The sequence below is a fragment of the Bradyrhizobium sp. SZCCHNR1017 genome, from assembly GCF_032381375.1.
Taxonomy (GTDB): domain Bacteria; phylum Pseudomonadota; class Alphaproteobacteria; order Rhizobiales; family Xanthobacteraceae; genus Bradyrhizobium.
The window spans coordinates 1-56,290 of sequence record NZ_JAUHIR010000003.1 but is presented as its reverse complement, the minus strand read 5'-3'; the positions used below and the strand labels follow the sequence as shown (position 1 = coordinate 56,290).

54 protein-coding genes (1 of these 54 cut by a window edge) are annotated in these 56,290 nt (G+C 66.2%); 18 read left to right on the top strand and 36 right to left on the bottom strand.

Going from position 1 to position 56,290, the window contains the following annotated elements:
• A protein-coding gene (gene ubiB, locus QW863_RS09155) for a 2-polyprenylphenol 6-hydroxylase (RefSeq protein WP_315716904.1) crosses the window boundary here: on the bottom strand, positions 1-862 show its 5' portion. It extends 713 nt beyond the left edge of the window; the window shows 862 of its 1,575 coding nt (coding positions 1-862); the start codon lies at positions 860-862; the stop codon falls past the left edge of the window.
• Positions 859-1,620, bottom strand: a complete 762-nt coding sequence (gene ubiE, locus QW863_RS09150) for a bifunctional demethylmenaquinone methyltransferase/2-methoxy-6-polyprenyl-1,4-benzoquinol methylase UbiE (RefSeq protein ID WP_315716905.1) — start codon at positions 1,618-1,620, stop codon at positions 859-861. The genes ubiB and ubiE overlap by 4 nt, the downstream gene beginning before the upstream one ends.
• Before the next feature lie 105 nt (positions 1,621-1,725).
• Between ubiE and mutM the strand changes: the two genes are divergently transcribed.
• Entirely contained in the window at positions 1,726-2,607 is an 882-nt protein-coding gene (gene mutM, locus QW863_RS09145; RefSeq protein ID WP_315716906.1) for a bifunctional DNA-formamidopyrimidine glycosylase/DNA-(apurinic or apyrimidinic site) lyase, read from the top strand.
• A 78-nt stretch (positions 2,608-2,685) separates the two neighbouring features.
• The gene (locus tag QW863_RS09140; protein WP_315716907.1) at positions 2,686-3,168 is read left to right on the top strand and encodes a cyclic nucleotide-binding domain-containing protein; all 483 of its coding nucleotides are present in this window, start codon (positions 2,686-2,688) and stop codon (positions 3,166-3,168) included.
• 122 nt (positions 3,169-3,290) lie between these two features.
• On the opposite strand, the gene QW863_RS09135 is transcribed toward QW863_RS09140, so the two are convergent.
• Together QW863_RS09135 and QW863_RS09130 are read right to left on the bottom strand one after the other, a co-directional pair.
• The gene (locus QW863_RS09135; protein ID WP_315716908.1) at positions 3,291-4,094 is read right to left on the bottom strand and encodes a ParA family protein; all 804 of its coding nucleotides are present in this window, start codon (positions 4,092-4,094) and stop codon (positions 3,291-3,293) included.
• 451 nt (positions 4,095-4,545) lie between these two features.
• Positions 4,546-5,904 carry a peptidoglycan-binding protein gene (locus QW863_RS09130; RefSeq protein ID WP_315716909.1) on the bottom strand — a complete coding sequence of 453 codons (1,359 nt, stop codon included), beginning with the start codon at positions 5,902-5,904 and terminating at the stop codon, positions 4,546-4,548.
• Positions 5,905-6,055: 151 nt separating this feature from the next.
• Between QW863_RS09130 and QW863_RS09125 the strand changes: the two genes are divergently transcribed.
• Positions 6,056-6,859 (top strand): molybdopterin-synthase adenylyltransferase MoeB, encoded by an 804-nt coding sequence (locus tag QW863_RS09125; protein WP_315716910.1) that lies wholly within the window; start codon positions 6,056-6,058, stop codon positions 6,857-6,859.
• 219 nt (positions 6,860-7,078) lie between these two features.
• On the opposite strand, the gene QW863_RS09120 is transcribed toward QW863_RS09125, so the two are convergent.
• Positions 7,079-8,083, bottom strand: coding sequence for an aldo/keto reductase (locus QW863_RS09120; protein WP_315716911.1), 1,005 nt, complete (start codon positions 8,081-8,083; stop codon positions 7,079-7,081).
• A gap of 122 nt (positions 8,084-8,205) precedes the next feature.
• On the opposite strand from QW863_RS09120, the gene QW863_RS09115 reads away from it, so the two are divergent.
• Positions 8,206-9,150, top strand: coding sequence for a LysR family transcriptional regulator (locus tag QW863_RS09115; protein ID WP_315716912.1), 945 nt, complete (start codon positions 8,206-8,208; stop codon positions 9,148-9,150).
• A gap of 110 nt (positions 9,151-9,260) precedes the next feature.
• Here QW863_RS09115 and QW863_RS09110 read toward each other — a convergent pair whose 3' ends face one another.
• Positions 9,261-10,262, bottom strand: coding sequence for a D-glycerate dehydrogenase (locus QW863_RS09110; RefSeq protein WP_315716913.1), 1,002 nt, complete (start codon positions 10,260-10,262; stop codon positions 9,261-9,263).
• A 413-nt stretch (positions 10,263-10,675) separates the two neighbouring features.
• Between QW863_RS09110 and QW863_RS09105 the strand changes: the two genes are divergently transcribed.
• Positions 10,676-11,161 carry an SH3 domain-containing protein gene (locus tag QW863_RS09105; protein ID WP_409977910.1) on the top strand — a complete coding sequence of 162 codons (486 nt, stop codon included), beginning with the start codon at positions 10,676-10,678 and terminating at the stop codon, positions 11,159-11,161.
• Between the two features lie 107 nt (positions 11,162-11,268).
• Here QW863_RS09105 and irrA read toward each other — a convergent pair whose 3' ends face one another.
• Positions 11,269-11,739: an iron response transcriptional regulator IrrA gene (irrA, locus tag QW863_RS09100; RefSeq protein ID WP_315716966.1), complete on the bottom strand. Its 471-nt coding sequence runs from the start codon at positions 11,737-11,739 to the stop codon at positions 11,269-11,271.
• A 456-nt stretch (positions 11,740-12,195) separates the two neighbouring features.
• On the opposite strand from irrA, the gene fabA reads away from it, so the two are divergent.
• The 4 genes from fabA (at position 12,196) to QW863_RS09080 (ending at position 17,175) form a co-directional block, all read left to right on the top strand.
• Complete coding sequence (fabA, locus tag QW863_RS09095; RefSeq protein WP_315716914.1) at positions 12,196-12,717, top strand: 3-hydroxyacyl-[acyl-carrier-protein] dehydratase FabA; 522 nt, start codon at positions 12,196-12,198, stop codon at positions 12,715-12,717.
• Positions 12,718-12,793: 76 nt separating this feature from the next.
• The gene (gene fabB / locus QW863_RS09090) at positions 12,794-14,017 is read left to right on the top strand and encodes a beta-ketoacyl-ACP synthase I (protein WP_315716915.1); all 1,224 of its coding nucleotides are present in this window, start codon (positions 12,794-12,796) and stop codon (positions 14,015-14,017) included.
• A gap of 147 nt (positions 14,018-14,164) precedes the next feature.
• Entirely contained in the window at positions 14,165-14,965 is an 801-nt protein-coding gene (gene fabI / locus QW863_RS09085; RefSeq protein WP_315716916.1) for an enoyl-ACP reductase FabI, read from the top strand.
• 224 nt (positions 14,966-15,189) lie between these two features.
• Complete coding sequence (locus QW863_RS09080; RefSeq protein WP_315716917.1) at positions 15,190-17,175, top strand: autotransporter outer membrane beta-barrel domain-containing protein; 1,986 nt, start codon at positions 15,190-15,192, stop codon at positions 17,173-17,175.
• 18 nt (positions 17,176-17,193) lie between these two features.
• On the opposite strand, the gene QW863_RS09075 is transcribed toward QW863_RS09080, so the two are convergent.
• From QW863_RS09075 to rimP, 11 genes are all read right to left on the bottom strand, one after another.
• Positions 17,194-18,009: a hypothetical protein gene (locus tag QW863_RS09075; RefSeq protein WP_315716918.1), complete on the bottom strand. Its 816-nt coding sequence runs from the start codon at positions 18,007-18,009 to the stop codon at positions 17,194-17,196.
• Positions 18,010-18,085: 76 nt separating this feature from the next.
• Positions 18,086-18,922 (bottom strand): hypothetical protein, encoded by an 837-nt coding sequence (locus QW863_RS09070; RefSeq protein WP_315716919.1) that lies wholly within the window; start codon positions 18,920-18,922, stop codon positions 18,086-18,088.
• A 114-nt stretch (positions 18,923-19,036) separates the two neighbouring features.
• Positions 19,037-19,507, bottom strand: coding sequence for a GNAT family N-acetyltransferase (locus tag QW863_RS09065; RefSeq protein WP_315716920.1), 471 nt, complete (start codon positions 19,505-19,507; stop codon positions 19,037-19,039).
• Positions 19,508-19,646: 139 nt separating this feature from the next.
• A complete protein-coding gene (gene pnp, locus QW863_RS09060) occupies positions 19,647-21,803 on the bottom strand; it encodes a polyribonucleotide nucleotidyltransferase (protein ID WP_315716921.1) in 2,157 nt (718 codons plus the stop codon).
• A 362-nt stretch (positions 21,804-22,165) separates the two neighbouring features.
• The gene (rpsO, locus tag QW863_RS09055) at positions 22,166-22,435 is read right to left on the bottom strand and encodes a 30S ribosomal protein S15 (protein WP_009025947.1); all 270 of its coding nucleotides are present in this window, start codon (positions 22,433-22,435) and stop codon (positions 22,166-22,168) included.
• A gap of 2 nt (positions 22,436-22,437) precedes the next feature.
• Entirely contained in the window at positions 22,438-23,544 is a 1,107-nt protein-coding gene (truB, locus tag QW863_RS09050; protein WP_315716922.1) for a tRNA pseudouridine(55) synthase TruB, read from the bottom strand.
• The gene (gene rbfA / locus QW863_RS09045) at positions 23,544-23,960 is read right to left on the bottom strand and encodes a 30S ribosome-binding factor RbfA (protein WP_315716923.1); all 417 of its coding nucleotides are present in this window, start codon (positions 23,958-23,960) and stop codon (positions 23,544-23,546) included. The genes truB and rbfA overlap by 1 nt, the downstream gene beginning before the upstream one ends.
• Positions 23,961-24,120: 160 nt before the next feature.
• Positions 24,121-26,880, bottom strand: coding sequence for a translation initiation factor IF-2 (gene infB / locus QW863_RS09040; RefSeq protein ID WP_315716924.1), 2,760 nt, complete (start codon positions 26,878-26,880; stop codon positions 24,121-24,123).
• Positions 26,881-26,974: 94 nt separating this feature from the next.
• On the bottom strand, positions 26,975-27,688 hold the full coding sequence (locus tag QW863_RS09035; protein ID WP_315716925.1) for an RNA-binding protein: 714 nt from the start codon (positions 27,686-27,688) through the stop codon (positions 26,975-26,977).
• 80 nt (positions 27,689-27,768) lie between these two features.
• Positions 27,769-29,391 (bottom strand): transcription termination factor NusA, encoded by a 1,623-nt coding sequence (nusA, locus tag QW863_RS09030; RefSeq protein WP_315716926.1) that lies wholly within the window; start codon positions 29,389-29,391, stop codon positions 27,769-27,771.
• A 14-nt stretch (positions 29,392-29,405) separates the two neighbouring features.
• Entirely contained in the window at positions 29,406-30,173 is a 768-nt protein-coding gene (gene rimP / locus QW863_RS09025; protein WP_315716927.1) for a ribosome maturation factor RimP, read from the bottom strand.
• Between the two features lie 425 nt (positions 30,174-30,598).
• Here rimP and QW863_RS09020 point away from each other — a divergent pair, with 425 nt between their 5' ends.
• On the top strand, positions 30,599-31,675 hold the full coding sequence (locus QW863_RS09020) for a DUF2336 domain-containing protein (protein WP_315716928.1): 1,077 nt from the start codon (positions 30,599-30,601) through the stop codon (positions 31,673-31,675).
• A gap of 21 nt (positions 31,676-31,696) precedes the next feature.
• Here QW863_RS09020 and QW863_RS09015 read toward each other — a convergent pair whose 3' ends face one another.
• From QW863_RS09015 to murJ, 16 genes are all read right to left on the bottom strand, one after another.
• Positions 31,697-32,431 carry a tRNA (guanine(46)-N(7))-methyltransferase TrmB gene (locus QW863_RS09015; RefSeq protein ID WP_315716929.1) on the bottom strand — a complete coding sequence of 245 codons (735 nt, stop codon included), beginning with the start codon at positions 32,429-32,431 and terminating at the stop codon, positions 31,697-31,699.
• Positions 32,428-33,558, bottom strand: a complete 1,131-nt coding sequence (locus QW863_RS09010; protein ID WP_315716930.1) for a M20 family metallopeptidase — start codon at positions 33,556-33,558, stop codon at positions 32,428-32,430. The genes QW863_RS09015 and QW863_RS09010 overlap by 4 nt, the downstream gene beginning before the upstream one ends.
• A gap of 318 nt (positions 33,559-33,876) precedes the next feature.
• Entirely contained in the window at positions 33,877-34,293 is a 417-nt protein-coding gene (locus QW863_RS09005) for a helix-turn-helix domain-containing protein (RefSeq protein WP_006615449.1), read from the bottom strand.
• A 232-nt stretch (positions 34,294-34,525) separates the two neighbouring features.
• The gene (gene lnt, locus QW863_RS09000; protein ID WP_315716931.1) at positions 34,526-36,136 is read right to left on the bottom strand and encodes an apolipoprotein N-acyltransferase; all 1,611 of its coding nucleotides are present in this window, start codon (positions 36,134-36,136) and stop codon (positions 34,526-34,528) included.
• Positions 36,133-37,302 carry a hemolysin family protein gene (locus QW863_RS08995; RefSeq protein ID WP_315716932.1) on the bottom strand — a complete coding sequence of 390 codons (1,170 nt, stop codon included), beginning with the start codon at positions 37,300-37,302 and terminating at the stop codon, positions 36,133-36,135. The genes lnt and QW863_RS08995 overlap by 4 nt, the downstream gene beginning before the upstream one ends.
• Positions 37,303-37,304: 2 nt before the next feature.
• Complete coding sequence (gene ybeY / locus QW863_RS08990) at positions 37,305-37,814, bottom strand: rRNA maturation RNase YbeY (protein ID WP_315716933.1); 510 nt, start codon at positions 37,812-37,814, stop codon at positions 37,305-37,307.
• Between the two features lie 63 nt (positions 37,815-37,877).
• Positions 37,878-38,855, bottom strand: a complete 978-nt coding sequence (locus QW863_RS08985; RefSeq protein ID WP_315716934.1) for a PhoH family protein — start codon at positions 38,853-38,855, stop codon at positions 37,878-37,880.
• 64 nt (positions 38,856-38,919) lie between these two features.
• Positions 38,920-40,317, bottom strand: coding sequence for a tRNA (N6-isopentenyl adenosine(37)-C2)-methylthiotransferase MiaB (gene miaB, locus QW863_RS08980; RefSeq protein WP_315716935.1), 1,398 nt, complete (start codon positions 40,315-40,317; stop codon positions 38,920-38,922).
• A 56-nt stretch (positions 40,318-40,373) separates the two neighbouring features.
• A complete protein-coding gene (locus QW863_RS08975) occupies positions 40,374-41,093 on the bottom strand; it encodes an HAD family hydrolase (protein ID WP_315716936.1) in 720 nt (239 codons plus the stop codon).
• On the bottom strand, positions 41,086-41,538 hold the full coding sequence (locus QW863_RS08970) for a Fur family transcriptional regulator (protein WP_315716937.1): 453 nt from the start codon (positions 41,536-41,538) through the stop codon (positions 41,086-41,088). The genes QW863_RS08975 and QW863_RS08970 overlap by 8 nt, the downstream gene beginning before the upstream one ends.
• Before the next feature lie 43 nt (positions 41,539-41,581).
• Entirely contained in the window at positions 41,582-42,064 is a 483-nt protein-coding gene (gene rimI / locus QW863_RS08965) for a ribosomal protein S18-alanine N-acetyltransferase (RefSeq protein ID WP_315716938.1), read from the bottom strand.
• A complete protein-coding gene (tsaB, locus tag QW863_RS08960; RefSeq protein WP_315716939.1) occupies positions 42,061-42,762 on the bottom strand; it encodes a tRNA (adenosine(37)-N6)-threonylcarbamoyltransferase complex dimerization subunit type 1 TsaB in 702 nt (233 codons plus the stop codon). Before tsaB ends, rimI begins: the two co-directional genes overlap by 4 nt.
• Before the next feature lie 574 nt (positions 42,763-43,336).
• Positions 43,337-43,906 (bottom strand): NifU family protein, encoded by a 570-nt coding sequence (locus tag QW863_RS08955; protein ID WP_315716940.1) that lies wholly within the window; start codon positions 43,904-43,906, stop codon positions 43,337-43,339.
• Between the two features lie 108 nt (positions 43,907-44,014).
• Complete coding sequence (locus QW863_RS08950; protein ID WP_315716941.1) at positions 44,015-44,509, bottom strand: universal stress protein; 495 nt, start codon at positions 44,507-44,509, stop codon at positions 44,015-44,017.
• A gap of 190 nt (positions 44,510-44,699) precedes the next feature.
• The gene (trpS, locus tag QW863_RS08945; RefSeq protein WP_315716942.1) at positions 44,700-45,752 is read right to left on the bottom strand and encodes a tryptophan--tRNA ligase; all 1,053 of its coding nucleotides are present in this window, start codon (positions 45,750-45,752) and stop codon (positions 44,700-44,702) included.
• A 48-nt stretch (positions 45,753-45,800) separates the two neighbouring features.
• Positions 45,801-47,360 (bottom strand): murein biosynthesis integral membrane protein MurJ, encoded by a 1,560-nt coding sequence (gene murJ / locus QW863_RS08940; protein ID WP_315716943.1) that lies wholly within the window; start codon positions 47,358-47,360, stop codon positions 45,801-45,803.
• A 70-nt stretch (positions 47,361-47,430) separates the two neighbouring features.
• Between murJ and QW863_RS08935 the strand changes: the two genes are divergently transcribed.
• On the top strand, positions 47,431-48,432 hold the full coding sequence (locus tag QW863_RS08935; protein WP_315716944.1) for an adenosine kinase: 1,002 nt from the start codon (positions 47,431-47,433) through the stop codon (positions 48,430-48,432).
• A 210-nt stretch (positions 48,433-48,642) separates the two neighbouring features.
• On the opposite strand, the gene QW863_RS08930 is transcribed toward QW863_RS08935, so the two are convergent.
• A complete protein-coding gene (locus QW863_RS08930) occupies positions 48,643-49,836 on the bottom strand; it encodes a serine hydrolase domain-containing protein (RefSeq protein ID WP_315716945.1) in 1,194 nt (397 codons plus the stop codon).
• 341 nt (positions 49,837-50,177) lie between these two features.
• On the opposite strand from QW863_RS08930, the gene QW863_RS08925 reads away from it, so the two are divergent.
• Positions 50,178-50,498: a hypothetical protein gene (locus QW863_RS08925; RefSeq protein ID WP_011942561.1), complete on the top strand. Its 321-nt coding sequence runs from the start codon at positions 50,178-50,180 to the stop codon at positions 50,496-50,498.
• Positions 50,499-50,650: 152 nt separating this feature from the next.
• Positions 50,651-52,144 carry an NAD-dependent succinate-semialdehyde dehydrogenase gene (locus QW863_RS08920; RefSeq protein WP_315716946.1) on the top strand — a complete coding sequence of 498 codons (1,494 nt, stop codon included), beginning with the start codon at positions 50,651-50,653 and terminating at the stop codon, positions 52,142-52,144.
• A gap of 17 nt (positions 52,145-52,161) precedes the next feature.
• Here the strand turns inward: QW863_RS08920 and QW863_RS08915 are convergent, their stop codons facing one another.
• Positions 52,162-52,764, bottom strand: coding sequence for a hypothetical protein (locus QW863_RS08915; protein WP_315716947.1), 603 nt, complete (start codon positions 52,762-52,764; stop codon positions 52,162-52,164).
• Between the two features lie 299 nt (positions 52,765-53,063).
• On the opposite strand from QW863_RS08915, the gene QW863_RS08910 reads away from it, so the two are divergent.
• The 5 genes from QW863_RS08910 to QW863_RS08890 form a co-directional block, all read left to right on the top strand.
• A complete protein-coding gene (locus QW863_RS08910; protein ID WP_315716948.1) occupies positions 53,064-53,747 on the top strand; it encodes a phytanoyl-CoA dioxygenase family protein in 684 nt (227 codons plus the stop codon).
• Positions 53,748-53,805: 58 nt separating this feature from the next.
• Complete coding sequence (locus tag QW863_RS08905) at positions 53,806-54,435, top strand: glutathione S-transferase (RefSeq protein WP_315716949.1); 630 nt, start codon at positions 53,806-53,808, stop codon at positions 54,433-54,435.
• A 4-nt stretch (positions 54,436-54,439) separates the two neighbouring features.
• Positions 54,440-55,108 (top strand): HAD hydrolase-like protein, encoded by a 669-nt coding sequence (locus QW863_RS08900; protein ID WP_315716950.1) that lies wholly within the window; start codon positions 54,440-54,442, stop codon positions 55,106-55,108.
• 121 nt (positions 55,109-55,229) lie between these two features.
• A complete protein-coding gene (locus QW863_RS08895) occupies positions 55,230-55,907 on the top strand; it encodes a nitroreductase (RefSeq protein ID WP_315716951.1) in 678 nt (225 codons plus the stop codon).
• 188 nt (positions 55,908-56,095) lie between these two features.
• Positions 56,096-56,290, top strand: a 195-nt coding sequence (locus QW863_RS08890; protein ID WP_315716952.1) for a hypothetical protein, incomplete at its 3' end; no start/stop codon positions are given.

The window sequence follows — 56,290 nt, the reverse complement described above, 5'->3', positions numbered from 1 at the left end:
CGGCGTGGAAGAAGCCGTCGCGCAGCGCGTGGCGGAGAAAGCTCTGGATCACCTTGCGGCCGACGTCGGGCAGATCGACATTGGCCTCCGCGAGCCGGGCGTGATCGTTCAGCGCGATGCCGTCGATCCACTCCATCGTCAGCACGGTGTTGGCGGTGCGATCCCAGTCGACCGTGGGTACGCGGAAGTCCGGATCGTCCTTGATGTTTTCCGCCATCTCGGAGAGCGCAGCGGCCTCCAGGCGAAGGTCCATCTCCATCGCGACCGAGCGCGACATCGTGTTGATGACCTCGACCAGCCGCAGCCGCCGCGCCTCCGACGAATGCGCCTCGGCCTTTTCGGCGACGAAGAAGAAATCGGAGAGGTCGCGGCGGAAGCGCGAGGCAACGTTCGGCCGAAGCACCTTCACCGCGACTGGACGACGAATGCCGTCGCGCTCGACCTCGCCGCGATGCACCTGCGCGATCGAGGCGGCGGCGACCGGAGGACCGAGATGCGTGAACAGCTGGCTGATCGGGCGCTCGAGCGCGGTGGCGATGACCGCCTCGGCCTCGGCCTGCGGGAATGGCGGCAGCCGGTCCTGCAGCGATTCGAGGTCGCGCGCCATGATGACGCCGACGACGTCGGGCCGCGTCGCCAGGAACTGGCCGAGCTTGAGATAGGCCGGGCCCATGCGCTCCAGCGCCCGCGACAATCTTGGCCCGGACTTGGCGCCGGGGCGCTCGACGAGGCGCGCCAGCTTCAGCGCGAGCTGGCCCGGCGGCGGCGCCAGGCTCGGATCGACGGCGCCGAACACGCCCTCGCGCGCGAACACGAAGGCGGCCCGGGCGAGCCGCGTAATGTGGGTGAGTGCGGAGATCACAAACGCCAGCCGGAATGAAGCGCGACGATGCCGCCGGAGAGAGTCTGCCAGGACACGCGGGAGAAGCCGGCCGCCGAGATCATCTCGGCGAAGGCGCTGGGGCGCGGAAACTGGCGGATCGATTCGACGAGGTAGCGGTAGGACTCGGCATCGCCGGTGACGGCGCGGCCGAGCTGCGGGATCACATTGAAGGAGAACAGGTCGTAGAGCTTGTCGAGCCCTGGCATCTCGACGGTGGAGAACTCCAGGCACAGGAAGCGGCCGCCATGCTTGAGCACGCGGAAGGCCTCGGCGAGCGCGAGCTCGATCTGCGGCACGTTGCGGATGCCGAAGGCGATCGTATAGGCGTCAAAGGAGCGGTCGGGAAAAGCGAGCTTTTCGGCATTGCCCTCGACGAACGAGACCTTGTCGTCGAGATATTGCTTCAGCGCCCGCTGGCGCCCGACCTCGAGCATGTCGCTGTTGATGTCGCACACGGTGGCATGGAAGCCGGCGCCGGCCTTCCTGGCGGCGCGGAAGGAGATGTCGCCGGTGCCGCCGGCCACGTCGAGCAGCGCAAACGGCGCATCGCTCTTCGGCGGGTTCAGCGTGTTGATCATGATGTCCTTCCAGACGCGGTGCAGTCCGCCCGACATCAGGTCGTTCATCAGGTCGTAGCGCTGTGCCACGCTGTGAAACACGTCGTTCACCAGCGTCTGCTTCTCGCCCAGAGGCACGTCCCTGAAGCCGAAATGAGTGGTTTGGTCCGGCTGATCCATCACCCTTACTCCGATACGGCACCATAGCGCTGATGCGGCCAAGGCGCTATCACGTCAGTCGGACAAGGTGAATGGTCGCGGATGCAAAAGGTGAAATGAGCCGGCATGCCTGAGCTGCCCGAAGTCGAGACCGTCCGGCGCGGGCTGCAGCCCGTCATGGAAGGCGCCGTCATCGTCAAGGCCGAGGCCCGGCGCGGCGATCTCAGGTTTCCGTTCCAGCCCGATTTTGCGAAGCGCCTGCAGGGCCAGACCGTCAGGGGACTCGGCCGGCGCGCCAAATATCTGCTGGCCGACCTCGGCTCCGGCGACGTGCTGCTGATGCATCTGGGCATGTCCGGCTCGTTCCGGGTGATCAAGCCGGAGCACGAGGAGACGCCGGGCGAGTTTCACTATCCGCGCGGCAAGGACAGCGTGCACGACCATGTCGTGTTTCACATGTCGTCTGGCGCCGACATCGTGTTCAACGATCCGCGCCGCTTCGGCTTCATGAAGATCATCGGCCGCGGCGAGATCGAGACCGAGCCGCATCTGAAGGATCTCGGGCCCGAGCCGCTCGGCAACGAATTCGATGCCGCCATGCTGGCGCGCGCCTGTGCCGGCAAGAAGACCAGCCTCAAGGCGGCGCTGCTCGACCAGCGCGTCGTCGCCGGGCTCGGCAACATCTATGTCTGCGAGGCGCTGTTCCGCGCCCATCTGTCGCCGCGACGGCTGGCGGCAACGCTGGCAACGAAGAAGGGCGAGCCCGCGGATCACGCCAGGTGTCTGGTGGAAGCGATCCACACCGTGCTCAACGAGGCCATCCGCGCCGGCGGCTCGTCGCTGCGCGATCACCGCCAGACATCAGGCGAGCTCGGCTATTTCCAGCATTCGTTCCAGGTCTATGACCGGGAGGGCGAGCCGTGCCGGACCGATGGTTGCGGCGGCGTGGTGAAGCGCTTCGTGCAGAACGGGCGCTCGACGTTCTGGTGCCCGAAGTGCCAGAAGTGATGCAGCGGCCGACCAGCCGGCATGGCCGGCTTGCCCCAGTCTGCTTGTGACGGACGGGGGCGGGGGTATACTGCCGCCATGGCTGTCAGCTCGCCCGATCTGAAAGCATTCCTGCTCGCGACGCCGTTCTTCGGCGGTCTGCCCGATGCGAGCCTCGATCTGCTGGTCTCGATGCTGGTCGCGCGCGAGTTCGAGAGCGGCGCCGTGGTCGTCGCCGAAGGCGAGGCGGGTCGTTCGATGTTCGTCGTGCACAGCGGCACGCTGGAGGTGAGCGAGCGCCTGGAGACGGGCGTTGCGATCCATATGTCGCGTCTCGAGCCTGGCGATTTCTTCGGCGAGATGACCCTGCTCGACATGCAGAACAGATCGGCCACCGTCGTCGCGGAAGCGCCGACCGTATTGTACGAGCTGACGGCGCAAAAGCTGTATGCCTTCTACAAGGCTGACATCCACGCCTATGTGATCGTGCTGCAGAACATCAATCGCGAGCTATGCCGTCGCCTGCGCCGCGCCGATGCGCGGATCAAGCAGCTGGAGATGCGCGAGGCTGGAGAGCGCTAGGCCCGGTCGGATTCGGTGGACCGGATCTCGCGGTCGGTGATGTTTCCCTCGCCCCGCTTGCGGGGCGAGGGAGCACACCGCATTTGCGATAGTTCGTATCCGATGACGACCACAGCCCGCCTCTACAGCCCCGCCTTCCAGTTGATGCCATTGTCGGCCCAGGTCGGGTAGGCCCGCGTCACCGGCAGCTTCGCTTCCTCGGCGGGCGGCGTCAGCATGATCGGGAATTCGACCTCGGCGTGCTCGCTCGCGTCCTTCAGCTCGCCAGCGTCATGCATGACGTGGTCGCCGGCGAGCTTGCCCGCGGTCCAGCGCCACAGGCTGCGAATCTCCTGCGCCGACTTGCCGGCCGCATCGAACTCGCTGACGCCGAGACCGGCGGCGAGCGCGTCCTGGTGGTCGTTGCGCATCATGATGAAGGGCTGCGCCAGCACCTCTGCGATGTCGCGCGGCGCGTCGGCGTCGAGCGCAGTCGTCGCATCGGTGACGCGATGGCCGCCGCGGATCGGGGCCTGGTTGAGCACGAAGGCAAACGGCTTGCGCCAGGCGCGCACGACACTCAAGGTCGGTGCGGTCGCTTCGATGTCGGCGACGCTCGGACGCGCCGGAATGAGGCACAGATTGCAGTGGCGGATCGCGGCCGTCGTGGACGCCGTGATGCCGGCCCCGGTGTCGATCACGCAGAGGGTGACGCCGTCGCGAGCCAGCGCTTCGAGGCGAGGCTCGATCGTCTTGGCATCGTAGACGGCTTCGACGATCGGCTCGCCCGCGGCGCGGCGCGCCTGCCATTTGGTCAGCGTGCCCTGACGGTCGGTTTCGATCACGCGCACCTTGTGGCCGGCCTGCTGGGCCGCCACGGCCAGACCAATCGCCAGCGTGCTCTTGCCGCTGCCGCCCTTCTGCGTGGCCAAAACGATCGTGTACATCGGGAGACAGTCCTTCGGATGTTGACGGAACTTATGAGAACGCCAAAGCTGAGCGCATCGCGATCGCGGTGCAGAGCTATTCTCGCTCAGGACAGTCCCGGCCCGATCCAACTCATGAAGAGCGATCGCGGTGGTCCGAATCAGCACGCCGACAAAACTGTTCGAACTATTTCACGCTCGGCCTGTGCCTGCACAGACCGGTTGACTACGGCGGGAGCCGTTCCGAGTTGATAGCAAGGTGCTAGGAAGTTGAGTGGCAGCGAGCCGCGGGCGAGCGATCGGCGTCGCCGAGCATCATCCCATGCAGTCGCGATGCTGCACGTCCGATCCCCGCCGGCCGCCGTTGGGCCCTTAATTTTTTCTAAAACGACATGCTTAACATTGCGTAAATGCCGCCGCGCCGCAGGGCGCGGCGGCATGATCGCGATGCCGGACCGGTTTGGCGCAGGCTCTACTTCCGCACGCAGATCACGCGCACCGTCGCCGCCTTGGCGTCGAGCGAGGTTCCGTCGGGCTTGACGCCATGCGTGGCGAGAAAGGCGCGCGTCGCATCGGCGCTCACCATCACGACCTGTGTGGACGGGATGAGCGCCGTGCCGGCCATGATTCCTGGCTTGAGCAGGGTGACGCCGGCGAACTTGCCGTCGCCGTCGAGCGCCGCCGCTCCGGAAAAGCCGAGCCCGGGCGCCGGCGCCAGCGAGGCGTCGCCGACGCCGTTGGCGGCGAGCTGCGCCTTGACGGTGCTGATCGCGGCACCGCCGCCCTGGCTCTGTGGATCGGCGATGCCGACGATGTCGACCGACGATTTCGCACTGCCGCCCGACAGCGCCAGCGGCTTCAGGCCGCGCGCGCCGTAGATGCGCAGCAGCGCCAGACCGCGCTCCTTGTCCTCGGCCACGCGCTCGGCATGGCCGAAACCGGGAATGGTGATCGCCACGCAGGCATCGGTCACCTCGCGATCGGCGATGATGGCGCCGTCGTGGGTGGCGATGATGCCGGTGCCGTAATCGACGCGGCGCCGTGGCGCGGGCTGCGCGGCCAATGTCGACGGAAACGCGGTGAAAGCGCTCGACATCGCGATCACGACCGGCTCGACCGTGTTCTCGGTGGCCTGATCGTAGAGGATGGTCAGGATACGCACCTCGTCGCCCCGAAAGGTGCCGCGGATGTAGAACTTCTTCAGGTTCTGCAGGCCCGAAAGCACGAAGAAGTCGGGCTTCACCACGCTGTAGTCGACGGTGCGGCCGGGCTCCTTCTTCTCGCGGTCGGCCAGCGCCGCGGAGGTCGGGTTCGCCTCCTTGCGGCGTGACAGCACCACCTGCACGGTGCCGGTGGGCGATGTCCATTTCGAGCCGGTGCCGTCGCTGGTCTGTTGCGGCACCAGCTTTGCGGGGATGCCAAGCCGGGCGCCGCTGACCGGCTCGGTCACGAGCTTCCAGCCGACGCCCTCCTGCTTGCGGCGCGCGGTGTCGGCCAGCACGGCGCGCTCCTGCGGGTTCAACACGCCGGTCGGCTTGCCGCCGGCCAGCTTCTGGTACTCCTTGATCGCGTTGACCATGCGCTCGCTGACGTCGCCGGTGATGGCGCCATTGTACTGGCCGACCCAGGCGAGATCGGATTGCAGCGCGAGCCGCTCGGCCTGGCTCATCGCATTGGCGGTGTCGGCGGGAGCCTGCACGCCCGGGCGCGCCGGCTGGGTCGCGACGGGCTTGGGCTTGGCGCCCGGCAACGCGCCCTGCGGCGTCTGTGCCTGCGCCGACGCGCATGCGGCGATCCCGCAGATGAAGGTTGCCGTGGCCAGCCGTCTCATGACAAATCCCGATGCTCTTGCCGCGCCGCTAAATAAGCACATCTGCTTGGTCGGTCACAATCCGGCGAGGGTTCAGCGCGGAGATCCGGCGTCTTCGCTACGGTCCGACACTAGGCTGACAGCGGTGCGGCAGCGGAAGGACGGTGTAACGATGCTGAGCGACGAAGAACTGGAGCGCTATGCCCGTCACATCGTGCTGCGCGACGTCGGCGGTCCCGGTCAGGCGGCGCTGAAGCGGGCGTCGGTGCTGGTGGTCGGCGCAGGCGGCCTCGGCGCACCGGCGCTGATGTATCTCGCCGCGGCCGGCGTCGGCACGATCGGCGTGGTCGACGACGACGTCGTGTCGCTGTCGAATCTGCAGCGTCAGGTCATCCATGCGACCCCCGACATCGGCAGACCCAAAGTCGAGAGCGCCGCCGAGCGCATCAACGCGCTCAATCCGCATGTGAGCGTCATGGCGCATCGGACCTGGCTCAATGCCGACAACGCGCTCGATCTGATCGGCGCTTATGATCTCGTGCTCGACGGCTCCGACAATTTCGACACCCGCTATCTCGTCTCCGATGCCTGCTTTCTGGCCGCGCGGCCGCTGATCACCGGCGCGCTCGGCACCTTCGATGCGTCGCTGACGACGATCCGGGCGCATGAGCGGAATGAGAAGGGCCAGTTTAATCCGACCTATCGCTGCCTGTTCCCCGAGCCGCCGCCGCCCGGCACGGTGCCCGCCTGCGCCGAAGCCGGCGTCATGGGTGCGCTCGCCGGCATGCTCGGCTCGATGATGGCGCTGGAGGCGATCCGCGAGATCGTCGGCTTCGGCGAGGGGCTGGTGGGACGGCTCTTGATGCTGGACGCGCGCACGATGCGGTTCGAGACCCTGCGCTATGGGCGCGATCCCGCCAATCCGCTGAACGGTGATGGACCTGTCATTGCGGACTTGAGCGCGCATCGGAAGTGACGGCCGCTTGAGTCGAGAGGCGCGCCACAAATTCACTGTCGTCCCGGACAAGCCCGGCGACGCAACGCGTCGTCGGGCGCCGATCCGGGACCATACTCCGTGTATGCAATGAGGCGCACGGAACGGGTCATCTGCCTGTTCCAGACATCACGCGGTATGGGTCCCCGCGTTCGCGGGGACGACACCGAGTTTGTTGCGCGACCTGGACTCGCATGACGCTCAGCCCGGCTGACCGCGCTCGCTGTCCATATGCACCAACTGCGCCTCCGGATAGCGCTCTCCGGCGGCGACACCAATCGGGAAGGCCTTGTCCAGCGCGGCGAGTTGGACCTCGGTGAGCTTGACGCAGAGCGCGCCGAGCGCCTCGTCGAGACGGTCGCGGCGGCGGGCGCCGACCAGCGGGACGATGTCGTTGCCCTGCGCGGCCACCCAGGCGATCGCGACTTGCGCCGGCGTGGCGCCGACCTCGCCTGCCAGGCTGCGCAGCGTGTCGACCAGGCTGAGATTGCGATCGAGATTGTCGCCACTGAAGCGCGGCGAATGGCCACGGAAGTCGGCAGCGTTGGCGCGGTCCATCGACCAGTGCCCGCTGATCAGCCCGCGCGACAGCACGCCATAGGCGGTGATGCCGATGCCGAGCTCGCGGCAGGTTTGCAGGATGTCGCTCTCGATGCCGCGCGAGATCAGCGAATATTCGATTTGCAGATCCGAGATCGGGTGCACCTTGTGCGCCCGGCGAATCGTCTCTGAACCGACCTCCGACAACCCGATATGCCTGATGTAACCGGCCTGTTTCAGCTCGGCCATCGCGCCGATCGTGTCCTCGATCGGCACCTTGGGATCGAGCCGCGCCGGGCGGTAGATGTCGATGGCGTCGACGCCGAGCCGCTGCAGCGAATAGGACAGGAAGGTTCTGACAGCTTCGGGCCGGCTGTCATAGCCGAGCCAGCTCTTGTCGGGGCCGCGCAGGGCGCCGAACTTCACGGAGATCTGCACGTTGCGCGGACCGGCCGAGGCCAGCGCCTCGCGGATCAGCATCTCGTTGTGGCCCATCCCGTAGAAGTCGCCGGTGTCGAGCAGCGTGATGCCGGCGTCGAGCGCGGCGTGGATGGTGGCGATGCTCTCGGACCGGTCGGTGGGGCCGTAGAAGTCCGACATGCCCATGCAGCCTAGTCCGATGACCGAAACGTCGGGGCCGGTCGAGCCGAGTTGGCGGGTTTGCATGATCAATCTCCTCTTGCTGGCGCAGGCGGCCTGCTGGCCCGCCCGGACAACGCGGATATCGGCGCATTTCCTCGGTTCGATAAGCTGGACAATTTCGAATGGACTGTTCAACATATCGAACAATGAGCGAGCCGGACCTCCGTGATCTTCAAGCCTTCGCTGCCGTGGCTCGCAGCGGCAATTTCCGCCGGGCTGCGCGCGAGCAGGGCCTCGCGGCATCCAGCCTCAGCCAGCGGCTCAAGGAGCTGGAGCAGCGGCTCGGCGTCCGGCTGCTCAACCGGACCACGCGAAGCGTCGGCCTGACGCAGGCCGGCGAGGCGCTGCTGGCACGGCTCGAGCCGGCGCTGTCCGAGATCGAAGCGGCGATCCATCAGGTGCGCGGCCAGCAGCAGGTCGCGGCGGGGCGCCTGCGCATCAATGCGCCGCCGCCCGCGGTCGATCTGGTGCTGGCGCCGATGGTCGCGCCGTTCCTTCAGGCCTATCCGCTGATCGAGCTCGAGATCGTCGCCGACAGCGGCTTCGTCGACATCGTGCAGGCCGGGTTCGATGCCGGCGTGCGCTATGGCGAGCACCTGGCGCAGGACATGATCGCCGTGCCGCTCGGCGAAACGCAGCGCTACGCCATCGTCGCCTCACCGCACTATGTGGCGCAGCATGGCCGTCCCGCGCATCCGCGCGACCTGCTGCAGCATGGCTGCATTCGCACGCGCTTCTCGTCCGGTGCGATGCTGGATTGGGAGTTCGAGAAGGACGGGCAGGTGATCAGGATCGCGCCGCCGGCCCGGCTGATCGCGGTCCAGCTCGGTCTGGCCTTCCGTGCCGCCTGCGACGGGGTCGGCTATTGGGCGACATTCGAGGGACATGTGCGCGATGCGTTGGCGGCTGGCCGCCTCGTCAGCGTGCTGGACGACTGGTGCCCGCCGTTCCCTGGGCCGTATCTGTATTACCCGAGCCGCCGGCAACCGCCGCCGGCGCTGGCGGCGTTCGTCGCGTTCGTCGGGGAGGGGCGCAAGCGCGCGGGCGCCCCGCACCCAGCTGCCGTCCCGGCCTCGAGCCGAGACCCATAACCCCTGGCGTGAATGAGACGATGACGACCAGCGACGTCCTCGCGGACATTACGCGGTACGGGTCCCTGCGTTCGCAGCCACGACGCTGATTGTGGGGTCGAGTGACCGGCCTACAACATGCTCGGCAGCACGCGGTCCGGCGGGCGGTGGTTGTCGAGGAAGGTCTTGATGTTGATGATGACCTTCTCGCCCATCTCGACGCGGCCTTCGATGGTGGCCGAGCCCATGTGCGGCAGCAGCGTCACCTTGCCGGCCTTGGCGAGCCGGACCAGGCGCGGATTGACCGCGGGCTCGTGCTCGAACACGTCGAGACCGGCGCCGGCGATATCGCCGGCCTCGATCAGCCGCGTCAGCGTCTCCTCGTCGATCACTTCGCCGCGCGCGGTGTTGACGATGTAGGCGTCCTTGCGGATCAGCTTCAGCCGGCGCGCCGACAAGAGATGGAACGTCGCCGGCGTGTGCGGACAGTTGACCGAGATGATGTCCATCCGCGCCAGCATCTGGTCGAGGCTCTCCCAATAGGTGGCGCCGAGCTCGTCGGCGATCACGGGAGCGACCGGGCGGCGGTTGTGATAGTGGATCTGCAGGCCGAAGGCGCGGGCACGCCGCGCCACGGCCTGGCCGATCCGGCCCATGCCGATGATGCCCAGGCGCTTGCCGCCGATGCGGTGGCCGAGCATCCAGGTCGGCGACCAGCCCGCCCAGTTCTTGCCCTCGGTGAGGATCGAGGCGCCCTCGATCAGCCGCCGCGGCACGGCGAGGATCAGCGCCATGGTCATGTCGGCGGTGTCCTCGGTGAGGACCTTCGGCGTGTTGGTGACGGTGATGCCGCGCGCCACCGCCGCCGCGACGTCGATGTTGTCGACGCCGTTGCCGAAGTTGGCGATCATGCGCAGCTTGCAATCGGGCTGATTGAGAATGTCGGCGCTGATGTGGTCGGTGACGGTCGGGACCAGCACCTCGGCGGTGCGCACGGCGTCGGCGAGCTGTTCCTGGCTCAACGGCTCGTCGTCGAGATTGAGCCTGGCGTCGAACAGCTCGCGCATGCGCGTCTCGACCGAGTCCGGCAGCTTGCGTGTCACCACGACGAGGGGCTTTTTCCTACCTGACATGTGCTGCTCTCATGAGATCCTTCAGACCTCATTAACCGGGTTCGCCGAAACTACCGTCGTCGCCTGAGAGCGGCGCTTCCCTGGACTGGTCGTGTCGGATCTCGCAGGTGGGCCGATCCGTCCCTGACAGGGCTTCGCGAGCGATTCTCAGGCGCTTCCTGGCCGCTTGTGTTCGGTCCTGTCTAGCAGAAGGCCCGGCCAAGACAAGAAGCCAACGGCAGGTCGGGACTGGCGCTTTCGGCAAGCCCTCTCCGAGCACGAAGGGGGGCAGCCGGGCGGTTCGATGGGGATCGGGCGAAGGATCGCAACGCAATCCGCTTTGATCGGAGCGCGGGTCGATCCTTTCGAGGGAGAGTGAGTTGAGTAAATTGACGTTGTGGCGTTTCGGTGCTGTCGTGGTGCTGCTGGTCTGTCTGTTCGACGTTGCCGTCGGCAGGGGCGGCGTTGCGGCGAAGGACTCCGTTCTCACCACCAGCGGCCTGCCGGTGCCGCGCTATGTCAGCCTGAAGTCGGATCATGTGAACGTTCGTGCCGGTCCGACCAAGGACAACGACGTGGCCTGGGTCTATACGCGCTCCGGCCTGCCGGTCGAGATCACTGCGGAATATGAGAACTGGCGCCGCGTGCGCGATTCCGAAGGCTCGGAGGGGTGGGTCTATCACTCGTTGCTGTCGGGGCGCCGCACGGCGGTGGTCACGATGAAGAACAAGGACGATCTCGCCCCGATCTACGAGAGCGCCGACGCGACCAGCGCGGTCACAGCGCGGCTGCAGGCCGGCGTTGTCGCGCAGGTGAAGAAATGCGGCAATGGCTGGTGCCGCGTGCTCGGCAATGGTTTCGAAGGCTGGATCCAGCAGCAGCGGCTGTGGGGCGTCTACGCCGACGAGCAGGTCAATTGAAGGCCCAGGTCAGCGCAAGGCGCTGACCTCCATCCTGACGCGCGCCCGACACAAAAATGCCCGCAGCGGGCGCGGGCATGATGCCTCGATGAAGACCTTCCGGAGGCTCAGCGCTTCTTGCGCAGCCGGACGACCATGTCGATCCGGGCGATCTCGTAACCTTCGGGCGCCTCCGGCAGCTTCGACAGCGCCAGATGCTGGTCCGGGATGTCGACCAGCTCGTGGTTGTTCTCGAGATAGAAGTGATGGTGGGCGGTGACGTTGGTGTCAAAATACGTCTTCGTGCCGTCAACGCTGACCTGGCGCAGCAGGCCGGCGTCGGTCAGCTGGTTCAGCGTATTATAGACCGTGGCGAGCGAGACCGGAACCTTGGCCAGCGTCGCTTCCTCATAGAGCATTTCGGCGGTCAGATGCCGCGCGCCCTTGCCGAACAGCAGCCAGCCAAGGGCCATGCGCTGGCGGGTCGGGCGCAGCCCGGCCGCCTGCAGCATCTCGTTGACGTCGTGCCATGGGCAGCCATTGAGTGCTGGCTGCCGGCCGTTCCCGAGATCCGGGTTGCCGCGGTCATGACCACTCATCGAGGCGTTGTTGCTGACATCCACTTCAAGCACCGCACAATCTCGCTCTCATCCACAACCGATATAGGAAGAAACCCATTCAGATGCAAGCTTATCGCAACTAACGTATCTAGAACGCTCCTAAACTGCATTTGCCGCCCGGTTCGGGCGCCGGCCCTGGTGCTGCGTCGATTTACCTGGATACGCGCATTGACGCCGCAATCCTCTATGTTAGAGAGCGCCCGGACCCGATTTGCCCTGCCATGGTGAGCGCCGGCGGCCGTGATGGCCATGTGCGCGAATCCAGGCGTCGTTAAGCCCGCCGCTGACAGCGGTCATGTTCGCCAAGTGCGATGGCCCAGCCTTCGTGCCGACGCGATGACCGGCCAGCGCGGCGCGGAAGGGGGCGGCGCGCGGGAAGGGTCCATGTCGCGCGGCACAAATTCCACCGGGGATCGTTGAGAAAGGCCACCAAGCATGCTGGATCGGCGCAGCGCATATGAATACGAGGACCTGCTGGCCTGCGGCCGCGGGGAGCTGTTCGGCCCCGGCAATGCACAACTGCCGCTGCCGCCGATGCTGATGTTCGATCGGATCGTCGAGATCTCCGAGACCGGCGGCGAGTTCGGCAAGGGCGTCGTCCGCGCCGAGCTCGACGTGAAGCCGGATCTCTGGTTCTTCGGCTGCCATTTCAAGAATGATCCGGTGATGCCGGGCTGTCTCGGCCTCGATGCGATGTGGCAGATGGTCGGCTTCTACCTCGGCTGGACCGGCGGCGCAGGGCGCGGCCGTGCGCTGGGCCTCGGCGATCTCAAGTTTTCCGGCCAGGTGCTGCCGACCGCCCGCAAGGTTGTGTACAACGTCGACATCAAGCGCGTGATGCGCTCAAAGCTGGTGCTCGGTATTGCCGACGGGTGGCTTTCGATGGATGGCGAGATTATCTATCGCGCCAAGGACCTGAAGGTCGGCCTGTTCAAGCAGGGCGCCGCGCCGACTTGAACCGGCAGGCTGCGGCCACAGACAGTGCAGCAGGCACGGCTGCAACACAACACACGAGCAAGGTGAGGCGGACATCATGAGGCGGGTTGTCATCACGGGCATGGGCATCGTCTCATCGATCGGCAACAACACCCAGGAGGTGCTCGCCAGCCTGTACGAGGCGAAGTCCGGTATCTCCCGCGCCGAGAAATATGCCGAGCTTGGTTTTCGTTCGCAGGTGCAAGGTGCGCCGACGCTGAATCCCGCCGACGTGGTCGACCGCCGCGCCATGCGCTTCCTCGGCGAGGGGGCGGCGTGGAATCATGTCGCCATGGAGCAGGCCATCCTCGATTCCGGGCTGGAGCCGACCGACGTCTCCAACGTCAGAACCGGCATCATCATGGGCTCAGGCGGGCCATCGACGCGCACGCTGGTGGAAGCGGCCGACATCACCCGCACCAAGGGCCCGAAGCGCGTCGGTCCGTTCGCCGTGCCGAAGGCAATGTCGTCGACGGCCTCGGCGACGTTGGCGACCTGGTTCAAGATCAAGGGCGTCAACTACTCGATCTCCTCGGCCTGTGCGACGTCCAATCATTGCATCGGCAATTCCTACGAGATGATCCAGTACGGCAAGCAGGACGTGATGTTCGCCGGCGGCTGTGAGGAGCTCGACTGGACGCTGTCGGTGCTGTTCGACGCGATGGGTGCGATGTCGTCGAAGCACAACGACACGCCCGCCACCGCGTCGCGGCCCTATGACGTCACGCGCGACGGCTTCGTGATCGCCGGCGGCGCCGGCGTCCTCGTGCTGGAAGAGCTCGAGCATGCCAAGGCGCGCGGCGCCAAGATCTACGGCGAGATCGTGGGCTACGGCGCGACGTCCGACGGTTACGACATGGTTGCGCCTTCCGGCGAGGGCGCCGAGCGCTGCATGCAGCTCGCGCTGTCGACCGTGAAGACGAAGATCGACTACATCAATCCGCATGCGACTTCGACGCCGGCCGGCGATCCGCCGGAGATCGAGGCGATCCGCAAGGTGTTCGGCCGCGGCGAGAAATGTCCGCCAATCTCGGCGACCAAGGCGCTGACCGGCCACTCGCTCGGCGCCACCGGCGTCCAGGAAGCGATCTATTCGCTGCTGATGATGAAGAACGGCTTCATCTGCGAGAGCGCCAACATCACCGAGCTCGATCCCGCCTTCGCCGACATGCCGATCGTGCGCAAGCGCATCGACAACGCCAAGCTCGGCACCGTGCTGTCGAACTCGTTCGGCTTCGGCGGCACCAACGCGACGCTGGTGTTCAAGCAGCTCGACGCCTAAGATTTCCAACAGCACTGGTTTCGTCGGCATCATGGCCGGGCAGCAGCGCGAAGCTCATTCTTCGCACCGATGTCCGGCCATTGGCGTCTCGAAGACGGAACGATCATCCTGGCTGGGTCGATCCCGGCATGACGAAGGAGAGACATCATGCAGGGACTGATGGCAGGCAAGCGCGGCCTGGTCATGGGCATCGCCAACGACCATTCGATCGCCTGGGGCATCGCCAAGACGCTGGCGGCGCATGGTGCCGAGATGGCCTTCACCTATCAGGGCGACGCGCTCGGCAAGCGCGTCCGTCCGCTCGCCGACGAGCTCGGCGTCAAGCACGTGTTGCCTTGCGACGTCGAGGACATCGCCAGCGTCGACGGCGTGTTCACCGCATTGCGCGAGGCCTGGGGCGGGCTCGACTTCGTCGTCCATGCGGTCGCCTTCTCCGACAAGAACGAGCTCAAGGGCCGCTACGCCGACACCTCGCGCGAGAATTTTGCGCGCACGATGCTGATCTCCTGCTTCTCCTTCACCGAGATCGCCAAGCGCGCCGCCGAGCTGATGCCGGAAAGCGGCGGCAGCATGATCACCTTGACCTTCGACGGCTCCAACCGCGTGATGCCGAACTACAACGTGATGGGTGTCGCCAAGGCCGCGTTGGAAGCCTCGGTGCGCTATCTCGCCGCCGACTACGGCCGCCGCAGCATCCGTGTCAACGCGATCTCGGCCGGCCCGGTGCGCACGCTGGCGGGCTCGGGCATCGGCGATGCCCGCTTCATGTTCGCCTTTCAGCAGAAGCACTCGCCGCTCGGTCGCGGCGTGACCCTGGAGGAGCTTGGCGGCTCGGCGCTCTATCTGCTGTCGGAGCTGTCCGGCGGCGTCACCGGCGAGATCCACTACGTCGATTCCGGCTACAACGTGATCTCGATGCCGCGCCCCGAGGATCTCAAGGCGGACTGACCTCCGCGCGCATCGGCGGTATCAGGGGAACGCGAGACTCCGTCCCCCGATCGACCCAAATTTTCCCAGTTGAAGACAATGTTCCTGAACGGCTAATCAGGAAGCATTGGCGCAACTCGTGTTGGTTGTTGCGACGACGCTGCGATGCATCATGACCGGTGCATCGGCCGCGGCCGTCAGCTAGCCGCTCGCGCCGGCAGCAAGACAAGTCGTGGGGGCGATTGATGCTGCGTTCGAAGGCCCGTGTCATCGCTCTCTGCGCGATGACCGGCATTGCGCTTGTGGCAGGGGGCGTCGGGCCGGCGCAGGCGCAATCGAGCGTCTGGGACTCCACGATCTCCAACACCAGCTGGTATGTGCCGACGGCGCAGCTGCTCGCCTACATGTCGCCGAAGACGGGCTTCTCCAATCCGGTCCCGATCGGTGACCAGACGTTGTGGACCTTGGGCACCGCGAGCAACGGCGCCTTCACCGGCACCAGCGTCGCGCAGCTCAGGATCGGGCTGGCGCTGCTGACGGACACCTCGACCATCCAGGGCTTCGTCACCACCAGCGGCCAGATCACCATGCTGTTCACGCCGACCGGCGGCGGCACTGCGACCGTCGGACTCGGCTATATGCGCAACGTCAACGGCGTGACCAGCATGGAAATGCAGATGATCACCGGCGACAGCCTGCTGGTGACGCATTGGGCCTACATGCTCCCCTATGATCCCGCGACCTTCACGCCGCCGCCGTCGGCACCGGTGCCGGCCAACTCAGTGCCGCAATGGGCGTGGACCGCCGGCACGCCTTGGCGGATCGTCAGTCCCACATTGTTCGGCACGCAGGCGCCGGGCCGTTTCGTCATCACGAGCTATCAGAACGGCTATTTCTGGGGTGCGGGCGTCGCGCCGCCCGGCAGCGCCGCGGCCGGCTTCACGCTGCTCGGCTCGGTGACTCCCGAGGGCAGCGTGCTGTTCAACACCCTCTCGCGCGGCACCCTGACCAGCCTCTATGGCACGGCGAGCGGCAACGCCGCAGGCGCGCAGATGCTGGTGTCGACCTACGACCTCACCGGAAACCTGACCGGAGGACTGGCGACGATGTCGCTGATCCGGCCTTATGCGGATACGCTGCGGTCTGCAGGCGGCCGCGTCGGACTGGAGGCGGCTGACGTGCTGTACCGGCTGTCGATGACGTCGGCCGGCTGGACCGGATCGATGGTCTCGGGCTTTGCCGCGCTTGATAATCTCAGCGGTCCATCTCTCAGCGCCGCCGTGAAGCAGACGTTGCCGGTGTTGACCGGGGCGGCCTCGCAGGCGACCCATGTCAGCCAGCAGGCGTTCCGGCAGACGATGACCAACAGGCTCGACGATGTCGGCAGCATCGGCTGGGCCGCTGGTCGCAATGTCTGGATGCAGCCTCTCGGTAGCACCGCGCAGCAGACGGGGCGCGATGGCGTTCCCGGCTATGACGCCTCCGGCGGCGGTCTGGCGTTCGGCGCCGACGTCGCAGTCTCGTCCCGCGCCATCATTGGCGGCGTTCTCGGTTATTCTCATCACACGATCACCGGAAGCGACGCCGCCGTGCCGAACCGTCTCGGTCTCGCCTCCTATCAGCTCGGGCTCTATGGAGCCTACGCGATCACCCGTGATGTCCTCTTCGACTATCAGCTCGATGGCGGATCGACCGATAACGGCGAAAACAGGTCGCTGAGCTTCATGGGCGCATCCGCCGGCGGCAGCTATCGTTCCTACAGCGGCCATGCCGGCGCAGGCATCAAGACGCGCATTCCGCTGCAGGACCGATTCGCGCTCGTTCCAGCACTGCGCCTGGACTACGGCACGGTTCGCAGCAATTCCTACGGCGAGAACGGTGCCGGCGGCTTCAGCCTCAACGTCGATCCTCAGATCTATCAGGAGCTCGTGACGACGGCGCAGCTGAAAGCGGTCTACGCGCCCACCAGGCAGATTCGTCTGACCAGCGATATCGGCGTCGGCTACAACACGCTGAATCAGCCATTGCAGATCCGCGCGACGTTCTCGGGCGGCGGCGAGAGCTTTGTCACCCATGGCCTCGGCCTGTCGCCATGGATCTATTCTGCGGGCCTTGGTCTTGTGGCCGCCGGCAACGACCGGCTCGACCTCAGCATCCGCTATGGCATCAACGCGACATCGTCCGGTCTCGTCCAGCAGTCGGGCCACGCGGTGCTGAAGATCAGGCTGTGACGCGCCGAGCTCGTCGTTCTATTCGCGCCCGAAATAGGCCGGCAAGCGCTGGTCGAGCCGGAATTTGAGCATCGAACGCGCCATGTCGCGCAGCACATTGTTGTTCGCAGCCTCCGGCGGCGAGGCGGGGAATGCGGAGTTGTCGACGTCCCCGGCGTGAGACGGCGGTCCGACGCCGGACGTCAGCCGTGAGAGCAGCGATCTGGAGCTCGTGGCAGGCTCGCGCGTCTCGAACGTCGCGCCGTCATAGAGCTGGATATCGATCATGGTGAAGACGTGGCTGATCCGGCCGAATCCCTCGCCCCGGTTGATGACACCGACGCCGGTAACCTCGTCGTTTGTCGAGGGTTCGCTGTCGGTCCGGCGGGTGATCACGAGGTAGCGAGCGCACCCTGCCGTGCCGGCCACCTTCCTGACGATGGGCGTGAGCTTCCCGTTCTCGGCCTTGACCGGTGGCGACTGATAGAACGGATCGAATGCGCCCTTGGGGACGCTGATGCGGCGGATCCCGCTATCACCCGCGGCTGCCTTCACACGCGCGTAGACGATGTCGTCGAAACCCCAGGACACCGGCACTTCGGCGTACTCGTTGCCCAGGCGGGTCATGCCGTTCTTCTGCACCGTGAAGGCATCGCCGAGCGCGGCGATCACCCCGACCTCGCACGGTCCGCCCTCGCGAAGGGCCGTCGTCGGCTTGGCTGCCTTGGCAGCGGTGCCCGCGGTCTTTGGCGCTGTTTTGGCATTCAGCGGCGCCGGCGCCGATTGCGCCAGGGCATTGGTGCATGACCAGATCACGGCCATGAACAGCGGCGCCAGTCGGCGAGAGATGGTCACTGGGAGAGCTCGTCGCATAAGGGAGAGGATTGGGCCAATGAAGCTCGTTCGAACCGTGTGAACGCGGGCGACGGCATCATTCGATCTTCAGATAGCTCGGCAGGTCGCGATCGAGCTTCGCCGCGACCAGAGTACGCAGCCGCTCGCGCAGGACGGTGCTGGAGGCCGCAGCCGCGAGAGGCTCGGGGAAGTCGGCATTGTTGAGCTTATTGAGAGGATCCTCGGTGAGCCTCATGGTCTCGGCCAGCCTGGCGCCGGTATCCGCCGAGAACGAGCTGATCTTCTCGTAGGATTGGCCGTCGATGAGCGTGATGTTGACGTTCGCAAACAGATGCGAGTGCCTGAGGATCGATCCGACCCCCTGATTGTAGGCGCCGATGCCTCTGAGCCTCAGGGTGGTGTTGGGAATGGTCGTCTCGAACCTGGTGACGACGAGGTAGCGTGCGCAGTTGGCATTCGTGGTGACGTTGCGCACGATCGAGGCCAGGCTCTCCTTCGGATCGGGCAGGAAGCGCGACGTCGGATGGTAGTAGGGCTCGAACGCGCCTTTCGGATAGCCGATCCTGTGCACGGCCGGGTCGCCGCCGGTGGCCGCGCGCACGCGCGCCATGGCGAGGTCGTCCAGTCCCCATCCCGGCAACGTGACTTCGTCCTCTTCGATTTCAAACACGGTGAGGCCGAACTTGCTGACGGCGAGCTGGTCGCCGAGTGCGGAAATGACGCCAAGACGGCACGGACCGCTTTCGATGGCGCCTGGTTTCGCCATCGCCTTTGTCTTTCCGGAGGGTTTCTTGGCCGCGGCGGCGGCCTTGGGCGCCGTTGCTGACGGAGCCTGGGCCCAAGCCCCGGTTGCGAAGGCAGCGGCGAGGACGACGAGCGCAAGGCGACGGATCAGCAGGAGCGGCACGGACATGGGGACGGTTCGAGAATGCAAGGTCGTCGGGAACTCGAACTTAGTTCGCCTGCGAAGGCGCACGCAACGGTTTCCGGTCGCCACGCGCAAGATTTGCGCTTGCACGCTCTGCGATCAGGAGGCCGCCGCCTGACCGTCACGCTTCCAGCGATAATATTTCATGATCCGGCCGTGCAGCGGGTCAGCTTCCTCCTTTTCCAGCACGAAGCCCTCGCGCTCGTACCAGCGCCACGCCTTGTCGTTGCCCTTCGCGCAGCGCAGCCACACTTCGTCGGGGAGCAGCTCGCGGGTGAAGGCGAGCAGCCGGCGGCCGAGCGAGCGGCCCTGATGGGACGGGGCGATCATCAGCTGGTCGAGATAGAGCGTGGGGACGTTGATCGCGAGCATCGCCGCGAGGCCGCCGCGGTCGTCGGCGACATACAGGCTCCAACCGCCGGCGACTTCGCGCGGCACGCGCTCCCTGAGGACCGCGAGCAGCCTCTCGCTCTGCGCTTCCAGACCCGTCGAACACCAGCTCTCCATCCAGAGCCTGGCGACGGCGTCGTATTCGTCCGGGCGGGCAGGGCGGATGATAGGATGGTGCATGTGGGTGACCTTAAGCGGGGTGACGGCCTCTGCATCCGCAGCCGTGACCCGGGACGCGCGAGGGTGCACGACCAATAGGACAACAAAAAAGGGCGGCCCGAAAGCCGCCCTTTGTATTTCATCGAAGGGGACGCCGGCTTTACTCGCCAGCGGCTTCGCGCGCCTCGGCGGGCGCGTCCTTCTGTTTGGCCTCGAGATCCTCGCCGGTGGTCTGGTCGACCGCCTTCATCGACAGCCGGGTCTTGCCGCGGTCGTCGAAGCCGAGCAGCTTGACCTTGACCTTGTCGCCTTCCTTGACGACGTCGGTGGTCTTCTGCACGCGCTTGTCGGCGAGCTGCGAGATGTGCACGAGGCCGTCGCGGGTACCGAAGAAGTTCACGAAGGCGCCGAACTCCATCACCTTGACGACGGTGCCGTCATAGATCTGGCCGACCTCCGGATCGGAGGCGATCGACTTGATCCACTTGATGGCGGCCTTCATCGCCTCGCCGTCGTTGGAGGCGACCTTCACGGTGCCGTCGTCCTCGATGTTGACCTTGGCGCCGGTCTTCTCGACGATCTCGCGGATCACCTTGCCGCCGGTGCCGATCACTTCGCGGATCTTGTCGGTCGGGATCTTGAAGGTCTCGATGCGCGGCGCGTATTCGCCGAGCTCGGCGCGCGCGGCGGTCAGCGCCTTGGACATCTCACCCAGGATGTGGATGCGGCCTTCGCGGGCCTGGCCCAGCGCAACCCGCATGATCTCCTCGGTGATGCCCTCGATCTTGATGTCCATCTGCAGCGAGGTGATGCCGCTCTCGGTGCCCGCAACCTTGAAGTCCATGTCGCCGAGATGGTCCTCGTCGCCGAGAATGTCGGACAGCACGGCGAAGCGGCTGCCTTCCAGGATCAGACCCATCGCGATGCCCGCAGTCGGCCGCTTCAGCGGCACGCCTGCATCCATCAGCGCCAGCGAGGAGCCGCAGACGGTGGCCATCGACGACGAACCGTTGGACTCGGTCACCTCCGACACCACGCGCGTGGTGTAGGGGAACTCGTGGTGCGGCGGCAGCACCGGGTGGATGGCGCGCCAGGCGAGCTTGCCGTGGCCGATCTCACGGCGCTTGGTGCCGCCGAGACGGCCGGTCTCACCGACGGAGTAGGGCGGGAAGTTGTAGTGCAGCAGGAACGTCTCTTTGTACGTCCCCGACAGCGCGTCGATGTACTGCTCGTCCTCGCCGGTGCCGAGCGTGGTTACGACCAGCGCCTGGGTTTCGCCGCGGGTGAACAGCGCCGAACCGTGGGCGCGGGGCAGCACGCCGACCTCGCAGACGATGTTGCGCACCGTCTTGGCGTCACGGCCGTCGATGCGCTTGCCGGTGTCCAGGATGTTCCAGCGGACGATCTTGGCCTCGAGCTCCTTGAACACGGCGGCGATCCGGAGCTTGTCGTATTTCGGCTCCTGCCCCTCGGGGAAGAAGTAGGCCATCACCTTTTCCTTGACGGCGCCGACGGCAGCATAGCGCTGCTGCTTGATCGGAATCGCGTAGGCGTTGCGCAGGTCCTGCTCGGCGATCCCGAGCATCTCCTTCTCGATCGCGCCGTTGTCGATGATCGCGACGTCGCGCGGCTCCTTGGCGGCCTTCTCGGCGAGCTCGATGATCGCGTTGATCACCGGCTGGAAGTGACGGTGACCGAACATCACCGCACCGAGCATGATGTCCTCGTTGAGCTCCTTGGCCTCCGATTCCACCATCAGCACGGCGTCCGAGGTGCCGGCGACGACCAGGTCGAGCTGGGTGTCGGCCATCTCGTCGAGGGTCGGATTGAGGATGTATTCGTCATTGGCGAAGCCGACGCGGGCCGCGCCGATCGGGCCCTTGAACGGAACGCCCGACAAGGTCAGGGCGGCCGACGCGCCGACCAGCGCCACGATGTCCGGATCGTTCTCCATGTCATGCGACAGCACGGTCACGATCACCTGGGTCTCGTTGCGCCAGGCATCGACGAACAGCGGGCGGATCGGGCGGTCGATCAGGCGGGAGACCAGCGTCTCCTTCTCGGTCGGACGGCCCTCGCGCTTGAAATAGCCGCCGGGAATGCGGCCCGCGGCGTAGGTCTTTTCCTGATAGTCGACGGTCAGGGGCAGGAAGTCGACGCCCTCGCGCGGCGCCTTGGCGGCGACGACGGTCGCGAGCACGACGGTCTCGCCATAGGTGGCGACGACGGCGCCGTCAGCCTGGCGGGCGATCTTGCCGGTTTCCAGCCTGAGCGGACGCCCACCCCAGTCGATCTCGACGGAATGCTTGGTAAACATGGGTATCTTCTTTCATGAGATGATCGAAGGCAGACCCCCCGGAAACAAAAAAACCATGCGCAAGATTGCAGGGCGCTGGAAAACGATCAGCGCCCTGCGATCCTGCCATGGTTTTCTTATTTCGGATGGCGTCCATCCTTCTCGTAAATAACGGGCACCTTGCCCGTTACGCCCAGCGGCCGGATTGCTGCTGAGGCGTACTGCATGGTCCGGGCAGGATCAGGCGAAGAGCGTATCTGCCTCTTTCCAGACCCAGCCGGACCGCACGATCCCGGACTCGCGAACGCCGCGATCGAAGCGGCGTCCTCGGCATCATGCCATCAACGCGCGCAATACCGCGCGCGCCCATTCCAACGCGAAGCTCAACGACGGATGTTGTGCTTCTCGAGCAGCGCCTTGTAGCGCGCCTCGTCGTTCTTCTTCAGATAGTCCAGCAGCGAACGGCGGGTCGACACCAGCTTCAGGAGGCCGCGGCGGGAGTGGTTGTCCTTGCCGTGGGTCTTGAAATGGCTGGTCAGGTTGTTGATGCGTTCCGACAGGATCGCAACCTGCACCTCGGGAGAACCGGTATCACCGGCCTTGGTGGCGTTCGCCTTGATGATTTCCGCCTTGCGCTCTGCGGTCACCGACATCGTCAGTCTCTTTCGTTGCGACCGGAGCTGGCAGTCAGTCCGGTCAGGTTGAACACGCGCTTGGGGATGAGTTCGCCATTGCCAATTTCGGCAAGCGCCAGAAGGCGGCCTGCGACCGTGACATAGACTGTGCCGCTACTATTGGGCGCATCCCGTCCGCGCAACAAAACGGCCTGGCCCCTGTGGAGCCTTGCCGCATCAGCCCGAGTGACGGCCAGTGCCGGGATGTCGTCCAGCGCGGTCTCAACGGGCAGGAGTGCGTCGGCGAGGCTTCCCTCACCGGACGCGGCTCTATTGCACAAAGCCTCCAACTGTTCCAGCGGAATCATGTCGTTCTCGGTAAACGGACCCACCAGGGTCCGTCGGAGCGCGCTGATATGGCCGTAACAGCCGAGGAGGCGGCCCATGTCGCGGGCCAGCGCCCGGACATAGGTTCCCTTACCGCATTCCGCCTCGAATACCGAATGGTCGGGGTCGGGCTGGTCGACGAGGGTCAGTTCATGGATCTCGACCGGGCGCGGCTGGAGCTCGACGACCTCGCCGTCGCGTGCGAGATCATAGGCGCGCTCGCCCTGGATCTTGATCGCGGAATAGCGCGGCGGCGTCTGCTCGATCCGGCCGGTAAATTGCGGCAGTAGCGCCCGGATCGCCGCGGCATCCGGCCGGCTGTCGCTGGTCTCGACGACCCGTCCTTCGGTGTCGTCGGTATCGCGCTCCTCGCCCCAGGTCACGGTGAAGCGGTAGCGCTTGCGGCCGTCCATCACGAAGGGAACCGTCTTGGTGGCTTCGCCCAGCGCGATCGGCAGGCCGCCGGAGGCGAGCGGATCGAGCGTGCCGGCATGGCCGGCGCGCTTGGCCTGGAACAGGCGCTTCACCACCGCCACGGCCTGGGTCGAGGTCATGCCGATCGGCTTGTCGAGCACGACCCAGCCATGGACGTCGCGACGATCGCGGCGCGGCTGGTTGCCCTGACCGTTCCCTTGGCGCGGCTTGTGGCGCGGATCGTTGTTGTCGCGCGGCGGGCGTCCGTCGGCAGAATGGATCGTTTTGGCCGCGGACGGTTCGGCGCTCGGCGCGTCGACAGTGCCGGTTTCGGGGGGAATGGTCATCAGCTCTCTTCCGAATCCGAATTGAGGTCTCTCTGCACCGCGGGTGTTCGCAGTAATTTCTCGATCCGTTCCGCTTCGTCGAATCGCTCGTCGACGCGGAAGCGGATGTCAGGTGCAAATTTCAGGTTAACGCGCCGCGCGATGTCGCCGCGCAGGAACTTCTTGTTGCGCTCCAGCGCCGTGAGCACGACGTCCGTATCCTGTCCGCCGAGCGGCATGATGTAGATCGTGGCGAGCTTCAGGTCGGGCGACATGCGGACTTCGGGCACCGTAATGATGTGTCCCTCCAGGTCCGGGTCGTGCACGTCACCGTGGCTGAGAATGTCGGCGACAGCGTGACGCACGGTCTCGGCCACGCGCAACTGACGCTGCGAGCCGCCGGAAGCGGCGCTTCCCCTCTGGTGATGGCGAGGCATTTTTCAAAAATCCAATGGATCGTCGCCCGGCGTGAGCACGGGCGAGAGGATCATTCTGATTGAGTTCAACGACGCTTCGTTAAGTTCAAGAGGCGCGGCGATTCCGCAGGTGCACGGAATCGCTGCTCGCTCGAATTGCAGCGCTCTGTAGGATTCGGACTTACAGCGAGCGCTGGATGGTCTCCACGCGATAACACTCGATGACGTCGCCGACACGCATGTCGCCGTAGCTCTCGAAGGCCATGCCGCATTCCTGGCCGGCCTGCACTTCCTTCACTTCGTCCTTGAAGCGCTTCAGGGTCGACAGCTTGCCCTCGTGAACCACGACGTTGTCGCGGATCAGGCGGACATTGGCGCCGCGTTCGACAGTGCCGTCGGTGACGCGGCAGCCGGCGACCTTGCCGACCTTGGAGATGTTGAACACCTCCAGGATCTGCGCATTGCCGAGCATGGTTTCCCGAAGCGTGGGGGCCAGGAGGCCGCTCATCGCCTTCTTCACGTCATCCACGAGGTCGTAGATGATGTTGTAGTAGCGGATCTCGATGCCGTTGCGCTTGGCGAGTGCGGCCGCTTCCTTGTTGGCTCGCACCGAGAAGCCGATGATCGCGGCGTTGAAGCCTTCGGCCAGCGTGACGTCGGACTCGCTGATGCCGCCGACGCCGGCATGCAGGATGCGGGCGGCGACCTCCTCGGTGCCGAGCTTCTCCAGCGAGCCGAGAATGGCTTCCAGCGAGCCCTGCACGTCGGCCTTGATGATCAGCGGGAATTCCTTGCGGCCCACAGTCTTCAATTGCGACATCATCTGTTCGAGCGAACCGCGCATGCCGGAGATCGAGGCTGCCGCGTTCTCGCGCTTCTGATGCGCGCGGTAGCTGGTGACCTGGCGGGCACGGGCTTCGTTCTCGACGACGGCGAGACGATCGCCAGCTTCCGGCGGACCGTTGAAGCCGAGCACCTCGACCGGCACCGACGGGCCTGCCTCCTGCAGCGTCTCGCCCTGGTCCGAGATCAGCGCGCGGACGCGGCCCATCTCGGCGCCGGCGACGATGATATCGCCGACCCGCAAGGTGCCGCGCTGAACCAACACGGTGGCGACCGGACCGCGGCCGCGATCGAGCTTGGCTTCGATCACGGTGCCTTCGGCCGGGCGATCCGAATTGGTCTTGAGGTCGAGGATGTCCGCCTGCAACGCGATCATCTCGAGCAGACGATCGAGATTGGTCTTGTTCTTGGCGGACACCTCGACGTCGACGACCTCGCCGCCCAGCGATTCGACCTGAACCTCGTGCTGGAGCAGCTCGGTGCGGACGCGCTCGGGACGGGCGTCGGGCTTGTCGATCTTGTTGATCGCCACGATCATCGGCACCTTCGCCGCCTTGGCGTGATTGATCGCCTCGATCGTCTGCGGCATGACGCCGTCATCGGCCGCGACCACCAGCACGACGATGTCGGTGACCTTGGCTCCGCGGGCGCGCATCGCGGTGAACGCGGCGTGGCCGGGCGTGTCGATGAAGGTGATCTTCTTGCCGGAATCCGGCGCGGTCACCTGATAGGCGCCGATGTGCTGGGTGATGCCGCCGGCTTCACCCGAGACCACATTGGCGTGGCGCAGCGCGTCGAGCAGCGAGGTCTTGCCGTGGTCGACGTGGCCCATGACGGTGACGACCGGCGAGCGCGGCTCGGTGTCGGTCGAATCGTCGACGACGTCGAACAGGCCCTCCTCCACGTCCGAGGCGGCGACGCGCTTGACGGTGTGGCCGAGTTCTTCCGCGATCAGCTGCGCGGTGTCGGCATCGATCACGTCGGTGATCTTGTGCATCGCGCCCTGGCGCATCAGCAGACGGATCACGTCGACCGCGCGCTCCGACATGCGGTTCGCCAGCTCCTGGATGGTGATGGCTTCCGGAATCGTCACCTCGCGGACGAGCTTCTCCTTCTGCTCGTTGGCGGCATGGCCCTTCAGGCGCTGGGTGCGGCGGCGGAACGACGCGATCGAGCGCTCGCGCACATCGTCGGCCGTGAGCGCCGTGACCACCGTCAGGCGGCCGCGCTGCTTCTGCGGGCCCGGCTTGTGCGTGGTCTTCGGCGGCGGCGCGGGACGTGCGGCTCCGCCGGGACCCCTGCGGATCTGGCGCGGACCCTCATCCTCGTCCGGACCGGCGGCAACCGCCGCCGGCGCGCGGCCGAGCGGACCGCCGGCGGCAGGACGGGCGCCGGCCGGGCGTGCGCCCGCCGGCTGAGCGCCACCGGGCCGCGAGCTCGGACCACCAATCTGCTGCGGCCGGCTGCCCGGTGCGCCGACGGGCCTGCCGGGGGCGGGCGTCGAGCGGGCCGGTGCGGCTGCGGCGGGCTGGGGCGCGGATGTCGCCGGACGGGGCGCCTCGCCTTCACCGAACCGCTTCTTGGCTTCGAGCTCGGCCTTGCGCTTGGCTTCCTCTTCGTGACGGTGCCGCTCTTCCTCGGCCTTGCGGCGCGCCTCGGCAGCCTCGCGCTCGGCGCGTTCGGCGGCTTCGCGCTCGGCGCGGCGGCGGGCTTCCTCTTCGGCCTGGCGGCGTTCCTCGATGTCGCGCACGCGGGCATCGGCCAGCGCGCTGGCGCGCGCCGAGCGCTCGTCCTCGGTCAGGGTGCGGAGCACGACGCCGGACCCGCCGCGCTGCGACGAGCCGGATGGGCGCGGTCCGGATGAGCGCGGCGATGGCGGGGGCGGCGGCGCCTTGGCGACGGTCGGCTCCGGTGCATGCGGAGCATCGGGCCCCCCATCGCCGACGCGGCGCTTGCCGCGCTTCTCGACCACCACCTGCTTGCTCCGGCCATGTGGGAAGCTCTGGCGTACCGTGCCGGTCTCGACGCGCGGCTTCAGCGTCAAGGTCTTGCTCGGGACACTCAGTTTCTTGTCGCCCGGAGTGTTGTTGTCGGCCATTCAGTCGTCCTAATCTCGTTACCAGCGTGCGGGCTACCGCACCGTCTCATTCGTGCAATCGTCGCGATGTCTTCGTAGCTATGGCTTCAAAGTGCTATGTCTTCGAAGTCGAAGCAGATTTCGTGGCCGCGGTTCCGGCAATCTTGTCAGCGTCGGCCGACCGGTATCGGACCAGTGTCTGGCTGCGCGACAGGAATGTCCTGCTCGCCGGGCCTGCGAGCACGGCAGCATGTATCACATTTGAGCGCCCAAGTGCCAAATCCAATTCTGCCGAAGTGAGACAGCAGATGATCGGAATTGTCGGGGCTTGGTTCTGACCCCCGTCGTTCGGCCGCACCAGCGCGTCGAGCTTGCGGATCCCGTCGGCTGCGCCGTCCGCGGCATGGACGAGGGCTGCCAATGTCGACCGTGATGGCCGCTGCGACAGCGCCGCTTCCACCTTGGAGAAACCGGAGACGACCTGACCGGCCTTGGCGGCAATCCCCAGCGCTTCGATCGCGCTGCGGGCCAGCAAGGCTTCCAGGTCTTCGACAAGGGTTGGCGGGACGCGGACGTTGGTCTTGAAGCCCCGGCTGAAATGGTGACGCCGCACCGCCTCCGCAACCGCCTGGCGCGAGGCGGTGATCCACAAGCCCCGTCCGGGCAGCTTGCGCTTGATGTCGGGCACGACCTCGCCCGACGGGCCGACGACGAAGCGGATCAGCTCGCCGATCGGCCGCACTTCGCGGCTGACGGCGCACATGCGCATGGTCGCGGACTTCTCGGTCCGCGGTCCATTGTCGAGCTCGGGGTCGGCCAAAGCGAGCATGCGGTGATGCGGCTCCTCATCTCAAGCGAGCTGGGTCAGGGAGGGGGTCATCGTGGTGTCCATGGGACGAGCCAAGCGGGTCAGGCGGGCTGTCCTTCGGTCGTTTCGTCCTCATTCTCGGGTTCGGCTTCGGCCTTGGCGAGGTCAGCCTCACTGACCCAGCCGGCCTTGACGCGGGCCTGCATGACCATGGCCTCGGCATCGTCGCGGGAGATATCGAGACCGTCGAGAATGCCGGGGAATTTGGTGGCTTCGCCACCCTCCTTGCGCTCGGTCCAGCCGACCAGATCGTCGGTCGCGCAGCCCGCGAGGTCCTCGACTGTCTTGATGTCGTTCTCGCCGAACTTGACCAGCATCTTGGTGGTGACGCCGGGCACGTCCTTCACCGCGTCCTCGACGCCGAGCTCCTTACGCCTGGCCTCGAGCTCGGCTTCCTGCTGCTCGAGGAATTCGCGGGCGCGGGTCTGCAGCTCGGTCGCGGTCTCCTCGTCGAAGCCCTCGATGCCGGCGAGATCCTTGAGGTCGACCAAGGCGAGCTCCTCGACCGAGGTGAAGCCTTCGGACGCCAGCAGCTGGCCGACGACCTCGTCGACGTTCAGCGATTCCATGAACACGCGGGTGGAATTCTCGAAATCGGCCTGGCGGCGCTCGGATTCCTCCTGCTCGGTCAGGATGTCGATGTCCCAGCCGGTCAGCTGCGAGGCGAGGCGGACGTTCTGGCCGCGGCGGCCGATCGCCAGCGAGAGCTGGTTGTTGGTGTCGGGCACCACGACCTCGATGCGCTCGCGGTCCTCGTCGATGACGACCTTGGCGACCTCGGCCGGCGCCAGCGCGTTGACCACGAAGGTCGCGATGTCGGGCGACCACGGAATGATGTCGATCTTCTCGCCCTGCAGCTCGTTCACCACCGCCTGCACGCGCGAGCCGCGCATGCCGACGCAGGCGCCGACGGGGTCGACCGAGGAGTCGCGGGAGACAACGCCGATCTTGGCGCGCGAGCCGGGGTCGCGAGCGACCGCCTTGATCTCGACGATGCCGTCATAAATCTCCGGCACCTCCTGCGCGAACAGCTTGGCCATGAATTGCGGATGGGTGCGCGACAGGAAGATCTGCGGGCCGCGGGTCTCGCGGCGGACGTCGAAGACGTAGGCGCGGACGCGGTCGCCGTTGCGGAACACCTCGCGCGGCAGCATCTCGTCGCGGCGGATGATCGCCTCGCCGCGGCCGAGGTCGAGGATCACGCTGCCATATTCGACGCGCTTGACGACGCCATTGACGATGTCGCCGATGCGGTCCTTGAACTCCTGGTACTGCCGGTCGCGCTCGGCCTCGCGCACCTTCTGCACGATGACCTGCTTGGCCGACTGCGCGGCGATGCGGCCATATTCCAGCGGCGGCAGGGTGTCGGCGATGGTGTCGCCGATCTGCGCGCCCGGGTTGGCGCGGCGCGCATCATCCAGCGAGATCTGGTTGGAGGGGTTCTCGACCTTCTCGACCACCAGCATGTGGCGCGACAGCCGCAGCTCACCCTTCTTCGGATCGATCTCGGCATGAACGTCGGTCTCGCTGCCGTAGCGGGCGCGGGCGGCCTTGGCGATCGCGTCTTCCATCGCGGCGATCACGATGCCGCGGTCGATCGACTTCTCGCGCGCGACGGCGTCGGCGATCTGCAGCAGTTCCAACCGGTTGGCGCTGACGGCCATGGCTCAAGTCTCCTCTAATCAGGATCGATCTCGCCTCTGCGCGCGCGATCGGCGGCGAGGCGATGTTTCTTGGTATTGGTCGGCAGCGGCTTCTTGGCCGGCTTGTCGTCTTTTGCTTTCGGCTTCGGCTTGGGTTTCGCCTGGGCCGCCGGCTTGGCGTGCGGCGCCAGCGGTGGGACGATTCCAAGCTCGCGCTTCTTCTCGCGCTCGGCCGCCTTGCCGCGGCGCATGGATTCGGCGATCAGCTCGTCGGTCAGCACCATCTTTGCGTCGCCGATGTCGGCCATCGGCAGCACGACATCCGGCTCCTGGTCCTTGGCCACGTCATCGCGGGTGATGCGCACGCCGTCGCCTTCGACGCCGGCGATGATGCCGCGGAAGCGTTTGCGGTTCTGATGTGCCACCGCCATCTCGATCTTGACGAGATGACCGATGTGACGTTCGAAATCGGAGCGGCGGACCAGCGGCCGGTCGATGCCCGGCGAGGAGATCTCGAGGCGGTAGGCGCGGTCGATCGGATCGGCGATGTCCAGCACCGGCGACAGCGCCCGCGACACCGCCTCGCAATCCTCGATCTGCATCGTGCCGTCGGGACGCTCGGCCATCACCTGGACCGTGCAACCACCTTCGCCCGAAATGCGGATCCGCACCAGGCGGTACCCCATTCCCTGCAGCACCGGGTCGGCCACCGCCGCCACGCGCGCCGCGACGCCCGGCTCGACGACGAGACGGGGCTCGGTCAGGAGGTCGGTGTCAGCGGTTGCGAACGTAGGTTCCGTCATCGAGGCGTCGATCGCGTGTCTTGCTTGGTTGGGCCGTCGGGCCTGTTCGATCGCGCTCACCGGACCGATCCCGCCCGTGGCGGAGCGATCCAGGTAACAAAAAAGAGCGGGTCCGGAAGGGCCCACCCTCACTACGCGATCGTATATGAGATGATGTTTGATGGCGCTCATATAGCCGCTTTGCCGCCTGACGGCAAGGGTCGTGTCGCCTCAAACGGCGCCTGGAACTGGGAATTTGCTCCGCGCCCGGACTGCGGATCGGATCGTTTTCCCTGACCGGGAACGGCCGAATGCCGCAGGGTCTAACCCTTCATTCACCAAGATCGCTTAAAAATGAGCTGAGTTCGTGCTTTTCGCCCCCGTCGTCGTGCCGCACGGAGTGGAGCGCACGGAAACGTGGCGTGTTGCGTATCGAGTAGACGTCCATGACCCCGGCAACCGCGCTGATCCCCGGCCTCGGCGGGATCGTCAGGCAGGGCAATGCTGAACGCGGCCTCGAGGCCACGCGCCGCATCGCCGACCTGTTCTTCGAGGATGCGACGAAGCTGCGTCCCGAGCATATCAATCTGTTCGACGGTCTCCTGATCGATCTGGTCCCGTTCGCGGATCTGCCGACGCGGATCGATCTGGCGGAGCGGTTGTCGCGGCTCCTCAAGGCGCCCCGTGCCGTCGTCAGCCGGCTGGCGCGCGACGACGAGGTTGCGGTGGCGGGTCCGCTGTTGCGCCGTTCGCTCGTGCTCGACGATCCCGTGCTCATCGCTATTGCGCGCGACAAGAGCCAGGGTCATTTGCTCGCGATGGCAGAGCGGACGTGCCTATCGGCCGATACGACCGATGTGCTGGTGCGCCGAGGTGATCGCGACGTGGTGCGGCGGACCGCTGCCAATGACGGCGCAGCATTTTCCCCGCGCGGCTATGCCGCGCTGATCCACCGCGCGAGTTCAGACGGCGTGCTGACGCTCACGGTCGGCCGGCGCGCAGATGTTTCCGACGATCATCTGAAACAACTGCTGGCCGGCTCGCTCGATGTCATCAGGCGGCGGCTGTTCGATGTCGTGCCGCCGGACAAGCAGGCGAGGATCAGGCAGGCTCTCGCCGAACTCGCCGATGCGGAGCGTACAGCGCATAGCACGCGCGATTTCGTGCCGGCGCAGCGGACCATCCTGTCGCTGTATGAAGCCGGTGCCTTGGACCAGTCGGCGTTGTTCGGCTTCGCATCCGAGCACAAATACGAGGAGGTCATCGCGGCGCTCGCCGCAATGACGGGATTGAAGATCGCGACGCTCGACCGGCTGGTGTCGGGCGATCGTCACGATCCGCTGCTGATCCTGGGGCGCATGATCGGGCTCGATTGGCGCACCGTGCACGCACTGATCCTGCTGCGCCTCGGACCGAAACGCGTGCCGGCGCCGCGCGATATCGATGCGATCAGGGTCAACTACGCGCGCCTGCTGCCATCGACCGCCGAACGCGTCGTCGCGTTCTGGAAGACACGACACTGAGTGACCTCGCCGGCGCAGCGGTCAGCGCCGGCTGAAGATCAGATAGTTGGCGACGCGGCCTTCGCGCGTGGCCTTCCGCCCGTAGCGCGTCATGGTGTAGCCCAGCCAGGGCAGACGCCAGTCGTCGGCGCGCTCGGCCGTCCAGGCGAACTCCGGCGAACGCAGCAGATGCCACAGCGTCCAGGCGCAATAGTCGGCGATGTCGCTGACGAAGCGGAACTCGCCGCCGGGCTTCAGGACGCGCGCCATCGCTGCGATCGTCGCATCCTGCACGAAACGCCGCTTCCAGTGCCGCCGCTTCGGCCAGGGATCGGGATGGATCAGGTCGATGCGCTGCAGCGACTGCGGCGGCAGCCAGGCCAACAGCTCGGCGGCGTCGCCCGCCACCAGCCTGATATTGCCGATGTTGTCGGCCTCGATGGCCGACAGGATCTTGGCCATGCCGTTGACATAGGGCTCGCAGCCGATGAAGCCGGTGGTCGGAAACGCCTTCGCTTCGGCGGCAAGATGCTCGCCGCCGCCAAACCCGATCTCCAGCCGCAGCGCGTCGACCGGCGGATCGTACAGCGTGGGCAGCACGGCTTCCGCGGGCGCGGCGAGATCGAGCGCGAGGTGCGGCAGCAGGTTGTCGACCAGGCCGGCCTGATGCGCCCGCAGCTTGTGGCCCTTGCGCCGGCCGAAGAACGAGCCCTGGCCGTGCAGGGCCTCGGTGCCGGTGTGATCGTCGTCGACGGGCATGTTGATCGCGGGGCTCATCGCAGGGTTTGATAGAGACGGTAGAGCAGCCTTGTCCGCGGCTCGATCGAGGAGATGTACATCTGCTCGTAATGCGTATGCGCGCCCTTGCCATCGACGCCGAGCCCATCGAGCGTCGCCGTGAACGGTGCGGTGAAATTGCCGTCGGAACCGCCCCCGGTATAGGTGTCCACCAGCTCGAAGCCGATCTCGTCGGCCAGGGATTTCGCATGCTCGAACAGGGCGGCGCCGGCGTTGCCCTTGACGTAAGGCGGCCGGTTCACCTCGCCGCTCACTTCGACCGTGACGCCATCGCTGCGCGAGGTCAGCCCCAGGATCTTGGGCAGGATTTCTTCGGCATCGGCAGGCGTCGGCAGCCGTGCATCGACCTCGGCGTAAGCTTCCTCAGCGATCACGTTGGGACGGGTGCCCCCACGCACGACGCCGACATTCACGGTGATGCCGCGGGCGGGGTCGTTGAGCGCTTCGAGCGCATGGATGACGTTGGCGAGTTCGCGGATCGCACTGCGTCCATCCTGTGGACGCGCGCCGGCGTGCGCGGGCACGCCGCGGATTGCCACGTCGAACCGCGCCACGCCCTTGCGTCCGGTCACGATCTTGCCGCCGTCGCGCGCCGGCTCGGTGACGAGGACGTATTTCGCCTTGCGGCCTTCCTCCTCGATCAGCGCGCGCGAGGTCGGGCTGCCGATCTCTTCATCCGAGACGAACAGATGAGTAATGCCGAGCGGCGATTTTTGACCCTCTGCGCAGAGCTGACGAAAGGCGTGAAAGGCGAGATAGGCGCCGCCCTTCATGTCGTAGATCCCGGGACCGTACGCAACGTCGCCGTCGACTGCGAACGGCAGCCGCGCGATGAACCCGATCGGATGCACCGTGTCGAGATGGCTCAGGACCAGGATGCCCGGCTCGTCCTGTCCCCACGACGATCGTGCGACGAGGTGGTCGCCACAGCCGTCGCGTCCGGCGATCCGTTCGATCGTGGCGTCGAGCCCGCGATAGCCATCCGCGACAAGCGAAGCCAGCTTGTTGACCTGATCAGGCGCCTCGGTCGGGGTCTCGATCTCGACCCATTGGCGGATGCCTTCGAGAATTGTGCGACTATCGAACGGGCTGCTGCTGGCGGTCATGAGCTTTGTAAATCGTTCTCGATGGTTACGAAGTGGTAGCAGGCGGCGGACTGGCGCGTCGCAGGGCGGGTTGGCGGCTGGGACACCGGAGTTCCAGGCCACATGTGCATAAAAAGATTTAGAGCGCGATAGCCTTTCCCGAAGGGGAGCCATCGCGCTCTATTGGTCGTGATCCAACCTGTCTATCGGCTCATTCGTCTGGCGGAATGCAGCGTGCCCAGCGCGTCGTCCGCAAACGTGCCCCGCTGATGGCCCCCCGAGGGCGCTGACATTCCTATGAGAGTGATCACGATAGGAATGTCAGCGCCGGCGCATCAGCTAGCCTTCTTCCGGAGCTTCGCGATCAGCGATCTGCTCGACCAGGTCGACGATGCTGCGACGAAGCTTCGAATCGTGGATCCGCGTGAATGCGCGGGTCAACGCCAGTCCTTCGGAGGTTGCCAGGAAATCAGACACATAGGCGGGCGAAGCGCCTTCGCCGAAAGCTTCACCGTTGGTCCCGCCACTCGGGACCCCTTCGAACAGGAAGGAGACCGGGACCTGCAGAACCTCCGAGATCTGCTGAATTCGGCTGGCGCCGACTCGATTGGTGCCTTTTTCGTACTTCTGTATCTGCTGGAACGTGAGTCCGAGAGCCTCGCCAAGTTTTTCCTGGCTCATGCCCAACATGATACGGCGCATCCGCACCCGGCTGCCGACATGCTTGTCAACAGGGTTGGGCGCTTTCGTCGACATCTCTCAACTCCTTAGAATGGGCCTCGGAACGAGGCGGTCGCAGTATGCCTCAGGCGCTCACACCGTCAATTTATGTTCGCATGTCGTACTAACGAAGACGGCCGAGCAACGAACTGGACGGCTCATGCTGCCGCGCGAGAATGCGAATTGCAGCAGCTATCTGTCAACACTTGGGGTTTTGCTTGTCAAAAAAAATCTTACGGACCCGGAAAGAATCGAGATCTTGCTGTCGTCAGGGAAGCTTTTGAGCAACACGTCTGCGAACGACGGTGCTCAGGGCGATCACTAACAGGATCGCAACCGGAATGTCGCCGAGCCTTGCATAGGCTGTCGGCTGCAACGCAACAGGCAGCGCGGAATCCAGCACGCCCTCTGCGCCGAGAGGCAATTGCTTAACGATACGGCCGACGGGATCGATCACTGCGGAGATGCCGGTGTTCGCAGATCGAACTAATGGAAGTCCTTGCTCGATCGCGCGCCACTGCGCTTGCTGCAGATGCTGATGAGGCCCAGTCGAAATGCCGAACCAGCCATCGTTCGTCAAGTTGACGATCCAGCCCGGTCGTTCTTCGGTCGGCACGCTGTCACTCGGAAAGATCGCCTCGTAGCAGATCAAGGGAAGAACACGCGGAGCGTGTGGCACGTCCAGGTTGCGTCGCGCCGTGCCGGGGATGAAGCCGCCCTGCACCCGCGTGAGCTGCTCGAGCCCGATCCGCTCCAGCAGATTCTGGAACGGCAGGAACTCGCCGAACGGGACCAGATGGAGCTTGTCGTAGACCGACAGCACGGTGCCGTCGTGATCGATCACGTAGATCGAATTGTAGGCCCGGGTGATGGGGGTGTTGCGAGGCGCGTCGGGGGCGCGGATCGAACCGGTGATCAGCACCGTGCCCGGCGACAGCAGGTCGGCGATCTGGCCCATCGCGTCCGCCTCGCGGGTCAGGAAGAACGGGAACGCCGATTCCGGCCAGATCAGGACGTTGGTGTCCCGGACGCCGGTGGCGTTCGGGCCCGAGGCGCGGTCCGACAGCGCCAGATAGCGGCGCATGACATCGGCCTTGGCGCCATAGTTGAACTTCACGTCCTGCTGCAGGTTCGGCTGCATGATCCGCAGCTTGAGGTCGGCGACGAAGGCTGTCGGATGCAGGCCGAGCCGGATGGCGCCGAACACGCCCATCATCACGAGCAGGGCGCCGGCCGCGGCCGGCGCCCGCCAGCGCTCACGCCATGTCTTGCCGTCGATCAGCACCGCGGGGCTGGCAAAGATCGCGATCGCCAGGAACGTCATGCCCCAGATCCCGATCAGCGAGGCCGTCTGCGCCAGCGCGAGCGGCTGCGACAGGGCATAGCCGAACGTGTCCCAGGGGAAGCCGGTGAGCGCGTGGCCGCGCAGCCATTCGCTCGCGGTCAGGCAGACGGCGAGCGCCAGGATGCGGGTTGCATCACGCGTCCAGATCAACCGGGCCAAGGCGAAGCCTAGGGCCGGAAACAGCGCGAGATAGGCCGGCAGGCCCAGCACGGCGAACGGCATCAGCCAGGCGAAGGTGTCGGCATCGACCAGGAACGCGTTGCCGATCCAGTAAAGGCCGGGGACGAAATAGCCCATGCCGAAGCAGAAGCCGGTGAAGGCGGCAGCCGGGATGCCGCGCCGCCGTCCCGCCGCGGCGCCATCGATCAGCCAGACCAGAACCGGGAAGGTGATCGCAAGCACCGGCCAGGCGTTGAACGGGGCCATCGCGAGCGAGGAGAGCGCGCCGGCGGCGAGCGCGATCGCCGCACGCTTCCAGCCCCAGGCCAGGACAACGCCAATGGCGAGGCCGCGAATCGTCGATGGGCGGATCACTGTGAGCTGGCTCCATCGCCCCGTGGCGGGCTGCTATCGTCGTGGACCGGCGCAGGGCCGGCCTCTGTCGGCGGCGGCTCGGCCGGGACGTCCGTGTCCGCCGGGGTCACTTCCGGCGCAACGTCTCGACGCCGGCTTTCGCGCTGCGGGCGGGGCGTCGGGCGTTCCTTGCGCGGCGCGATGCGCAGGCGCTTGACCCGGCGCGGATCGGCATCGAGCACCTCGACCTCGAAATTGCCGGGGCCGGAGATCAGCTCGCCGCGCACCGGCAGCCGGCCGACATGGTTGACGAGATAGCCGCCGAGCGTCTCCACCCCTTCGCCCGCCTCTCCCGTCACGAACTCCTCGCCGATCACCCGGCGTACGTCGTCGAGGCTGGCGCGGGCGTCCGCGATGAAGGCGTTGTCGGCCTGCCGCACGATCGCCGGCGGCTCGTCGCTGTCGTGCTCGTCGTCGATCTCGCCGACGATCTGCTCGACGATGTCCTCGATGGAGACCAGCCCGTCGGTGCCGCCATATTCGTCGACGACCAGCGCCAGGTGGATGCGCGAGGCCTGCATTTGCGCCAGCAGGTCGATCGCGCGCATCGACGGCGGCACGTAGAGCAGCTTGCGGATGATATTGGCCTCGAACAGCGGCATCGACAGATCGACGGCCTTGAGATCGAGGCCGGCGGGCAGCGGCTTCTTGCGCCGCGCCTTCACCTCGTCGGAGACCCGGGCCTGCGCCGTGGTGAAGGCAAGCAGGTCGCGGATGTGCACCATGCCTTCGGGGTCGTCGAGCGTGTCGTTGTAGACGACGAGGCGCGAATGCGATGCGCTCTCGAACAGGCTCATCAGTTCGCCGAGCGTGATGTCGCGCCGGACGGCGACGATGTCGGCACGATGCACCATCACGTCGGCGATGCGCCGCTCGTGCAAATCGAGGATGTTGCGCAGGAGCGTGCGCTCGACCGCGGAGAAGCCGATGTCATCGGGCGTCGAGGCATCGAGCACGACCTGCAGGTCGTCGCGAACCGAGCCGCCGCCTTTCCAGCCGAACAGGTTGCGCAGCGCGCGAAACAGCCAGTTCTCGCCCGGCGAGCGGCCGAGCTCGGCCGGCGGCACCACGGCCGGCAGATTGCGCGTCTGGCGCGGATTGTCATGGATGGGCTCGGAATCGGCCATGGTCAGTTCATCCGTTCCCGATCGGCATAGGGATCGGGGATGCCGAGATGGGCCAGGATCTCGGTCTCCAGCGCCTCCATCTCCTCGGCCTCGTCATCGGTCTCGTGATCGTAGCCGATCAGATGCAGGAAGCCGTGCACGGTGAGATGGCTGAGATGATGCTCGAACGGCTTCTGTTCGTCGTCGGCCTCGCGCCGCATCGTCTCATAGGCGATGGCGATGTCGCCGAGCATGCGCGGGGCATCATCCTCGCCGCGCGGTCCGGTCGGCTGCAGCGCCGGAAACGACAGCACGTTGGTGGGCTTGTCGATGCCGCGCCAATTGCTGTTCAGGGTGCGGATGCCCTGGTCGTCCGTCAGCATGACGGCGATCTCGGCGTCGCCGACGTCGGCGTCGACCATCTCGGCCGCGGCGAGAATGGCGCGTTGTATGACGTCCTCGGCGTCAGGCTGGTCCTGCCAGCAATCGGCTGCGACGATCACCTCGGTCGTTGGAATGGGACTTTGTGGCATCCTGGTCGATATCTGTGCGGATGGCGCTGGAACGACGCGACCATCGGCGTGCTTGCTCTCGCGTCAGCGGGCTTTCGGCCCCTCATAGGCGGCGACGATGCGCGCCACCAATTCGTGGCGGATGACATCCTCGCCGGTGAACCGGACCTGTGCGATCCCCTCGACACCGTCGAGCAGGCGCGCGGCTTCGGCGAGTCCGGAGGTCTGGCCGTTCGGCAGATCGACCTGCGAGGGATCGCCGGTGATGATCATGCGGCTGTTCTCGCCGAGACGCGTGAGGAACATCTTCATCTGCATCGATGTGGTGTTCTGCGCCTCGTCGAGGATGATCGCGGCGTTGGTCAAGGTGCGCCCGCGCATGAAGGCGAGCGGCGCGATCTCGATCTCGCCGGCCTGCAGCGCGCGCTCGACGATGCGCGCATCCATCAGATCGTACAGCGCGTCGTAGATCGGGCGCAGATAGGGATCGACCTTCTCGCGGAGGTCACCAGGCAGGAAGCCGAGCCGCTCGCCGGCTTCGACCGCCGGGCGTGAGAGGATGATGCGGTCGACCTCCTTCCGCTCGAACAGCTGCGCCGCATGCGCGACCGCAAGCCAGGTCTTGCCGGTGCCGGCCGGGCCGATGCCGAACACGAGCTCGTGCCGCTTCAGCGCGCGGATGTAGGAATCCTGCGCGGCGGTGCGGGCGCGCACCGGGCGCTTGCGCAGGTTGATGCTCTCGAACGCGTTCTTGGCGTTCTTGGCGTCGAACTCGAACAGCGAGCCCTGCGCCACCACGGCGCGGATCGCGCCCTCGACGTCGCCCTGCGCCAGATCGTGGCCCTTCACGGCCTGCGCATAGAGCGATTCGAGCACGCGCCGCGCGGCATCGCAGCCGTCGCGTGTTCCGCCGATGGTGATGTGGTTGCCGCGGGAATCGACGACGACGCCGAGCCGTCGTTCGACCAGGGCCAGATTCTGGCCGTAAGGCCCAACCAGGGCGGAGGCGGCACGGTTGTCGTCGAAATCGATGACGACCTGGGTCTCGGGGGGCATGGACATGTCGCGGTCGTACTTGCGGCTGGGAGCGAGGGAAGACGGATCCGATGCGCTCTTGGGCAAGTGCTCAGCCTCCGATGGACACGAGGGGCGTGGGGGAGATCACTGCCGGCGCGGCCGTGACGAGCTCGCCGAGCAGGCTGTAGCGTTCGAGACTGTCGATCCGCACCGGCAGAACCTGGCCGATGATGTCGTCGGACGCCATGACGTGGGCCGGTTGCAGATACGCGGTCCGTCCGACCAGTTGCCCGGGCTTGCGCGCTGGCCGCTCGAACAACACGTCGACGACCTGGCCGATCGCGGCCTTGTTGAAGGCTGCTTGCTGGCTGTCGATCAAGCTCTGGAGGCGCTCCAATCGCTCGTCCATCTCGGTCGCTGACACCATCTCCGGCATGTCCGCTGCCGGAGTTCCCGGGCGCGGCGAATACTTGAACGAATACGCCGCAGCGTAGCCGATTTGGTCGATCAGGGCGAGGGTGGCGCGAAAATCTTCCTCGGTCTCGCCCGGGAACCCGACGATGAAATCCGAAGAGAATGCAATGTCGTGACGGACGGCGCGAAAACGGTCGACGACTTTGCGATAGTCAGTCGCCGTGTGTTTGCGGTTCATGGCGTTCAGGATGCGGTCAGATCCCGACTGAACCGGCAGATGCACGAACGGCATCACCGCTTCGAGATCGCGATGCGCCGCGATCAGGCTGTCGTCGACGTCGTTGGGATGGCTGGTCGAGTAGCGGATCCGCCCCACGCCCGGAATCTCGGCGATCCCATGGAGCAGCCGCCCCAGCGTCCAGGGCCGGCCGTCAGGGCCTTCGCCGTGATAGGCGTTGACGTTCTGGCCGATCAGGGTGATCTCGCGAACGCCATTGTCGACGAGCTGCGTCACGTCGTCGACGATGCGTGTCACCGCACGCGACATCTCGCTGCCGCGCGTATACGGCACCACGCAGAAGGTGCAGAACTTGTCGCAGCCTTCCTGCACGGTCACGAAGGCCGAGACGCCGCGGGCGCGGATCGCCGCGCGGCTGGGTTTCGCCAGGAAGTCGAACTTGTCCTGGGCCGGGAATTCGGTCTCGATCGCCCGCTCGCCGCGGCGGGCCTGGGCCAGGAGCTGCGGCAGATGGTGGTAGCTCTGCGGGCCGACCACGACGTCGACGGTGGGGGCGCGGGCGATGATCTCCTCGCCTTCCGCTTGCGCCACGCAGCCGGCCACGGCGATCTGCATCGTCCGGCCGGCCCGCGCGGCGTCCTGCTTCGCGACCCGCAGCCGCCCGAGCTCCGAATAGACCTTCTCGGAGGCCTTCTCGCGGATGTGGCAGGTGTTGAGGATCACGAGATCGGCGTCACCGGCCTCGGCGGTCTCGACGAAGCCCTCAGGCCCCAGCGTGTCCACCATGCGCTGGGCATCGTAGACATTCATCTGGCAACCATAGGACTTGATGTGCAGCTTGCGCGGCGGCGTCATGAACCCTTGCATGCAGTCGGAGGCGCGCCCAATTCGGCGCCGCGCTCAGATATAGGCTAGGGGGCCGAAAATCCAGCGATCGCGGGCTTTTTCTCGGCCAGCCGGCTCAGAATCGCCGGCAACTGCCGCATGTCGTCGAAAACCACGGTGGCGCCGGCCGCGCGCAGGTCGTCGGCGTGCCCGGGCCGGCAGTGGCTGCCGCCGTGAAACCCGAGCACTGTCATGCCGGCGGCGACACCGCCCCGGATACCGGCCGTGCTGTCCTCGACCACCACGCAGGCCGCGGGACGCGCCTTCATCTGCGCTGCCGCGAACAGGAACAGATCGGGCGCGGGCTTGCCGTTCTCGACCTGGGAGGATGAGAAGATGTGTGGGGCGAGGCGATCGTAGAGCCGGGTGGCGCCAAGGCTGACGCGCATGCGCTGGTGCGAGCCGGAGGAGGCGACGCACACCGGCACGTCGATGGTGTCGAGCGCCTCCGCGATCCCGTCGATGGCCGCGAGGTCCTGCTCGAAGGCGCGGAACAGGCGATCCTGCAGTTTCGGGTTGAAGTCGTCGGGCAGGGAACGACCGAGCTCGGCCTCGACCTCGAGCTTCGCCTGTTTCAGGGAGCGGCCCAGGAACCGCGCGAACACCTGCTCGGTCGTGATCGGATAGCCGCACAGGCTGAGCACGTCGGCGTGCGTCTGACAGGAGATCACCTCGCTGTCGACCAGCACGCCATCGCAATCGAAAATGACGAGATCGAGGTTCGAAGCCGGCGCCGCGTCAGCCATTCGTCTCTTCGTCGAGCGGCACGCAATACAGCTCCAGCCGGTGATCGACCAGCTTGTAGCCGAGCTTGCGGGCGATCTCGGCCTGCAGCTTCTCGATCTCCTCGGAGGTGAACTCGATCACCTTGCCGTCGCGCAGATTGATCAGATGATCATGATGGCTGTCGCGCATCTGCTCGTAGCGGGCGCGGCCCTCGCGGAAATCATGGCGTTCGATGATGCCGGCATCCTCGAACAGCTTCACGGTGCGATAGACCGTGGAGATCGAGATCTTGTCGTCGACGGCGACGCAGCGCCGGTACAACTCCTCGACGTCGGGATGGTCGCAGGCTTCCGCGAGCACGCGGGCAATGACCCGGCGCTGCTCGGTCATGCGCATGCCGGTGGCGGCACAGCGGGCCTCGATTCCGGTGGAATTGAGCGCTGGCGTGGTTTTCAAGGAGGTCATCGTGTCTCGCCTCAAGGATGCGCTTTCTGCCACCAAGCGCAGGTTACGACAAGTCCCGGCGCATCAGAAGCGCATTCAACTGTTCCCCGCCGGGCTGAAGGTAATAGCGTTCCCGACGGCCCACGGTCGCAAATCCGGCGCGTTCATAGAGTCGGCGGGCCGGCTGGTTGTTTTCCTCCACTTCGAGAAAGACCGTCCGGACCCCGCGCCCCGCGAGGTGCCCGAGATGCTGCAGCAACAGATCACGAGAAAATCCGCGGCCGCGCTGATTTGGGTCAAGTGCAACTGACAATATTTCCGCTTCGTCCGCGCCGATTCGCGAGACGATGAAGCCGATGAGCTTCCGCCCGAGCCGCAGCCGATGGATCATGGTGTTGCGCTCGGCCAGCATCGCCTCGAACTCGCCTTCGCCCCAGCCGCGGTGAAACGAGGCGGCGTGGATCTGGGCGAGCCGGGCGGCGTCGCGCGGCGTGGCCGCTTCGATCAACGGTTTGGGGCTGCCGAGCCAGCGGAAGAACATGTTCATGACGAGACGGCCGTCTGCGCCGGTTGACGCGCCGCACCGGCGGGCGGCTTGACGTCGGGCGCGCGCAGATAGAACGGCCGCGCCGGCGCGTGCGCCGGGTCGGCGGCCGCGCCGAGCCAGGCGACCCAGCCGATGTCGGGCCCGTCTTGCGAGTCGACCGCAACTGGCGCGGCTGCGTCCTTGGGCCACCGCTCGGCCAGCAGCGCCGCGGCGTTGCCGACGAGGTGCGGGGCGCCGAGCCGCGCGGCCGCCAGGACGTCGTCTGTCGCAGCGACCTGGGGCGCGACCAGTTCCTCGCCGCTGCCGCTCACGACTTGGTAGTAGACATGGTCGTGCCGGGCATCGATCGCCGAGATCACCGGGTTGGCGCGGTCCTCGCTGACGATCGGCGCCGCGTAGGCGGACAGCGTGGTCACGCCGACGACCGGCTTGTGCGCCGCCAAGGCAATGCCGCGCGCGGCGGAGAGGCCGACGCGCAGCCCGGTGAAACTACCAGGACCCGTCGTCACCGCGATGCGGTCGAGCTCGTGGAAGCCGACGCCCGACTGGCGCATCACGCGCGCGATCAGCGGCATCAGCGCCTCGGCGTGGCCGCGCTTCATCGGCAGCGTTTCCTCGGCGCGCATCGCGGCCGAATCAGTGTCCAGAACGGCAGCCGCGCAATGGTCGAGGGCAGTATCGATGGCGAGGATCAACATCCGGTCAGATTCACATTGAAAGGAGCGCCGAATACCTTTTTGGGGCTTTGATAAAGTCGGTTGCCGCTTTCTTACATCCTGATCGGGAAAAACGCATCACGGCGCACGACCGCAAACTACTGAATTGGCGCTCATTCAAGCAAATCTTTCCGGGCTGTTGGATTGATCGTCCGGTTCGACGTTCAGGCCGCCGCGCCATCCCGGTGGCAAAGGCGATGCCGGCGCGATGGGGCCGGGTCGAGGCGATCAATCGCTCGCAAGCCGGTGCTCGGGTTCGGCACCGATGGCATGGGGGTCGCCGCCTCATCCGGACCAGCCTCAAACGCCCAATTCCGCTCGGTCAAGTTCGAGCGCAGTGGGGGGCGACGAACAGGTCCGGCGAAAGTACCGATTGGCGCAAGTCTGGGCGGCGCCGGCGAAGCCGGTCGGCGCGCCGAGCGCGGTGACGAGCGAGATACCGTCGAGCATGCGGTGGGGGCGGCCGTGGCCGCCACCCTCGGCAGCGCAGCGTGAGCAGAGGCAAATGCTGATTAGCGCGCAGATCTGTTCGCCAACCCCATTCGCCATTGCCTTCCTACATCGGCCGGACTTCAACCACCTCGGGCACGAAGTGCTTCAGCAGGTTCTGGATGCCGTGCTGCAGGGTCGCGGTCGACGACGGGCAGCCCGAGCAGGCGCCCTTCATGTTGAGATAGACGATGCCGTCCTTGAAGCCGCGGAAAGTGATGTCGCCGCCGTCATTGGCTACGGCCGGGCGGACGCGGCTCTCGATCAGGTCCTTGATCATGCCGACCGTCTCGGTGTCGGCCTCGTCGTAGAACTCGTCGTCCTCGTCGGCGGATTCATCATTGGCGGCGCTGCCGTCGGCGAGCAGCGGCGCGCCCGACATGTAGTGCTCCATGATCGCGCCGAGGATCGCCGGCTTGAGGTGCTGCCACTCACCGTCGCTCTTGGTGACGGTGATGAAATCGGCGCCGTAGAACACGCCGCTGACGCCGTCGACGGCGAACAGGCGCTCGGCCAGCGGGGAGCGCGCGGCGGCGTCGCGGCTGCCGAACTCCATCGTGCCCGCGGGCAGCACGACGCGGCCCGGGATGAACTTCAAGGTGGCGGGATTGGGGGTGGCTTCGGTCTGGATGAACATGGTTTTCTCCGGCAGCGCCGGTTCAAGGCCGGCCTGTGGTGTCCTCATAGCAGATGGCGCGAACGCGCGCACGATCAAGGGGGCATGGCCGGCGTTTCCGATCTAAGCCTATGATAGAGCGTCGAGATCGGCGTCACCGAGATCGCCCGGCACGATCACCAGCGGGATCGGGAAGGCACCGCTCGTCTTGGTGACATGGGTGACCAGCGGGCCGGGGCCCTCGGGGCCGGAATGGGCGGCGAGCACCAGCAGCGCGATGTCGCTGTCGTGCTCGATCGTCTCCAGGATCTGCGCCGTCGGCTCACCTTCGCGGATCACCCGTTCCGGCGCGGTCACGCCGATCGCCGACAGCAGCGCCGCGGCCTGGTCGAGCTCGGCATGCGCCTGCTCCTGCGCCTCGGCCCGCATCAGATCGGCGACCCCCAGCCATTGCTGGTTCTGGTCCTCCGTCTCGATCACGTGCAGCATGACGATACGGCCGCCGGAACGGACCGCCCAGCGGCCGGCATAGCGGACCGCGCGGTCCCACTCCTCGCTGTCGTCGACCACGACCAGGCATTTCGGCGCATGGCCGGTCTGGTAGCTCTGCCGCTGCGCCGCCATCGCGTTCCCGCCTGCTGCTGCGAGTCGATCCGGCCGCGATGCTGCCACAGCCCATCTCCGTTGGGGAGAGGGCTGCGGGTTCCATCGCGCCCGCAACGACAGCGGTGGTGCGGCTTCTAGTAGCGAGGATGTCGCTTCGCTCATCCTGGCTACGGCCGCAAGGCCGACTCCGGAGCGCGCGCCGTGCTGCTCAGGGCTTGCGGATGAAGCCGACGATGTCCTTGGCCGTCTTCATGGTCTCCGCGGCGATGGCCTGGGCGCGGTCGGCGCCGTCGACCAGCACGGACTCGACGTAGCCGGGATCGGCGGTCAGGCGCTTCATCTCCGCGGCGATCGGCCCGAGCTTGGTGACGCACAGCTCGACCAGCGCGTTCTTGAAGCTGGAGAACTGGCCGCCGCCGAAATCCCTGAGCACATCGGCCTTGCTGCGGTCCGACAGCGCGGCGTAGATGCCGACGAGGTTGTCGGCCTCGGGACGTGCGTCCAGCCCCTTTTCCTCGGTCGGCAGCGGCTCCGGATCGGTCTTGGCCTTGCGGACCTTCTGCGCGATCGTATCGGCATCGTCGGTCAGGTTGATGCGCGAATAGTCCGAGGCATCGGACTTCGACATCTTCTTGGTACCATCGCGCAGCGACATCACGCGCGTCGCGGGACCGGTGATGAAGGGTTCCGGAAGCGGGAAGAACAGGCCGTCGCCGAAGCCGTGGCTGCGGATCGAGTCGCCGTAGTCATTGTTGAACTTCTGCGCGATGTCGCGCGAGAGCTCGAGATGCTGCTTCTGGTCCTCGCCGACCGGAACATGGGTGGCGCGGTACAGCAGGATGTCGGCGGCCATCAGCACCGGATAGTCGTACAGACCGACCGATGCGTTCTCACGGTCCTTGCCGGCCTTCTCCTTGAACTGCGTCATGCGGTTCAGCCAGCCGATGCGCGCGACGCAGTTGAAGATCCAGGCGAGCTCGGCGTGCCCTGAGACCTGGCTCTGGTTGAACACGATGTGCTTCTTCGGATCGATGCCGGCGGCGATGAAGGCGGCGGTGACCTCGCGGGTGTTGCGCGCGAGTTCGGCGGGGCCGCCCCAGACATCGATCGGCATGGTGATCGCGTGCATGTCGACGACGCAATAGATGCAGTTGTGGGTCTGCTGCATCTTCACGAAGTTGACGATCGCGCCGAGATAGTTGCCGAGATGCAGGTTGCCGGTCGGCTGGACGCCCGAGAAAACCCGTTCCACGAAGGCCATGGTCACTGTTCCGGATGAATGGATTTGGGGTCGTTTGGCACGTGCGCCTCAAAGGTGCAAGTCGCCGGCGGGCTTTTGCCGGATCGCCCGGACGGTTTCGCGCCAGCTTACGGCGCCCAGGGACAACAGAAGCACGCCGTAGAGGATGATGGCGCCGCTGATCAGGGCGGCGAGCAGGGCGGCCGCGCCGAGATGGCTGCTGCTCCACGTGCCGGCGAAGCGTCCGGCGACGGTCCAGAGGACCGCGCCCATGACCATCGCAGCCAACGTGATGCGCGGCAGCCGGCGCCGCGAGGCAGGGGGAAGCGCGAAACCGAAGCGCGTGGCGCCACGCCGGATCAGGACCGCCGCATTGGCCCAGGCACCGAGCGCGAGCCCTGCCGCGATGCCACTTGCCGCAAACAATTGTGCGAGCAGGAACGCCAGCGCGATCGCGACACCGCATCCGATCAACGTCGCGCGCAGCGGCGTCCGCGTGTCCTCGCGCGCGAAGAAGGCGGGCTGCAGCGCCTTGGTCAGCACCTGCGCCGGCAACGCTGCCGCGAGCCAGGTCAGCACCTGCGCCGTCGCGGCGGCATCGTCCGAACTGAATGCGCCATGTTCGAACAGCAAACGAATGATCGGCTCGTTCAGGATCATGAGTCCGAGCGTCGCAGGCAGCGCGAGCCCGATCGTCAGCTCGAGGCCGCGCGATTGCACCTCCGCCAGAGCCTCCTCGTTGCCCTCGTGCAGCGCGCGCGTCAGCTCCGGCACCAGCACCGTGCCCATGGCAACGCCGACGAGCCCGAGCGGCAGCTCGATCAGGCGGTTGGCGAAATACAGCCACGACACCGCGGAAGGCGAGGTGGAGGCGATGACCGCGCCGCCGACCGCGAGCAATTGCGGGCCGGCGCTGGCGACCATGCCGGGCAGCGCCTTGGCGAAGAAGCCGCGCATTTCGCCATGGAAGGTGACGCGCACCGGCGAGGCGAGGGGGCCGTCGCGGCCTCGCCGCGCGAGCATCGCGAGCTGCAGCAGCCCGGCGACACCGATCGTGGCGGCGAGCAGCAGCGCGGCGCTTCCAGGGTCCGGATGTTGCATCAGCAGCACGATGGTCACGCTGATCAATGCCACGTTGAACAGCAGCGGGGCGAAGGCCGCGAGCGCAAAGCGTCGTTGCGCGCTGGACAGTGCGAGCAGCACCGTCGAGGGGCCGGCAAAGGCGAGATAGGGCAGCATCAGCCTGGCATCGTTGACGGCCAGGGTGAGCGTCTCTTCACCGGCGAAGCCCGGCGCGAGCACGGTCATCACGAACGGCATCAGCAGCGCCAGCACCAAGGTGGCGGCGAGCAGGCCGGCGCTGACGGTGCCGAGCACGCGGCCGGCAAAAGCTGCCGCATGTGTCCTACCAGACTGCTGGTATATTCGCAGCCAGGCCGGCACCAGGGCTGCATTGAGCGCGCCCTCCGTCAGCAATCGCCTGACGACGTTGACGAGCTGAAACGCCGCGAGAAATGCGTCCGCGACCGGACCGGCGCCGAGCAGCGCGGCCATCAGCGCATCCCGGACGAAGCCGAGCAGGCGCGAGGCCAGTGTTCCTGACAACACAGTCACGAATGAGCGGATCATCAGGCTTCTATAGCAGCGCCGCTTGTGATAGGCCGCAGCGTTTGCAAAACGCCGTAAACGGGGCCAGTGGATGACTGACGCGAAATACGATGTTCTCGGGATCGGCAACGCGATCTTCGACGTGCTGGTGCATGCCGATGAAGCCTTTCTCACCCGGCACGGCATGACCAAGGGCAGCATGGCGCTGATCGACGAGGCCCGCGCGGCCGCGATCTATGCCGATATGGGTCCGGCCACCGAGATGTCCGGCGGTTCGGGGGCCAACACCATCGCTGGCCTCGCCAGCCTGGGCGCGCGTGCCGCTTACGTGGGCAAGGTCAAGGACGACCAGATCGGCCGGATGTACCGGCATGATATCCGCGCCGCCGGCGTCACCTTCGATACCGTGCCCGCTGCCGACGGCCCGGCGACCGGCTGCTGTTACATCCTGGTGACGCCGGACGGCGAGCGCACCATGAACACCTATCTCGGCGCCGCGCAAAATCTCACCGCCGCGGACATCGATCCCGCGCAGATTGCGGCGGCGCGCATCATCTATCTCGAAGGTTATCTGTGGGACCCGAAGGACGCCAAGGATGCGTTCGTGAAGGCGGCGGCGATCGCGCATGACGCCGGACGCGAGGTCGCGCTGACCTTGTCGGATTCGTTCTGCGTCGATCGCTATCGCGAGGAGTTTCTCGACCTGATGCGCGGCGGCACCGTCGATCTCGTCTTCGCCAACGAGGCCGAGCTGCATTCGCTGTACCAGACCTCGGATTTCGACGGCGCGCTGAAGCAGCTGCGTGAGGACGCCACGCTCGGCATCGTCACCCGCAGCGAACAAGGCTGCGTCGTGGTGTCGAATGACGGCGTGATCTCGGTGCCGGCGCATCCGATCGAGAGCCTGGTCGATACCACCGGCGCGGGCGATCTGTTCGCCGCCGGCTTCCTGTTCGGGCTGGTGCGCAAGACCGGCTATGAGATGGCCGGCCGCCTCGGCGGCCTCGCCGCCGCCGAAGTGATCCAGCACATTGGTGCAAGGCCGCAGGTGTCGCTGAAGGATTTGGCGGCTCAGAACGGACTGAAGGTGTAGGTCGAAGCTGGGGTCACGCAGCCGTTCTCTTGCGCTTCCGACACCACTCTCTGCACCGTCATATCTCTGCACCGTCATGGCCGGGATTGACCCGGCCATGCACGCTTCTTGAGTTGTCGTCGTGAAAGACGAGGATGCCCTGGCCGAGCCCGGACATGACGTCGAACTAACAACGAGTCCGCTCGGGGCGGGACCGAGCTATCAATCTGATCACGCCGCCTTCTGTCCGCCCGCGGCATCGAGCCCGGCATAGACCCCGCGCTCGAAGCCGGCAAAGGTCTCCAGGCACAGCCGGTCGGCGAACGGCAGGAGCTGCATCAGGATCACGCCGGTGACGTCGCGCGCAGGATCGATCCAGTAGTAGGTGTTGGCGAGGCCGGCCCAGGCGAGGCTGCCGGCACTGCGGCCCTCCGGGGTCTGCGCCGTCGTGATCATGAAGCTCAAGCCCCATTTCTTGACGATGTCGGGATAGAGATCGACGTCGTTGGTCACGCCGGGCACCGCTGCGGCCATCTTCGTCATCTCGAGCTCGCCGATATGATTGTCGCGCATCGCCGCGACCGTCTCGGGCTTGAGCACCTGGTTGCCGTTGCCGCGGCCATTGTTGAGGATCATCCGGGTGAAGCGGATGTAGTCGCCGGCCGTGCCGTAGAGCCCGCCGCCGCCCATGTGGAATTCCGGCTCCTGCTCGAGCTCGAACGGGATCGGCGCCAGGCTGCCGTCCTCGCCGCGGGCATGCATGCCGACCAGACGCGCGCGCTGCGACGGGCCGAGCTTGAAGCCGGTATCGTCCATGCCGAGCGGTGCGAACAGATGGTCGCGCAAGTACGCGTCGAGCTTCTGGCCGCTGGCGGCCTCGACCGCCTTGCCGACGAAATCGATGTTGATGCCGTATTCCCAGCGCGTGCCGGGATCGGAGGCGAGCGGCAATTTGAGAGCGTCGTTCTTGCAGGTGATGATGCCGGGCGTTCCGGCCTTCTGCACATAGGTGGCCATATCGCCGTTCCACATGTCGTAGCAGAAGCCGGCGGTGTGGGTCATCAGATGGCGCAGCGTGATCGCGGTCTTCGCCGGCCGCAGGATCGGCTCGCCATTGGCGTCGAAACCGTCGAGCACCTTGGGCGCGGCGAGGTCCGGCAGCACCGTGCCGATCGGCGCATCCAGTGACAGCCGGCCCTGCTCAACCAGCTGCATCCCGGCCGCGCAGGTGATGGCCTTGGTCATCGAGGCGATCCAGAACACGCTGTCGGTGGTCATCGGGTCGTCGCGGCCGAGGTCGCGCTTGCCGAAGGCGCCTTCGTAGATGATGCCGTTGCTGTCAGCGGCGATAGCGACGACGCCGGGGATCTCTCCCGCCTCCGCCTTCTGCCGCAGCACGCCGTCGATGTCGGTCTTGTTCTGCATGGTCTCCTCCGTTCCGTTCTTGATGACGGTAGGCGATTGTTTCTCGGGGCGGCCTGGGCAGCAAGGACCGCCGGTCTCACGGCCGGTCGCGATCTCGTGATGATGCGGCGCGAACGAAGCAGGCGGGGACAACAGCGCTGCGGAGGCCACAGCGCTTCAATTTCTCGCCAGAATCATGATTAGTTCCACTCAGTCGCGAGTCCGACACATGGGGGCCATGTTCCCACCACGGGCTTGCGACTGTTGTGAGTTGCAACCATTTTTGCATTAAAGGGTTCAAGAACCGGCTTTTTCGAGCCGATGGCATGGCTTTGGCGGCAATGTCCGCCGTTGGGGGCGATATGATTTCAACGTGGAGCGAGTGGAAGCGGTATCCCCGCCCGGGGCGCGGCGACAATATCGAGGCGCCGATCACGCCCGGCATCTACGAAGTGCGCATTGCGGCGACCGGAGCGCTGTATGCGTTCGGCGCGGTCGACAATGTGGCGCAGGCCCTGGCGCTGCTGCCCGTGGGGCAGAAATCATGGTTCGGCCGCCGTGATCCCGCCGCCTTGCCGGACCTGGAATACCGCACCTGCGCGACCTCGACCAAGGCCGACGCCAAGGCGGCGGCGGAGCGCATGATCGGCCGGCGCGAGACCTATATGAGCGGCGCGGCCTGATCCCGGGTCGGCTCGTCAGCATTCAGCATTTGGTGCCGTACAGGCACGGATCGCCGGATCGAATGTACCGTTGAGGAGGCGCACGCGCCGTGCGCCGCCGCCGGGGCGTGGCTATATTCGGAGACGATCGCTCGCTTTCGAGGAGTTGCCCGATGACACCGCCCGCCGCCGCCCGTGCCTCCACTGCCGCCCCGAGCCTGCGTGACCGCCTGAAGGATCCGTCGCTGCTGCGTGAGCAGTGCTACATCGATGGTGCGTGGGTCGGTACGCCGGTGCTCCCGGTCAACAATCCGGCCACCGGCGCCGAGCTCGCCAAGGTCGCGCAGCTCGGTGCGGCGGAGACCACGCAAGCCGTCGAGGCCGCCGCGCGCGCGTTCCCGTCCTGGGCCCGGCTGACCGCCAAGCAGCGCTCCAATACCTTGCGCAAATGGTTCGAGCTGATCACGGCCAACCGCGAGGACCTCGCGCTGATCCTCACCTCCGAGCAGGGCAAGCCGCTGACGGAGGCGCTCGGCGAGGTCGATATCGGCGCCGCCTATATCGAGTTCTTCGCCGAGGAGGCGCGTCGCGTCTATGGCGAGACCATCCCGACCCAGAAGCCGGATGCGCGCCTGCTGGCGCTGAAGCAGCCGATCGGCGTCTGCGGCGCCATCACGCCATGGAATTTCCCGAACTCGATGATCACCCGCAAGGTGTCGCCCGCGCTCGCCGCCGGCTGCACCGTGGTGCTGAAGCCGGCCAACGAGACGCCGCTGTCGGCGCTGGCGCTCGCCGTGCTGGCCGAACGCGCCGGGATTCCTGCGGGCGCGCTCAACATCGTCACCGGCGACGCGCCTGACATCGGCAAAGTGCTGTGCGAGCATCCGTCGGTGCGCTTCATAGGCTTCACCGGCTCGACCGAGGTCGGCAAGATTCTCTATCGCCAGTCGGCCGGCACGGTGAAGAAGCTCGGGCTCGAGCTCGGCGGCAACGCGCCGTTCGTGGTGTTCGACGATGCCGATGTCGATGCGGCTGTCGAAGGCGCCATGGTCTCGAAATATCGCAACATGGGCCAGACCTGCGTCTGCGCCAATCGCCTCTATGCGCAGGACGGCATCTACGACGCCTTCGTCGCGAAGCTCGCCGCCAAGGTCGCGGCGATGAAGATCGGCGAGGGCACCGAGGCCGGCGTGACCCAGGGGCCGCTGATCAACGAAGAGGCGGTTGAGAAGGTCGAACGCCACATCGCCGATGCGGTCAAAGGCGGGGCGAAGGTCGTCACCGGCGGCAAGCGCCATGCGCTCGGCCGCACCTTCTTCGAGCCGACCGTACTTCGGGACGTCAAGGCCGACGCGCTGGTCGCGCATGAGGAGACGTTCGGCCCGCTCGCGCCCGTCATTCGCTTCAAGGACGAGGCCGATGTCATCGCGATGTGCAACGCCTCGCCGTTCGGCCTCGCGTCCTACTTCTATGCCCGCGATCTCGGCCGGGTCTGGCGCGTCGCGGAGGCGCTGGAATCAGGCATGGTCGGCGTCAACACCGGTCTGATCACCACCGAGGTCGCGCCGTTCGGCGGCGTGAAGGAGAGCGGCCTCGGGCGCGAAGGCTCGCATCACGGCATCGAGGAATACCTCGAGATCAAGTACGTGATGATGGCGGGCGTCTGAGCTCTGGACGCCTGGGCTCAGGCCGTCTTCGGCAGCTTGTCCACCGGCACCAGGTAGGACTTGTTGCCGACCTGGAAGATGACCTTGCCGCTCTTGCCGTCGGTCGTCGAGATCTGCGACTGACCGAACATGATGACGTTGTTGTAGACGATCCCCGTGCCCTGGCGCGTGACGCCGTTGGTCGTCACGCTGACCTGGGCCTCCTTGCCGCTGACGGACAGCACGCGAAAGCTCGCGCTCTGGCCGTTTTCGCCGGAGTAGCCGGCCCAGCTGCCGACCAGATTGCTCTCGTCGGCGGGAGGCGCCTGTTTCTCCAGCATCGCGGTGGCCTTGCCGCCGCCGGCCGAAAAAAGCAGCACGGCGTTCTTGCCGTTCTTGGTGCCGAGCGTGACCGCGCCGAAGTCGATGGTCGAGCCGTTGACCTGGCCGATGCCGCGTTCGGTGCGGCCGTTATGGGTGTACTCCACCGTCGCGGCGGCGCCTCTGATGTTGACGACCTTGAAGCTCACGGCCTGGCCGTTGGCCGTCCAACTGCCCTTCCACTCGCCCAGCAGGTTGCTCTGGCGATAGACCCGCTCGTTGGCAGGCGAGATCTGGTTGGTGCTTTGGATGGCGACCATGTGTGTTTCCAAGGAGCTCGACTGCTCGTTTACCCCGTATGTCGGATCGTTGCAGAGTGTTGCTAACGAGGCGTAGGTCGAGAGGGTTAACGAACGGTGAACTGCGGCTGCGAGCCGCCCGTTCCGCAGTGCGGCCCATCGTCTCAGCGTCTTCTGCGGCGATGGACATCACCACCGGATGAATGCGACGGCGCGAAGCGCCACCGGGCTGCACGGGCGTAAGCGAGCCGCTTGCCCAGACGCGCCGGATCGTCGACCATGACGCGGCGAACCACGACCTCTCAATGTGCGAGCTCACCATGACCGCAGCCTTCACGCGCGTCGGTGTCGGCCAGCTTCCGGACGCGGATGCGCGCCGCCTCGATGCGGACGGTTATCTGCTGCTGCGCGGCGCGATTCCGGCGGACTGGCTCCCGCCGCTGCGCGATGCGTTCGAGGCGGGCACGCTGCCATCCGAGCAATGGCCGGTGCCGCGCGGCCGCGACTGGCGCCACGCGATGGTCGATCTCGATGCCACGGTGCAGCGCGCCTGCCGGCTGCCGGTGATGCTCGCGGCCGTGTCTCACATTCTCAAGGCGCCGTTCTTCCTCGGCCAAGTCGAGGGCCGCGAGCCGCTCGCCGATGGCGGCCAGCAGCCGTTGCATCGCGACGGCGTCGACCGGTTCCGTACCGACGCCGTCTCGGCGCTCGCCTTCCTCGATCCGTTCGGCCCCGACAACGGCGCGACGCAGGTGGCGCCGGGCACGCATCGCCGCGACACGGATGATGCGCAGGCCGCCCCGTTCGTCACGGCAGGCGAAGCCGGCGACATCCTGCTGTTCGACGTCAACCTGCTGCACGGCGCGACCCGCAACCGCAGCGGCGCCCGCCGTCGCTCGCTGCTGATCACCTACGCCACCTCGGTGCAGCTGGACGCGTGGCGACGGACCCGCGCCTTGCGCGCGGTGCGCATGGACCAGGACGAAATCTTCGGCGCGGAGTAGCTGCGCCATCCGCCGAAGCTGCCAAGCTTCCAGCCCACATCCCGCAGAGAGGACGCTCATGAGGCTGTACGATTCCGCGACCGCGCCAAGCCCGCGCCGCGTGCGCATCTTCCTCAGCGAGAAGGGCCTCACGATTCCCACCGTTCAGCTCGACCTGCGCGCCGGCGAGCAGTTCCGGCCGGAATTTCGCGCGCTGAACCCGCAATGCACGGTGCCGGTCCTGCAGCTCGACAGCGGCGCTGCGATCACCGACATCATCGCGATCTGCCGCTACCTCGAGGAGCTGCATCCCGAGCCGGCCCTGATGGGGCGCAGCGCGGAGGAGCGCGCCGTCATCGAATGCTGGGTGCGGCGGATCGAGTGGGACGGCATCTACGCCATCCAGGAAGCGTTCCGGAACAGTGCGCCAGGGTTGGAGAGCCGCGCTCTGCCCGGCCCGTTGCCGCTCGAGCAGATTCCGGCGCTGGCGGAGCGCGGGCGTCTGCGCGCCGCGCACTACTTCGCCTGGCTCGACGCGCGGCTCGCCGACCACGCCTTCGTCTGCGGACCCGACTTCACCATTGTCGACATCAGCGCCATGGTGACGGTGGATTTCGCGGTCCGCGCCAAGCTCGATCCACCGGATCACCTCCACCATCTCGCGCGGTGGTATGGTGTAGTTTCGAGCCGTCCCAGTGCGAAGGCTTGATATGATGAGCCTCGGTCGTCACTCCGTCCTGCTCGACCTCGACGGCACTCTCATCGACTCCCAGCCGGGCATCGCCGCGAGCACCCTGGCTGCCTTGCGTGCGCTCGGACACGCGCCGGACGACACGCTCGATGTCCGCAGTGTCATCGGGCCGCCGCTGCAGGACATGTTGCGGGCGCTGCTGCAGGCCTATGACGACGATCGGGTCGACGAAGCGGTGACCGCCTATCGCCAGCATTACGGCGAGAGCGGACTGTTCGGCAGCGAACTCTATGCCGGCATTCGGGACGCGCTGCACGAGATGCATGGCGCGGGGGTGCGGCTCTATCTCGCGACATCCAAACGGGAGGTGTTTGCGCGCCGCATCCTCGAGCATCTCGATCTCGCGTCGCTGTTCGACGCCATCCACGGCTCGGTGCCGTCAGGTCTGCTGGACCACAAGCCGGAGCTGCTCGCGCATATTCTCACCACGCGGAATATCGCACCCTCCGACGCGATCATGGTCGGTGACCGCCGCCACGACATTGCCGGCGCCCACGCGGTCAGGATGCGCAGCCTCGGCGTGCTCTGGGGCTATGGCAGCCGCGACGAGCTCGAGATGGCCGGCGCCGACCGCCTCGTGGAATGTCCGGCCGATCTCGCGCGCGCTGTGCTGTCGATGCTGAAGGTCTAGCTCGATCACAACCTCCTGTGTTCGCGACACCCCGATCGGTTCGCGCGTCAACCTTGCACCGGAACCGGAAAGCCGCGAATATTCCCGGCAGATCAGCTGTCATCACGGGACTATCACACACATGCAGTTCGACGACGTCATCCTCGGCCGCCGCAGCATCCGCGGCTACAAGCCCGATCCGGTGCCGCGGGCGCTGATCGAGGAGATCATCGGGCTTGCGATGCGCGCGCCGTCGTCGATGAACAGCCAGCCCTGGAATTTCTACGTCATCACCGGCGAGCCGCTGAACCGCATCCGCGCCGGCAATACCGAGCGGATGGTCGCCGGCGTCCCGCAGTCGCGTGAATTCCGTATCGGCCAGCCCTTCGCGGGCGCGCATCGCGAGCGCCAGGTGCAGGTCGCCAAGCAGTTGTTCTCCGCCATGGGCATCGCGCGCGACGACAAGGACAAGCGACAGGACTGGGTGCTGCGCGGCTTCCGCCAGTTCGACGCACCGGTCTGCATCATCGTGACCTATGATCGTGCGCTCGACGGCAGCGACGACACGCCGTTCGACTGCGGCGCCGTCACCAATGCGCTGGTCAACGCCGCCTGGTCGCGCGGCCTCGGCGCCGTCATCAACAGCCAGGGCATCATGCAATCGCCCGTGGTGCGCGAGCACGCCGGCATCGCCGACGACCAGGTCATCATGAAGAGCGTCGCGCTGGGCTGGCCGGATCACGATTTCCCCGCCAATGCCGTGGTGTCGGAGCGGAAGCCGGTGAAGGAAGCGACGGTGTTCGTGGGGTTCGAGGACTAGAGCGCGTACTCATAAAGCTCGATCAGGTCCACTTTGGAGGTAAGGCCAACCTGGCTGCTGCGCGACATCGAAGTGACGCGATAGTATTTCGAAGCTGAAGGGCCTCGTGGTATCAAGAGCTGGCCGACTTCGCAGCGGTCATTGCGTTGCCGGCCTACATGTTTTGCGCGTCTAGGATCGGACATCTGATGAAATTTCTGGCCCTGTTGCTGGCCCTTCTCGCAGCGCCAAATGGTGCTTGCGCAGAAGGAGCAGTCTTTAGGGTCGGTGTAACCGAGCGTGATTTTGTTCCTGCTGAGCCTTACAATTGGCGCGGCGCCCAGACACATGCGCTCCGCGCAACGATATGGTATCCGGCCGCAGCGGATGCGCCCGAGAGACCG

Excerpts from the sequence above, each read along its gene's own strand:
- irrA (WP_315716966.1), bottom strand. The coding sequence starts at position 11,739 with ATGAGTGGTCATGACCGCGGCAACCCGGATCTCGGGAACGGCCGGCAG.
- fabB (WP_315716915.1), top strand. The coding sequence starts at position 12,794 with ATGAGGCGGGTTGTCATCACGGGCATGGGCATCGTCTCATCGATCGGC.
- QW863_RS09035 (WP_315716925.1), bottom strand. The coding sequence starts at position 27,688 with ATGCTCGCTTTGGCCGACCCCGAGCTCGACAATGGACCGCGGACCGAG.
- QW863_RS08910 (WP_315716948.1), top strand. The coding sequence starts at position 53,064 with ATGACCGCAGCCTTCACGCGCGTCGGTGTCGGCCAGCTTCCGGACGCG.
- QW863_RS08950 (WP_315716941.1), bottom strand. The coding sequence starts at position 44,509 with ATGGCGGCGCAGCGGCAGAGCTACCAGACCGGCCATGCGCCGAAATGC.
- QW863_RS08925 (WP_011942561.1), top strand. The coding sequence starts at position 50,178 with ATGATTTCAACGTGGAGCGAGTGGAAGCGGTATCCCCGCCCGGGGCGC.
- pnp (WP_315716921.1), bottom strand. The coding sequence starts at position 21,803 with ATGTTTACCAAGCATTCCGTCGAGATCGACTGGGGTGGGCGTCCGCTC.
- QW863_RS08920 (WP_315716946.1), top strand. The coding sequence starts at position 50,651 with ATGACACCGCCCGCCGCCGCCCGTGCCTCCACTGCCGCCCCGAGCCTG.
- QW863_RS08895 (WP_315716951.1), top strand. The coding sequence starts at position 55,230 with ATGCAGTTCGACGACGTCATCCTCGGCCGCCGCAGCATCCGCGGCTAC.
- QW863_RS08905 (WP_315716949.1), top strand. The coding sequence starts at position 53,806 with ATGAGGCTGTACGATTCCGCGACCGCGCCAAGCCCGCGCCGCGTGCGC.
- fabA (WP_315716914.1), top strand. The coding sequence starts at position 12,196 with ATGCTGGATCGGCGCAGCGCATATGAATACGAGGACCTGCTGGCCTGC.
- QW863_RS08975 (WP_315716936.1), bottom strand. The coding sequence starts at position 41,093 with ATGGCTGACGCGGCGCCGGCTTCGAACCTCGATCTCGTCATTTTCGAT.
- QW863_RS09125 (WP_315716910.1), top strand. The coding sequence starts at position 6,056 with ATGCTGAGCGACGAAGAACTGGAGCGCTATGCCCGTCACATCGTGCTG.
- QW863_RS09070 (WP_315716919.1), bottom strand. The coding sequence starts at position 18,922 with ATGTCCGTGCCGCTCCTGCTGATCCGTCGCCTTGCGCTCGTCGTCCTC.
- ubiE (WP_315716905.1), bottom strand. The coding sequence starts at position 1,620 with ATGGATCAGCCGGACCAAACCACTCATTTCGGCTTCAGGGACGTGCCT.
- trpS (WP_315716942.1), bottom strand. The coding sequence starts at position 45,752 with ATGGCCTTCGTGGAACGGGTTTTCTCGGGCGTCCAGCCGACCGGCAAC.
- murJ (WP_315716943.1), bottom strand. The coding sequence starts at position 47,360 with ATGATCCGCTCATTCGTGACTGTGTTGTCAGGAACACTGGCCTCGCGC.
- rpsO (WP_009025947.1), bottom strand. The coding sequence starts at position 22,435 with ATGTCGGTGACCGCAGAGCGCAAGGCGGAAATCATCAAGGCGAACGCC.
- rimP (WP_315716927.1), bottom strand. The coding sequence starts at position 30,173 with ATGACGGAACCTACGTTCGCAACCGCTGACACCGACCTCCTGACCGAG.
- QW863_RS09130 (WP_315716909.1), bottom strand. The coding sequence starts at position 5,904 with ATGAGACGGCTGGCCACGGCAACCTTCATCTGCGGGATCGCCGCATGC.
- QW863_RS08935 (WP_315716944.1), top strand. The coding sequence starts at position 47,431 with ATGACTGACGCGAAATACGATGTTCTCGGGATCGGCAACGCGATCTTC.
- fabI (WP_315716916.1), top strand. The coding sequence starts at position 14,165 with ATGCAGGGACTGATGGCAGGCAAGCGCGGCCTGGTCATGGGCATCGCC.
- QW863_RS09120 (WP_315716911.1), bottom strand. The coding sequence starts at position 8,083 with ATGCAAACCCGCCAACTCGGCTCGACCGGCCCCGACGTTTCGGTCATC.
- QW863_RS09065 (WP_315716920.1), bottom strand. The coding sequence starts at position 19,507 with ATGCACCATCCTATCATCCGCCCTGCCCGCCCGGACGAATACGACGCC.
- QW863_RS09010 (WP_315716930.1), bottom strand. The coding sequence starts at position 33,558 with ATGACCGCCAGCAGCAGCCCGTTCGATAGTCGCACAATTCTCGAAGGC.
- tsaB (WP_315716939.1), bottom strand. The coding sequence starts at position 42,762 with ATGTTGATCCTCGCCATCGATACTGCCCTCGACCATTGCGCGGCTGCC.
- QW863_RS09080 (WP_315716917.1), top strand. The coding sequence starts at position 15,190 with ATGCTGCGTTCGAAGGCCCGTGTCATCGCTCTCTGCGCGATGACCGGC.
- QW863_RS08985 (WP_315716934.1), bottom strand. The coding sequence starts at position 38,855 with ATGTCCATGCCCCCCGAGACCCAGGTCGTCATCGATTTCGACGACAAC.
- QW863_RS08970 (WP_315716937.1), bottom strand. The coding sequence starts at position 41,538 with ATGACCTCCTTGAAAACCACGCCAGCGCTCAATTCCACCGGAATCGAG.
- nusA (WP_315716926.1), bottom strand. The coding sequence starts at position 29,391 with ATGGCCGTCAGCGCCAACCGGTTGGAACTGCTGCAGATCGCCGACGCC.
- truB (WP_315716922.1), bottom strand. The coding sequence starts at position 23,544 with ATGACCATTCCCCCCGAAACCGGCACTGTCGACGCGCCGAGCGCCGAA.
- QW863_RS09115 (WP_315716912.1), top strand. The coding sequence starts at position 8,206 with ATGAGCGAGCCGGACCTCCGTGATCTTCAAGCCTTCGCTGCCGTGGCT.
- QW863_RS09005 (WP_006615449.1), bottom strand. The coding sequence starts at position 34,293 with ATGTCGACGAAAGCGCCCAACCCTGTTGACAAGCATGTCGGCAGCCGG.
- miaB (WP_315716935.1), bottom strand. The coding sequence starts at position 40,317 with ATGACGCCGCCGCGCAAGCTGCACATCAAGTCCTATGGTTGCCAGATG.
- QW863_RS09015 (WP_315716929.1), bottom strand. The coding sequence starts at position 32,431 with ATGAGCCCCGCGATCAACATGCCCGTCGACGACGATCACACCGGCACC.
- mutM (WP_315716906.1), top strand. The coding sequence starts at position 1,726 with ATGCCTGAGCTGCCCGAAGTCGAGACCGTCCGGCGCGGGCTGCAGCCC.
- QW863_RS08930 (WP_315716945.1), bottom strand. The coding sequence starts at position 49,836 with ATGCAGAACAAGACCGACATCGACGGCGTGCTGCGGCAGAAGGCGGAG.
- QW863_RS08955 (WP_315716940.1), bottom strand. The coding sequence starts at position 43,906 with ATGTTCATCCAGACCGAAGCCACCCCCAATCCCGCCACCTTGAAGTTC.
- QW863_RS08900 (WP_315716950.1), top strand. The coding sequence starts at position 54,440 with ATGAGCCTCGGTCGTCACTCCGTCCTGCTCGACCTCGACGGCACTCTC.
- QW863_RS09140 (WP_315716907.1), top strand. The coding sequence starts at position 2,686 with ATGGCTGTCAGCTCGCCCGATCTGAAAGCATTCCTGCTCGCGACGCCG.
- rbfA (WP_315716923.1), bottom strand. The coding sequence starts at position 23,960 with ATGCCTCGCCATCACCAGAGGGGAAGCGCCGCTTCCGGCGGCTCGCAG.
- QW863_RS09020 (WP_315716928.1), top strand. The coding sequence starts at position 30,599 with ATGACCCCGGCAACCGCGCTGATCCCCGGCCTCGGCGGGATCGTCAGG.
- infB (WP_315716924.1), bottom strand. The coding sequence starts at position 26,880 with ATGGCCGACAACAACACTCCGGGCGACAAGAAACTGAGTGTCCCGAGC.
- QW863_RS09110 (WP_315716913.1), bottom strand. The coding sequence starts at position 10,262 with ATGTCAGGTAGGAAAAAGCCCCTCGTCGTGGTGACACGCAAGCTGCCG.
- QW863_RS09135 (WP_315716908.1), bottom strand. The coding sequence starts at position 4,094 with ATGTACACGATCGTTTTGGCCACGCAGAAGGGCGGCAGCGGCAAGAGC.
- QW863_RS08995 (WP_315716932.1), bottom strand. The coding sequence starts at position 37,302 with ATGGCCGATTCCGAGCCCATCCATGACAATCCGCGCCAGACGCGCAAT.
- QW863_RS08915 (WP_315716947.1), bottom strand. The coding sequence starts at position 52,764 with ATGGTCGCCATCCAAAGCACCAACCAGATCTCGCCTGCCAACGAGCGG.
- ybeY (WP_315716933.1), bottom strand. The coding sequence starts at position 37,814 with ATGCCACAAAGTCCCATTCCAACGACCGAGGTGATCGTCGCAGCCGAT.
- rimI (WP_315716938.1), bottom strand. The coding sequence starts at position 42,064 with ATGAACATGTTCTTCCGCTGGCTCGGCAGCCCCAAACCGTTGATCGAA.